The organism is Lentilactobacillus sp. TOM.63 (genome assembly GCF_030361045.1).
GTDB classification, from domain to species: Bacteria; Bacillota; Bacilli; order Lactobacillales; family Lactobacillaceae; genus Lentilactobacillus; species Lentilactobacillus dabitei.
In genome coordinates, this window is record NZ_JAUCAP010000002.1 from 1 (window position 1) to 56,942 (window position 56,942).

Annotated in this window: 66 protein-coding genes and 1 other RNA gene (1 of these 67 running past the window's edge); 62 read left to right on the forward strand and 5 right to left on the reverse strand. The window is 41.2% G+C overall.

All coding sequences use genetic code 11. The features are described from left to right. The first annotated feature begins 71 nt into the window (after window positions 1-71). The 8 genes from QUF07_RS00460 (at window position 72) to QUF07_RS00495 (ending at window position 3,910) form a co-directional block, all read left to right on the forward strand. Window positions 72-362 carry a hypothetical protein gene (locus QUF07_RS00460; RefSeq protein ID WP_289426563.1) on the forward strand — a complete coding sequence of 97 codons (291 nt, stop codon included), beginning with the start codon at window positions 72-74 and terminating at the stop codon, window positions 360-362. A 14-nt stretch (window positions 363-376) separates the two neighbouring features. Further along, window positions 377-1,474 (forward strand): DNA cytosine methyltransferase, encoded by a 1,098-nt coding sequence (locus QUF07_RS00465; protein ID WP_289426564.1) that lies wholly within the window; start codon window positions 377-379, stop codon window positions 1,472-1,474. Further along, entirely contained in the window at window positions 1,471-1,617 is a 147-nt protein-coding gene (locus QUF07_RS00470; protein ID WP_289426565.1) for a hypothetical protein, read from the forward strand. Before QUF07_RS00465 ends, QUF07_RS00470 begins: the two co-directional genes overlap by 4 nt. Window positions 1,618-1,630: 13 nt before the next feature. Next, window positions 1,631-1,873 carry a hypothetical protein gene (locus tag QUF07_RS00475; protein WP_289426566.1) on the forward strand — a complete coding sequence of 81 codons (243 nt, stop codon included), beginning with the start codon at window positions 1,631-1,633 and terminating at the stop codon, window positions 1,871-1,873. Beyond that, window positions 1,860-2,039: a hypothetical protein gene (locus QUF07_RS00480; protein WP_065493097.1), complete on the forward strand. Its 180-nt coding sequence runs from the start codon at window positions 1,860-1,862 to the stop codon at window positions 2,037-2,039. Before QUF07_RS00475 ends, QUF07_RS00480 begins: the two co-directional genes overlap by 14 nt. Before the next feature lies 1 nt (window position 2,040). Then, on the forward strand, window positions 2,041-2,619 hold the full coding sequence (locus QUF07_RS00485) for a hypothetical protein (RefSeq protein WP_289426567.1): 579 nt from the start codon (window positions 2,041-2,043) through the stop codon (window positions 2,617-2,619). A gap of 91 nt (window positions 2,620-2,710) precedes the next feature. Then, window positions 2,711-3,175 carry a hypothetical protein gene (locus tag QUF07_RS00490; protein ID WP_289426568.1) on the forward strand — a complete coding sequence of 155 codons (465 nt, stop codon included), beginning with the start codon at window positions 2,711-2,713 and terminating at the stop codon, window positions 3,173-3,175. A 570-nt stretch (window positions 3,176-3,745) separates the two neighbouring features. After that, a complete protein-coding gene (locus QUF07_RS00495) occupies window positions 3,746-3,910 on the forward strand; it encodes a hypothetical protein (RefSeq protein WP_289426569.1) in 165 nt (54 codons plus the stop codon). A 95-nt stretch (window positions 3,911-4,005) separates the two neighbouring features. Here the strand turns inward: QUF07_RS00495 and QUF07_RS00500 are convergent, their stop codons facing one another. After that, window positions 4,006-4,272, reverse strand: a complete 267-nt coding sequence (locus tag QUF07_RS00500) for a hypothetical protein (protein ID WP_235803599.1) — start codon at window positions 4,270-4,272, stop codon at window positions 4,006-4,008. A 267-nt stretch (window positions 4,273-4,539) separates the two neighbouring features. Between QUF07_RS00500 and QUF07_RS00505 the strand changes: the two genes are divergently transcribed. The 38 genes from QUF07_RS00505 to mprF all read left to right on the forward strand — a co-directional run bounded on the left by QUF07_RS00505 (window position 4,540) and on the right by mprF (window position 38,908). Further along, the gene (locus tag QUF07_RS00505) at window positions 4,540-4,842 is read left to right on the forward strand and encodes a hypothetical protein (RefSeq protein WP_008211511.1); all 303 of its coding nucleotides are present in this window, start codon (window positions 4,540-4,542) and stop codon (window positions 4,840-4,842) included. Window positions 4,843-4,872: 30 nt separating this feature from the next. Next, window positions 4,873-5,160, forward strand: coding sequence for a hypothetical protein (locus QUF07_RS00510; protein ID WP_289426570.1), 288 nt, complete (start codon window positions 4,873-4,875; stop codon window positions 5,158-5,160). Next, window positions 5,153-5,587, forward strand: a complete 435-nt coding sequence (dut, locus tag QUF07_RS00515) for a dUTP diphosphatase (RefSeq protein WP_289426571.1) — start codon at window positions 5,153-5,155, stop codon at window positions 5,585-5,587. Before QUF07_RS00510 ends, dut begins: the two co-directional genes overlap by 8 nt. Before the next feature lies 1 nt (window position 5,588). Then, a complete protein-coding gene (locus QUF07_RS00520; protein ID WP_008856341.1) occupies window positions 5,589-5,894 on the forward strand; it encodes a hypothetical protein in 306 nt (101 codons plus the stop codon). A gap of 214 nt (window positions 5,895-6,108) precedes the next feature. Further along, the gene (locus tag QUF07_RS00525) at window positions 6,109-6,618 is read left to right on the forward strand and encodes a terminase small subunit (RefSeq protein WP_289426603.1); all 510 of its coding nucleotides are present in this window, start codon (window positions 6,109-6,111) and stop codon (window positions 6,616-6,618) included. Further along, entirely contained in the window at window positions 6,602-7,960 is a 1,359-nt protein-coding gene (locus QUF07_RS00530; protein ID WP_289426572.1) for a PBSX family phage terminase large subunit, read from the forward strand. Before QUF07_RS00525 ends, QUF07_RS00530 begins: the two co-directional genes overlap by 17 nt. 3 nt (window positions 7,961-7,963) lie before the next feature. Beyond that, a complete protein-coding gene (locus QUF07_RS00535; RefSeq protein WP_289426573.1) occupies window positions 7,964-9,568 on the forward strand; it encodes a phage portal protein in 1,605 nt (534 codons plus the stop codon). Further along, the gene (locus tag QUF07_RS00540; RefSeq protein WP_289426574.1) at window positions 9,568-10,599 is read left to right on the forward strand and encodes a hypothetical protein; all 1,032 of its coding nucleotides are present in this window, start codon (window positions 9,568-9,570) and stop codon (window positions 10,597-10,599) included. The genes QUF07_RS00535 and QUF07_RS00540 overlap by 1 nt, the downstream gene beginning before the upstream one ends. 98 nt (window positions 10,600-10,697) lie before the next feature. Continuing rightward, window positions 10,698-11,522, forward strand: a complete 825-nt coding sequence (locus QUF07_RS00545; protein WP_289426575.1) for a DUF4355 domain-containing protein — start codon at window positions 10,698-10,700, stop codon at window positions 11,520-11,522. Between the two features lie 18 nt (window positions 11,523-11,540). Further along, the gene (locus QUF07_RS00550; protein ID WP_289426576.1) at window positions 11,541-11,930 is read left to right on the forward strand and encodes a hypothetical protein; all 390 of its coding nucleotides are present in this window, start codon (window positions 11,541-11,543) and stop codon (window positions 11,928-11,930) included. A 14-nt stretch (window positions 11,931-11,944) separates the two neighbouring features. Continuing rightward, window positions 11,945-12,988 (forward strand): major capsid protein, encoded by a 1,044-nt coding sequence (locus QUF07_RS00555; RefSeq protein ID WP_289426577.1) that lies wholly within the window; start codon window positions 11,945-11,947, stop codon window positions 12,986-12,988. A gap of 76 nt (window positions 12,989-13,064) precedes the next feature. After that, window positions 13,065-13,268 (forward strand): LysM peptidoglycan-binding domain-containing protein, encoded by a 204-nt coding sequence (locus QUF07_RS00560; protein ID WP_261907119.1) that lies wholly within the window; start codon window positions 13,065-13,067, stop codon window positions 13,266-13,268. A gap of 11 nt (window positions 13,269-13,279) precedes the next feature. Then, a complete protein-coding gene (locus QUF07_RS00565) occupies window positions 13,280-13,621 on the forward strand; it encodes a hypothetical protein (RefSeq protein WP_261907120.1) in 342 nt (113 codons plus the stop codon). Continuing rightward, window positions 13,614-14,135 (forward strand): hypothetical protein, encoded by a 522-nt coding sequence (locus tag QUF07_RS00570; protein WP_289426578.1) that lies wholly within the window; start codon window positions 13,614-13,616, stop codon window positions 14,133-14,135. The genes QUF07_RS00565 and QUF07_RS00570 overlap by 8 nt, the downstream gene beginning before the upstream one ends. After that, on the forward strand, window positions 14,132-14,605 hold the full coding sequence (locus tag QUF07_RS00575; RefSeq protein WP_223602515.1) for a hypothetical protein: 474 nt from the start codon (window positions 14,132-14,134) through the stop codon (window positions 14,603-14,605). The genes QUF07_RS00570 and QUF07_RS00575 overlap by 4 nt, the downstream gene beginning before the upstream one ends. Continuing rightward, window positions 14,532-15,020 carry a phage neck terminator protein gene (locus tag QUF07_RS00580; RefSeq protein WP_261907122.1) on the forward strand — a complete coding sequence of 163 codons (489 nt, stop codon included), beginning with the start codon at window positions 14,532-14,534 and terminating at the stop codon, window positions 15,018-15,020. The genes QUF07_RS00575 and QUF07_RS00580 overlap by 74 nt, the downstream gene beginning before the upstream one ends. An 11-nt stretch (window positions 15,021-15,031) precedes the next feature. After that, window positions 15,032-15,826, forward strand: coding sequence for an Ig-like domain-containing protein (locus QUF07_RS00585; protein ID WP_289426579.1), 795 nt, complete (start codon window positions 15,032-15,034; stop codon window positions 15,824-15,826). A gap of 130 nt (window positions 15,827-15,956) precedes the next feature. Then, the gene (locus QUF07_RS00590; protein WP_261907124.1) at window positions 15,957-16,742 is read left to right on the forward strand and encodes a DUF3383 family protein; all 786 of its coding nucleotides are present in this window, start codon (window positions 15,957-15,959) and stop codon (window positions 16,740-16,742) included. 13 nt (window positions 16,743-16,755) lie between these two features. Continuing rightward, window positions 16,756-17,163 carry a hypothetical protein gene (locus QUF07_RS00595; RefSeq protein WP_217341926.1) on the forward strand — a complete coding sequence of 136 codons (408 nt, stop codon included), beginning with the start codon at window positions 16,756-16,758 and terminating at the stop codon, window positions 17,161-17,163. 43 nt (window positions 17,164-17,206) lie between these two features. Beyond that, the gene (locus QUF07_RS00600; protein WP_289426580.1) at window positions 17,207-17,599 is read left to right on the forward strand and encodes a hypothetical protein; all 393 of its coding nucleotides are present in this window, start codon (window positions 17,207-17,209) and stop codon (window positions 17,597-17,599) included. 206 nt (window positions 17,600-17,805) lie between these two features. Next, window positions 17,806-23,742 carry a phage tail tape measure protein gene (locus QUF07_RS00605; protein WP_289426581.1) on the forward strand — a complete coding sequence of 1,979 codons (5,937 nt, stop codon included), beginning with the start codon at window positions 17,806-17,808 and terminating at the stop codon, window positions 23,740-23,742. Then, window positions 23,742-25,721 carry a LysM peptidoglycan-binding domain-containing protein gene (locus tag QUF07_RS00610; RefSeq protein ID WP_289426582.1) on the forward strand — a complete coding sequence of 660 codons (1,980 nt, stop codon included), beginning with the start codon at window positions 23,742-23,744 and terminating at the stop codon, window positions 25,719-25,721. The genes QUF07_RS00605 and QUF07_RS00610 overlap by 1 nt, the downstream gene beginning before the upstream one ends. A 10-nt stretch (window positions 25,722-25,731) precedes the next feature. Then, window positions 25,732-26,208, forward strand: a complete 477-nt coding sequence (locus tag QUF07_RS00615) for a phage baseplate plug family protein (RefSeq protein WP_008856321.1) — start codon at window positions 25,732-25,734, stop codon at window positions 26,206-26,208. Then, window positions 26,205-27,437, forward strand: a complete 1,233-nt coding sequence (locus QUF07_RS00620; protein WP_289426583.1) for a hypothetical protein — start codon at window positions 26,205-26,207, stop codon at window positions 27,435-27,437. Before QUF07_RS00615 ends, QUF07_RS00620 begins: the two co-directional genes overlap by 4 nt. After that, the gene (locus QUF07_RS00625; RefSeq protein ID WP_289426584.1) at window positions 27,434-27,850 is read left to right on the forward strand and encodes a hypothetical protein; all 417 of its coding nucleotides are present in this window, start codon (window positions 27,434-27,436) and stop codon (window positions 27,848-27,850) included. Before QUF07_RS00620 ends, QUF07_RS00625 begins: the two co-directional genes overlap by 4 nt. 9 nt (window positions 27,851-27,859) lie before the next feature. Next, window positions 27,860-28,225: a DUF2634 domain-containing protein gene (locus QUF07_RS00630; protein WP_289426585.1), complete on the forward strand. Its 366-nt coding sequence runs from the start codon at window positions 27,860-27,862 to the stop codon at window positions 28,223-28,225. Beyond that, window positions 28,218-29,375 carry a baseplate J/gp47 family protein gene (locus tag QUF07_RS00635; RefSeq protein ID WP_289426586.1) on the forward strand — a complete coding sequence of 386 codons (1,158 nt, stop codon included), beginning with the start codon at window positions 28,218-28,220 and terminating at the stop codon, window positions 29,373-29,375. Before QUF07_RS00630 ends, QUF07_RS00635 begins: the two co-directional genes overlap by 8 nt. Beyond that, entirely contained in the window at window positions 29,362-29,982 is a 621-nt protein-coding gene (locus tag QUF07_RS00640) for a hypothetical protein (protein WP_289426587.1), read from the forward strand. The genes QUF07_RS00635 and QUF07_RS00640 overlap by 14 nt, the downstream gene beginning before the upstream one ends. A gap of 1 nt (window position 29,983) precedes the next feature. After that, a complete protein-coding gene (locus QUF07_RS00645; RefSeq protein WP_289426588.1) occupies window positions 29,984-31,609 on the forward strand; it encodes an XkdV family phage structural protein in 1,626 nt (541 codons plus the stop codon). Window positions 31,610-31,822: 213 nt separating this feature from the next. Beyond that, window positions 31,823-32,233 (forward strand): hypothetical protein, encoded by a 411-nt coding sequence (locus tag QUF07_RS00650; protein ID WP_289426589.1) that lies wholly within the window; start codon window positions 31,823-31,825, stop codon window positions 32,231-32,233. After that, window positions 32,226-32,612 (forward strand): hypothetical protein, encoded by a 387-nt coding sequence (locus QUF07_RS00655; protein WP_261910637.1) that lies wholly within the window; start codon window positions 32,226-32,228, stop codon window positions 32,610-32,612. The genes QUF07_RS00650 and QUF07_RS00655 overlap by 8 nt, the downstream gene beginning before the upstream one ends. Before the next feature lie 3 nt (window positions 32,613-32,615). Then, the gene (locus tag QUF07_RS00660) at window positions 32,616-33,143 is read left to right on the forward strand and encodes a phage holin, LLH family (RefSeq protein ID WP_289426590.1); all 528 of its coding nucleotides are present in this window, start codon (window positions 32,616-32,618) and stop codon (window positions 33,141-33,143) included. Then, window positions 33,136-33,954: a GH25 family lysozyme gene (locus QUF07_RS00665; RefSeq protein WP_289426591.1), complete on the forward strand. Its 819-nt coding sequence runs from the start codon at window positions 33,136-33,138 to the stop codon at window positions 33,952-33,954. The genes QUF07_RS00660 and QUF07_RS00665 overlap by 8 nt, the downstream gene beginning before the upstream one ends. A gap of 115 nt (window positions 33,955-34,069) precedes the next feature. Beyond that, window positions 34,070-34,729, forward strand: a complete 660-nt coding sequence (locus QUF07_RS00670) for a DUF3800 domain-containing protein (RefSeq protein WP_260156900.1) — start codon at window positions 34,070-34,072, stop codon at window positions 34,727-34,729. 279 nt (window positions 34,730-35,008) lie between these two features. Next, window positions 35,009-35,206: a hypothetical protein gene (locus QUF07_RS00675; RefSeq protein WP_217162778.1), complete on the forward strand. Its 198-nt coding sequence runs from the start codon at window positions 35,009-35,011 to the stop codon at window positions 35,204-35,206. Window positions 35,207-35,220: 14 nt separating this feature from the next. Then, the gene (locus QUF07_RS00680; RefSeq protein ID WP_289426592.1) at window positions 35,221-35,799 is read left to right on the forward strand and encodes a helix-turn-helix domain-containing protein; all 579 of its coding nucleotides are present in this window, start codon (window positions 35,221-35,223) and stop codon (window positions 35,797-35,799) included. Between the two features lie 214 nt (window positions 35,800-36,013). Continuing rightward, complete coding sequence (locus QUF07_RS00685) at window positions 36,014-36,172, forward strand: hypothetical protein (protein ID WP_289426593.1); 159 nt, start codon at window positions 36,014-36,016, stop codon at window positions 36,170-36,172. A 174-nt stretch (window positions 36,173-36,346) separates the two neighbouring features. Further along, window positions 36,347-38,908, forward strand: a complete 2,562-nt coding sequence (gene mprF / locus QUF07_RS00690) for a bifunctional lysylphosphatidylglycerol flippase/synthetase MprF (protein ID WP_289426604.1) — start codon at window positions 36,347-36,349, stop codon at window positions 38,906-38,908. Window positions 38,909-38,994: 86 nt separating this feature from the next. On the opposite strand, the gene QUF07_RS00695 is transcribed toward mprF, so the two are convergent. Beyond that, window positions 38,995-40,365 (reverse strand): sugar porter family MFS transporter, encoded by a 1,371-nt coding sequence (locus QUF07_RS00695; protein WP_217164088.1) that lies wholly within the window; start codon window positions 40,363-40,365, stop codon window positions 38,995-38,997. 278 nt (window positions 40,366-40,643) lie between these two features. Here QUF07_RS00695 and QUF07_RS00700 point away from each other — a divergent pair, with 278 nt between their 5' ends. The 4 genes from QUF07_RS00700 (at window position 40,644) to QUF07_RS00715 (ending at window position 45,409) form a co-directional block, all read left to right on the forward strand. Beyond that, on the forward strand, window positions 40,644-41,810 hold the full coding sequence (locus tag QUF07_RS00700) for a galactokinase (protein ID WP_289426594.1): 1,167 nt from the start codon (window positions 40,644-40,646) through the stop codon (window positions 41,808-41,810). A 26-nt stretch (window positions 41,811-41,836) separates the two neighbouring features. Further along, window positions 41,837-42,838 carry a UDP-glucose 4-epimerase GalE gene (gene galE, locus QUF07_RS00705; protein ID WP_056981169.1) on the forward strand — a complete coding sequence of 334 codons (1,002 nt, stop codon included), beginning with the start codon at window positions 41,837-41,839 and terminating at the stop codon, window positions 42,836-42,838. Between the two features lies 1 nt (window position 42,839). Then, entirely contained in the window at window positions 42,840-44,306 is a 1,467-nt protein-coding gene (locus QUF07_RS00710) for a UDP-glucose--hexose-1-phosphate uridylyltransferase (RefSeq protein ID WP_289426595.1), read from the forward strand. 116 nt (window positions 44,307-44,422) lie between these two features. After that, window positions 44,423-45,409 carry a D-2-hydroxyacid dehydrogenase gene (locus tag QUF07_RS00715; RefSeq protein WP_289426596.1) on the forward strand — a complete coding sequence of 329 codons (987 nt, stop codon included), beginning with the start codon at window positions 44,423-44,425 and terminating at the stop codon, window positions 45,407-45,409. Between the two features lie 121 nt (window positions 45,410-45,530). Here QUF07_RS00715 and nrdF read toward each other — a convergent pair whose 3' ends face one another. The 3 genes from nrdF to nrdH form a co-directional block, all read right to left on the reverse strand. Next, on the reverse strand, window positions 45,531-46,487 hold the full coding sequence (nrdF, locus tag QUF07_RS00720; protein ID WP_217164096.1) for a class 1b ribonucleoside-diphosphate reductase subunit beta: 957 nt from the start codon (window positions 46,485-46,487) through the stop codon (window positions 45,531-45,533). 9 nt (window positions 46,488-46,496) lie between these two features. Continuing rightward, window positions 46,497-48,662: a class 1b ribonucleoside-diphosphate reductase subunit alpha gene (gene nrdE / locus QUF07_RS00725; protein WP_289426597.1), complete on the reverse strand. Its 2,166-nt coding sequence runs from the start codon at window positions 48,660-48,662 to the stop codon at window positions 46,497-46,499. Window positions 48,663-48,766: 104 nt separating this feature from the next. Then, complete coding sequence (gene nrdH, locus QUF07_RS00730) at window positions 48,767-48,997, reverse strand: glutaredoxin-like protein NrdH (RefSeq protein ID WP_056981188.1); 231 nt, start codon at window positions 48,995-48,997, stop codon at window positions 48,767-48,769. A gap of 157 nt (window positions 48,998-49,154) precedes the next feature. Between nrdH and QUF07_RS00735 the strand changes: the two genes are divergently transcribed. From QUF07_RS00735 to rsmI, 12 genes are all read left to right on the forward strand, one after another. Then, window positions 49,155-49,763, forward strand: a complete 609-nt coding sequence (locus tag QUF07_RS00735; protein ID WP_217164098.1) for a class I SAM-dependent methyltransferase — start codon at window positions 49,155-49,157, stop codon at window positions 49,761-49,763. Between the two features lie 9 nt (window positions 49,764-49,772). After that, window positions 49,773-50,246: a tRNA adenosine(34) deaminase TadA gene (gene tadA, locus QUF07_RS00740; protein ID WP_217164100.1), complete on the forward strand. Its 474-nt coding sequence runs from the start codon at window positions 49,773-49,775 to the stop codon at window positions 50,244-50,246. 45 nt (window positions 50,247-50,291) lie between these two features. Continuing rightward, window positions 50,292-50,378: signal recognition particle sRNA small type (ffs, locus tag QUF07_RS00745), an RNA gene on the forward strand. 262 nt (window positions 50,379-50,640) lie between these two features. Then, window positions 50,641-52,410 carry a DNA polymerase III subunit gamma/tau gene (gene dnaX / locus QUF07_RS00750; protein WP_217164102.1) on the forward strand — a complete coding sequence of 590 codons (1,770 nt, stop codon included), beginning with the start codon at window positions 50,641-50,643 and terminating at the stop codon, window positions 52,408-52,410. Between the two features lie 18 nt (window positions 52,411-52,428). Further along, a complete protein-coding gene (locus tag QUF07_RS00755) occupies window positions 52,429-52,740 on the forward strand; it encodes a YbaB/EbfC family nucleoid-associated protein (RefSeq protein ID WP_054746766.1) in 312 nt (103 codons plus the stop codon). Window positions 52,741-52,762: 22 nt separating this feature from the next. Then, window positions 52,763-53,362, forward strand: coding sequence for a recombination mediator RecR (recR, locus tag QUF07_RS00760; RefSeq protein ID WP_217164104.1), 600 nt, complete (start codon window positions 52,763-52,765; stop codon window positions 53,360-53,362). A gap of 15 nt (window positions 53,363-53,377) precedes the next feature. Continuing rightward, entirely contained in the window at window positions 53,378-53,647 is a 270-nt protein-coding gene (locus QUF07_RS00765; RefSeq protein ID WP_054746765.1) for a YaaL family protein, read from the forward strand. A gap of 200 nt (window positions 53,648-53,847) precedes the next feature. Beyond that, window positions 53,848-54,498: a dTMP kinase gene (gene tmk, locus QUF07_RS00770; protein WP_217341990.1), complete on the forward strand. Its 651-nt coding sequence runs from the start codon at window positions 53,848-53,850 to the stop codon at window positions 54,496-54,498. A gap of 3 nt (window positions 54,499-54,501) precedes the next feature. Continuing rightward, on the forward strand, window positions 54,502-54,828 hold the full coding sequence (darA, locus tag QUF07_RS00775; RefSeq protein WP_056981155.1) for a cyclic di-AMP receptor DarA: 327 nt from the start codon (window positions 54,502-54,504) through the stop codon (window positions 54,826-54,828). An 11-nt stretch (window positions 54,829-54,839) separates the two neighbouring features. Next, the gene (holB, locus tag QUF07_RS00780; protein ID WP_217164107.1) at window positions 54,840-55,865 is read left to right on the forward strand and encodes a DNA polymerase III subunit delta'; all 1,026 of its coding nucleotides are present in this window, start codon (window positions 54,840-54,842) and stop codon (window positions 55,863-55,865) included. A 7-nt stretch (window positions 55,866-55,872) separates the two neighbouring features. Beyond that, a complete protein-coding gene (locus QUF07_RS00785) occupies window positions 55,873-56,205 on the forward strand; it encodes a DNA replication initiation control protein YabA (RefSeq protein WP_054746762.1) in 333 nt (110 codons plus the stop codon). 9 nt (window positions 56,206-56,214) lie between these two features. Then, window positions 56,215-56,942 carry the 5' portion of a 16S rRNA (cytidine(1402)-2'-O)-methyltransferase gene (rsmI, locus tag QUF07_RS00790; protein ID WP_217341989.1) on the forward strand. It continues 148 nt past the right edge of the window, so the window shows 728 of its 876 coding nt (coding positions 1-728); it begins with the start codon at window positions 56,215-56,217; the stop codon falls past the right edge of the window.

A 56,942-nucleotide genomic window follows, 5' to 3' on the forward strand; every position in this document is an offset into this window, starting at 1 on the left:
AAATGGATGCTAAGGGATGCATTGAAGCAACGACAAGCAATATATTTGTGGAAAATTCAGGAGATAGATAAATGAGCAAACAAACTAAGTATCATAAGGGAGACATTGTTTCTAATCCATGGACATCATCAGTCTATGATGGCAATCGAAACTATCAAAAATATTTCGTATTTACTTCAAAAGGTAGAAACACGATTAGCGGATTTTATCTTAGCCCCAGTGGAATGAAGTTTGAAAAAACAACTTTTTACATTGATGGGAATGATTTTAAAGTAGTAGGTCACACCAAAATCATCGACCAGTTTAAGCATGAAATCGATGACATTATAGATAGAGAAATGGAAGAAAACAAAAATAACTAGTAGGTGATAGGAGCATGAAATTCCTAGATTTGTTCTCTGGAATTGGTGGCTTCCGTTTGGGAATGGAGCAAGCCGGTCATGAATGTGCTGGCTGGGTTGAGTGGGACAAATTTGCCAGGCAAAGCTATCAAGCGATTTTTGAAATTAAGGGGGAGTGGAACGCCCATGATATACGATCAGTTAGATTTGATGAAGTTCCTCGAGCCGACTGCTGGTGCTTCGGATTTCCGTGCCAAGATATCTCAGTGGCCGGAAAGCAGCAAGGAATCACCAATGGAAAACGTAGTTCCCTATTTTTTACAGTTACGCAACTTATTAGAGACACACCGAAAGAAAGTCGACCCAGTTATTTACTCATTGAGAACGTTAAAAACTTACTTAGTATTAACAGAGGGTTTGACTTCCTCAAACTTCAAATTGAGCTGGATGAAATCGGGTATGACTTGGAATGGTCAGTTCTCGACAGCGCCGAAGTCGTCCCTCAGCACAGGGAACGTCTCTTCATTATCGGGCATCTTAGAGGAAGACGTACCCGAAAAGTATTTCCTATCTGCCAAAATTGTGAAGAAGCTTCTGAAGCAAACAGACCATCAACTAATACCCTTACAACACGATATTCAGAAGCCCAGGGAAACGGATCGTACGTTGTTGAAGGTGAATCGAATAAAGTCCATCAAATAGGTAATATCAGTACTTCAAAATCTTTTGGTGGTAATCCGCAGATCGGACGAGTTTATGGGACTGATGGATTAAGCCCAACATTAAGCACAATGCAGGGTGGCGGTCGGGAACCCAAAATTGCGATTCCAGTTCTAACCCCAGACAGAATTAAAAAGCGACAAAATGGTCGTCGATTTAAAACCAATGGTGAGCCTGAATTTACACTAACTGGACAAGATAGGCATGGTATTTTAACGAATGATTTGAGAATCCGAAAACTTACACCACGAGAGTGCTGGCGACTGCAAGGCTTCCCTGATTGGGCGTTCGATCGTGCCAAAAATACTGGCGTAAGTGATAGTCAGTTATACAAGCAGGCTGGGAACTCGGTAACAGTTCCGGTGATCAGAGCAATTGCTGAACAAATGGAAATTGAGGAGGCAAATAAATGAATGATGACATGAAAGAATTGAAAGCCCGTTTATTGACGATGCTAAGTGAAGATGATAGTGGAAATGGTGAGTATTCACCGGGATTAAAAGTAGCCCTTTATGAGCTTGAACACATTGATAAACCATTTGTTCATGGAAAATGAAAGGGGAATCTCAATGTTACTGCAAGAAACTAAAGATTATGTAGAAGATGTCTTATTACCAGACTATATGAATGGGTTTAATTCGGCTAATTTTATTGCAAGCTATTTTCTGTCAGATCTAGACGAAATTTCAATGCATGAAGACTTATGTAGCTTAACTGATATGTCTAAAAATATTTTGAAAAATCGCAAAGAGTTTACTGATTACGTTGTTAAGGCATTTCAGGATGTGGAGGCAGATAATGGCTCTGATTAGAAGCTTAGCAGTTTGGGTAATCATTTATGCCAGTCAATGTTGGCTGGGCTATGTGAATAAATGGAATTTAGAATCAGCAGACTTTTATATGTTTTACGCTGTTGCTACTTTGATGATGGTAATCAGTTATGTAATGGGACGAATTGAAGATTTGGAGGAAAAATGAAATGAATACAATGACAGCTAGCATGAGCTTTAAAGGGTTGAAAGTGTCTTTGGAAGCTGATCGTGAATTAACATTCAAAGAAATTTTCAAACTGCATCAGTTGGTAACAGGTAATGATGATGAATTGAACGTTGAAGATGACGGTGATTCTAAACAAGCCGATTTATCTGAGACATCTACACCAGATATACCCGACTATGGCAAACAAGTTAACACTGAGATCAAGTGCCCTTTCTGTGGATATACCAGTACTCGTACAAGTGATACTGTGCCGTTTGGTTTCCACTTTATCAAGTGCCCCAAATGTGCCAAAAAATTATTTTTACGTTATGCAACCGCAAATCGTGGCGAGCCAAACGAAAAAGGATTTTACTACGTTGCTGACCGCGAGTTTCATGATCGCCGTAGTTCTGACACTTCTGATGAATATTCTAAGATGTTTGCTCATAGTAAAGATCCAGAGATTCCGGATGCCTACAGTACTGTCCCTGAAATTAAGGAATATTTGGATAAGAAAGGAATTGACTATACAGGTACTCGTTTAAAGGGGCAATTGCTTGAACTAATTCCAAGCAAATAAAAAAGCTCCCGTCTCCGGCAGCTTAAATAATGTTAGTTAATGACAGATTAATTATAACATCAACTAAGGTGACAATAAAGGAGTTGCGGAGATGGACAGTGTCTTTGGCTTATTGGATAGAAAGCAAACAATTAAAAATGCTAAACAATTTTTGTGTGAGTATCAGGATTGGCAACTTGAAGCGGCGAGATTCAGTTTCTCCTTGCAGTCGCCGATAATGGATGGCATGCCAAAGGCGCAGTCAGACCCAAGACATACCCGACAAGAAGATAAGATGATTAAACAAGCCACCGCTAAGATGGAATGTGAGCTACGTTTGAAGACTATTCAACTCATGAGCTCGATTGATGACCAGAATGCCTTCTTAGCCGACCTATTGGAGTACCGATTCATTAATCATTACACCGTAAAAAAGTGCTGTGAACGCTTAGCAGAGAAGTATGATTTAAACTATCTGCCTGAGCGTACATATAACGATTATCAGAAACAAGCTTTATGGGTGTTTGCGATAGTTTGTCCCCGGGATAAATTGCGAGCAAAAAAAGTTCGCCGATAATCTGCCGACTTTCTGCCGACAATCTGCCGATGTTCTGCCGAAAAAATGCAATTCCGGGGGTTATATTGGTATTGTGGAATTTGTAAGAAAGTTCCATTCCCTCAATATGAAATGTGTGGCTGAATACGTAAATATGCGGAAAGGGACGGTATGAAACAGCCGTTGCAGGGTTCGATTCCCTGCCAGCCACGTTGTTGATTGGACTTGTATCAAAGTAAATTCTTCCTAAAAATTAATGAGTAGTACCCGTCCAGTCAACGAACATGCAGCTCACGCAAAAACAAAAACTTGTATGTTATGTTGTCTAGAACTTGAACTGTAGTGAGTTACATGATGCCTGCGGCGGAAAACGTGGGCTTTTTTAGTATAAAAAAGCTGCAGGCATTTAAGTCGCCTGCAGTTGGGGCTTTATCTCTCCCCCCCCAATTACTATTATACCAAAAACGGGAACGCTTACAACTGGTACTATGAAGGAGGTGGCAATGTGGCCACGTTAATTATTTTAATCATGGTCATGCTGCTACCAGCCGGGATTGCTGAATATGGCCGTTATAGGGGCTGGTGGTACTGATGAGTGGTCTCAAGCATCCGTATACACCAATGAAACAAACTAGCTACGGCTACGTTTCCAAAGAGGAATATCGGATTGACAAACAACTGGATAGAGACTTAAAGAAGCGTCTTCGCAAAGAGGGCGCTTTTAATTTGCACAAAAAAACAGTCAAGCCTGATTAGACGACCTGCTTAAAAGTGATGAATTGCTTATCTGATTTTGACTTTAAATCATTAATATCATTTTAGAAAGTTATTTCACCCTATTGGCTTAATTCCTACTTAGAAGCATTTAACGCTTTGATAATCTTCTCGTTTTGTGCAATTATTAGCCAATTTTGTTCAACCAATGCTCTTAGAAAAGATGTGGTTTCAAGGGTGGAACGATCAATAAAATAATTCTTACTATTATTTGTCCTTAAAACATTTTTTCGATCTAGTTCTCCTAAAATCGATTCAACTGCTTCAGCTGTTTCTGGACTAACGTTTCCTAATCCACTTTCATTAAGCAAACGATGAATTTTATCATTATTTAATATTGTCATTGCAGATACCTCCTTAAAAAATGGCACACAAACAAACCACAACATTTGCTTTATTATCTCACAGCAAAGTATTTTTTGGAAATATAGCAGTTTAAAAATAGAAATTATTGAGGTGATTCATTTATGAGCAAGCACAATAAACATACGAAAAGTCATAAGAAGTCCAAAATTAAGAATCGCAAACGAAAAGCTTTGCAGGCTCGGCGCTTGAACGAACTTAAAATCAAAAATAAAGTTAACAATATCCAATGAGAATAGGAGATCAATATGCTTAATAAAAATAATGCTGAATATCAAAAGATTGTCGATGAGTTGGCTAAACTAAAACCGGAGGCATCAAAAATGATCATGAGTGATAAGGTAAACAATTCTGCGGTCTCACAAGAGCTTAAAGATGGTGATATTGAAAAGGCTATCCACAATCATGCTGAAATCATGACCAAAGCTTATGACGAATTTGCTAACGTACCACTGATTGGCAGTAACTATGATTTTATGCTTTACGTGATGCTCAGAGAAGCCTGGAGTGATATTCCAGCGCCTTATGGCTCAGATAACTTTGTAAAATAGCTGTCCGACAATTATAGAGGTGAAGTCAAAATGAGATATGACGAGCTAAGGGATTATTTTAAGCAAGAGTCTCCCAGCAATGACATTAAGATGAAATATATTTATGCACAAGGAAAACTCATTAATGGAGTTGCCAGATATTATATTGATGGAATTGAACTTCTAATGATATTTAGTTCTGGGGCTCATTTTGTCAGTGACGTTATGTATAGTTCAGAAGATATCAATCATATCAGTTCATTATTGCAGACATCATTTAGCGAACGGTTAACAGAGGATATGAGACATAAGCAGGAAAGGATGAGACAACGTGCCTAGGGTATTTCTTAAATATAAAAGAATGACTTCATCTGCCATGGCACCACATCAGGCACATCCAGATGATACCGGCTTTGATTTATATGCTGATCAAACTGTTTATTTTGCACCATTCGAAACGAAAAGAATTTCTTTGGGGATTTCAATTCAGTTAACCAAAGGGTATTCAGCTGAAGTTAGACCAAGGTCAGGGATGAGTCTTAGGACACCATTAAAGTGCATTCTCGGAACGGTTGACCCTGGCTATCGTGGTGAAATCATGGCGATTTTCGTTAACTTATCTAATCGGCCTAATCAAATTAACAAAGGCGATAAGGTTTGCCAGTTGGTTATTCGGCGTGATGTCTCAGTACAATCTATTGAATGCGACAAACTAAATGACAGTGACCGTGGTAGTGACGGTTTCGGTTCAACTGGGAAGAATTAAAATGACAAAAATGTTCAATTCAGGTGATCAAAGGTTTAATAAATCGGCAATCGTCAGCATGATTCAAGACGAATTTAGTACGGAGATAAATAAGGCATTGAGAGATGCCGTACTGGACACAAGCGCTGTTCAAAAGAAGCTAGATAACGGCACGATTGACAAAGGAATTCAGCAGGCTGCTGAGATTATGGCCAAGTCACTAGATACAATTAGTCAATATGACAATGTCAATGAAGATTATCGATACTTCTTCGCGCTAACAGAGACCTTTGGTAGCAATATCACACCGCCATACCGTGGTGAATAATTGTGTTGACCTTTAATTCATAGAATGCAAGGGTGTGGTGATATGAAAACTATTAAAAGGTATTTGTGGTTTATCTATAAATCTCAATCATATATGCAAGGTTACAATCCGATTTGGATATTTTTTGAATCACTTTATTTAGGAATCGGCTTTTGCAAATCGTTTAATAAATAGCTTAGCTAAATTAATTAATCCGGAGGTGTGGTGATATGTGATGAAATTGCGGCCTAAACAAAAGGCTTTTGCTGAAGAGTATGTAAAGCTTGGCAATGCTACTAAAGCGGCGCTTAATGCAGGCTATTCAAAAAAGACTGCGGCGGAAACGGGGTCAGAAAACCTTAAAAAACCCCATATAAAAACATACATCAATCGACTCATGGCTGAGATTGAATCACATAAGATTATGGACGCCCAGGAGGCGTTGCAACTACTTACTCGGATAGCAAGAGGGGAAGAAAAAGAAACGGTTGTCGTGCCCACACAGTTCGATGTAGACACCATTGAAAAAGAAGCAGATTTAAAAACGCGAATTGCCGCAGCTAAGGAAATCCTAAAGCGTTATCCGGATAGCGATGATTTACTCAAAGCACAAGTTCGACGGGCTGTTGCCGATGCGGAGATTGCTGAAACGAAAGCTAAGGAAATTCAGAAGGTTAACCAACATGATGACAGTACGATAGTGGTTGATGATTTGGAGGATACGGATAATGACGGTGAAGACTAAGCAAATGATTAAAATATCTCAGCTTGTTAATCCGCATTTTAAGAAGATGTGGTCTACCAAGCGTTCTTACATCATCGCTAAGGGCGGCCGTGGCTCTTTTAAATCATCGACTATTAGTTTAAAACTCTTGACTATGCTAAAGAAGCAGGCTCAGCTAGGCCATAAAGTGAATGTTGTCTGTATTCGGGAAAACACGGTTAACTTGCGTGACTCTGTATATGGTCAGATTTGTTGGGCGATTGACATGCTGCACATGACGGATGAATTTAAATATTCGGTTTCACCTATGCGTATTACCCATATTTCATCGGGTAGTGCGTTCTATTTTTACGGCGGTGACAAGCCTGAGAAACTGAAATCAAACACGATCCAAAATGTTATTGCTCTGTGGTACGAAGAAGCAGCCAACTTTAAGAGTGCAGAAGTGTTTGACCAGACCAATCCAACGTTTATTCGGCAAAAATCTCCCTGGGTTAATCAGGTGAAGGTGTTTTACAGTTACAATCCGCCACGTAATCCCTATGACTGGATTAATGAATGGATTGCTATCCAGGAACAGAACCCACAATGCTATGTGGACACTTCAACGTATCTAGACGATCAGCTCGGGATCACCCAGGAACAGCAACTGGCCTTGATTGAAACGTATAAAAAGAATGACCCCGAGTATTACAAGTGGCTATATCTTGGGAAGATAATTGGCCTGGGAACCAATGTTTACAATATGAACTTGTTCCATCCCCTAACTAAATTGTTTGATGACGACCCATTGGTCAATCTTTACTTTTCAATCGATGCTGGGCACATTAATTCAGCAACTACTTGCCTGGCAATTGGCGTTACCGCCGAAGGTAGGGTTATTTTGCTGCACACCTACTATTACAGTCCGGAACACCAATCTCGAAAAAAGGCACCAAGTGACCTGGTGCCTGAAATTAAGAGTTTTGAAGATTCGATGAACTACCAAGTACCAATTGGTAAACGGACGATTGACTCTGCCGAAGGAGCTTTACGAAACGAATTTGTTAAAGAATATAACGAAGTTTGGCATGGGGTCGCTAAGAGTGATGAAGCAACCATGATCGATTATGTATCATCCCTATTGGCTCAAGGCCGTGTGTACTATCTTGATACGCCTGAAAATCAGATATTTGTTAAGCAACATGAGCAATATCAATGGGACGAAAAGACCGTTCACAGTGATGATCCGAAAGTAGTTAAGGAAAACGATCATACTTGTGATGCGTTTAAGTATTTTGCGATTGATAATGCTCGCAAGTTGGGATTGAAGATTGATCCGCATATCAATGCCAAAGTTAAATTGTTTAAGCGAGGTATTTAATGAATGAAAATTAGTGAAATTTTACAAAAAGAATATCCTAATATTCAAGATACGTTTATTTCCGGGCGGGATGCCTCGAAAATGGGATGGACAAATGATAACACCGTTAATTTGTCTGGTAGTGCTTATCTAGACGATAACGATGTTTTTCATTATTCCGCTAGTCAAAAAATTAAAGACAATCCCAATGATTTATTTAACATGATTAATTTGCATCGAACAAAGCTGATGCCAACCTACGTTATGAAGCGCCAATATTACAAAGGCCGACATATCAACATTCTTAATCGTAAACCAACGCCTCATGGAGATCCCGATAATCGGTGCATAGTGAATATGCCTAAAAAACTCGTTGACTCGTTCAACGGGTATTTTATCGGTACGCCAATTGATATTGCTTATCAGGATCCATCTGATGAAGAAACCGCGGAGAGCAACAAAGTTAACGATCTGATCACGGCAATGACTAAGCATCAAGTCTTGGATGATGTCTTTACAGAAGCGTCCAAATGGTCAAGCGTTTATGGACGCGCTTATTTGTATCTCTATACTGATGCGAAAGCCTATCCCCATATCACTTTTCTAGATCCCTTAAATACGTTTATTGTCTATGACAATACGATTCAAAATAAACCCTTATTTGGGGTAACCTACAGTTACTATCCGGATAGCAAGGGCAACGAATCGTTACATGGACAGCTAATTGAAATTGATGATACGGTGCCGTTTAGTAACTCTGCTACCAGCGATGCCTCTTTAGTGTTTGATGAAAATCCCGATCCAGACACTGGGGTAGATGATAATTTGGGACATCCCTTCAGTCAACTGCCAATTGCCGAAATCATGGACAATGAAGAGCGAATCGGGGTTTTCGACGATTCTGTTAGTTTGGTTGATGACTTGGATAGTGCTGTTAGTGCTAAATCTAATAACTCTGATTCGTTTGCGGCTAGCATCTTGAAAGTTATTAATTCTGAACTTGACGATGATCAACTTAAAGAAATTAAGCAGTCAAGAGTCCTTAACCTATATTTGGATAAAGCCTGGGCTGAATCTGATGAGTCTAAGGCTTTACCAACGCCGGATGCTGAGTTTATGGAGAAGCCATCTGGTGACCAACTACAGGAGAATCAGATTCAACACGATACGGACTTTATCTATCAAGTTGCTCAGATTCCCAACCTCGATAATATCGATTTCAGTACCTCAGCCGCACAAGCACTTGATTTTAAGATTCATTCGATGAAGATCAAAGCACTGAACAAAGAAACCAAGATGAAAAAGGCGCTCACTCAAATATGGGCGTGTGCTTTACAGGCACAGGGGATCAATGTCGATGATGTTGATAACTTAGAGTACACCTTTAACTTTACAATCCCGCACAACTTGTTAGCCGAAGCACAGACAGCAAATGAGTTACAATCAACGACTTCTCAAGAAACGGCGATTGCTTCTCTTTCAAATGTTCCCGATGCTAAAAAAGAAATGCAGAAAATTGCCGCTGAACAAGATCAGCTGGCACAAGAAGCGAAGGCACGCACGCCTGACCCATACGCTGATAGTAATAACAGTCAGAATGATACTTCACAGACTAAAGGTGATGATTAATGAAGCCTATTAGTGAAGCTCAAGAGAAGAAGTATATTGCCAAACTACTTAAGAGTGATGAAGAATTATATGGTCGAGTTCATGATGCCTATCAAGTGGCATTACAAGAAATTGAGGATCATCTTAATTTCTTCATTGCTGAATACGGAGTAGCAGGTCTATTAAAATACGTTGAGCTGTTAAAACGGGATTCCGATCCTGATAGACGTCGTCTGCTTCATTTTCAAAGGGCGACGCTTAAGGATGATGATTCCCAATCTCAAAACCGATTTAAAGAATATAGCAGGAATGCACCAATTGATCGGTATCATACTTTGAATTCTTTAATTGGGTTCAGCATTGCCGGTGCTACCATCGCTACGATTAAATTACTTGGTCGAACGTTAAACAGTGATTTTAAACGGGACGTTAGTCGTCAATTCAATAACGATCGTTTAGCTAAAAAGGCTGGGGCGGATGTCGTGAAAGAAGCCAACATTACTAAGCGAGAGATCTTGCATAATTCCGAAAAGATCATCAGTACAACAATTAATGGCAATCAATGGAGCGACAATATCTGGCTCTACAACGATAACCTCGTTAACAACGTCCAATCATTAGTGGCTAAATCATTGCGAGCTGGATTAAAACAAGCAGATGTCAACCAGTTATTTCCGAGTATTCGTACGGCTAAACCACAGACGATAACTGGCTTATTTGAAACTAATGATGCTTATATCAGACGCATGATTGTTACCGAACGAGCGCGCGTTTTAGACAGAGCGACAACGCAGGTATTTAGGTCGCAAGGAATTGCTTACTTCGATTGGGTAACTCAGCCAGGGGCGTGTGATAAATGCGAGGGGATCGCTGATGATGGCCCGTATGCTGTTAATGATGCTAGCTCTCCGAGCATTCCTGATGATTCACATCCTAATTGTCGTTGCACCAAAATAGCACACGTTTCGTTAGTTCCATTATTAGGCGTTGCTGGTGCCATAGTAGCAGCTGACCATTCAAATAAAAATCAAACAAGTGATGATGAGCAATGAGTAAAAATTTCATTGCTTTTTATTTTGTCCCAAACATGCTTAAGACATTAAACTGCGCAAGGAATTAACAGCCGACAGGCTATAAACGGAGGCAACACATGGAATCAGATAAATTAAACATGAATTTGCAGTATTTTGCTGACGCCGGCCAAGAAGGTAGCCAATCCCAACCTGGTGCACAAGGTGTAGAAAGTGGCGAAGGTGGCCAGAATGCCAACAACAACACCGCAACAAACTCTGGTAATCAAAACGGCCAACCATCTCAAGACTTTATTAAGAATCTTGTCGACACTGTCACCAATAATGCCAATCAGAATCAAAACAATCAAAATACTAATAGTAATAGTGATCAAACTGATAATGATGACACATCGTCAAAAGACAATACTGATGATAATAATGGCAATAACAGTAGCAATGACAAGACGTTTACGCAAACCGAAGTTGATAAATTGCTCAAAGATCGTGAATTTCGTGCCCGCAAAAAAGGTATTGAAGAAGGCAAAAAAGCTGGTAAGAGTAACGCTGAAAAATACGCACAAATGACCGACGAAGAAAAGCAGCAGGCACAAATCAAGGAAATCCTTGAAGAAAACAAGCAGCTTAAAGCTGAAAAGAATCGATCAGATATGCGCAGTGAAGTGCTTAACCAGCTTAAAGATACCGGGTATCAATTTACCAATGACGATGTTGAGACACTTATTAGTGATGATCCAGAAGCGACTAAACACAATGTTGACAACTTCAAGGATTTACTTAATCGCGTCGTTAAAAAGACGAAGCAGGACATGTTTAAGAATCACAATATTCCACAAAGCAATCAGCAACAAACTACTGAAGCTCCGAGCTTTGGTGAGATTGTTGCCAAAAATACCCTTGGAGACCCTAACCGATTTAAGGGTAAGTTTTTTGACCAAAAATAATAAATGAGGTGAAACAGGATGGTACAACAATATTTTGCTAATTCTGATCCTCGAGTAAGACCCGACTTAACTGTTGGCTTACCGGGGACAATTGATAGTTCAACCGTTAGCGCTAATCCTAGTGGCAAAAAGGTTCTCCTACAAGGTACGCCAGTTGGTGCAAAGTCCGACTGGTTGAGTGCCGATCAATCCAAAGGCACGACTAAACTTTCTAAGTTTACTGGTGGGGGTGGTCAAGTATTTGCTGGCGTAATCGCTGCTGATACTGATGTTACTGCTGGCGATGCTGACGTAACGATTTGGTTTGATAATGTTTATCTGCGTCAAAATCGGCTTGATAGTACGGTTGTAACTGCTTTGCAGGCAGTTGCTGGTAAAACACCAGGTATTAATTTAATTAATCGATAAGGAGATGTGATATCGTGACAACACCATTTGATTTGCTTCAAGCAAACTATTTACAAGGATATTGGAATAGCAATCCAGAATATACAGCTCCCTATCTCATGGAAGCTCTATTTACACCAACTAAGCAAAAAGCTGACAATGTTAAGCTGCTTAATGGTCAGGATATTTATCCAGCACCGTTAGATTATACCAAAGAAGATTCAGCAGCTTTGCCAGTTGAACGTGGTTCACTTTCCACGGGCACACTGCCGACTTACAAATTTAAGAACTCATTAAATCTTAACGAAACTGATTTCAAAGATTTAAACAACGCGTTAGGTTCTAACGATCAGAACCTTATTTTGACCATTACCAAGAAGCTGTATGATGATCAAGCTAATTTGCTTATTCGAGCTCGCTTTACACGCGAATATTACGCAATTCAGGCACTCTTGAACGGTAAATTAACTATTGGGAACCTAGTGGCAGATTACGGATATGAATCATACCAAAAAGCTAATGCATCCAAGAAGTGGACTGATGCTGCATCTAATCCTTATGATGATGTTCAGTCTGTGAAGGATACCGCGGCACAGAAGTCAGGAACAGCTTTAAATCGTGCGCTGATGAACTCGGCAACGATGTACACACTGATGCATAACGAGGCACTCCATAATACTATTTTTACGGGTTCTGTATCACCACAAGGTAATATTCTTACTCAGCCAATGGTTGTTCAATGGTTCTCGGCAGTCCTGGGGATGTCAGTCGTTGTTTATGATAAAGGCTGGAACAACAATGGAAAGTTCGAGAAGTTCATTCCTGATGGTAAAATTATTTTTCTTCCAGGAAGTGCCAACGCACCGGTTGGCCAGATGAATTTTGTTGAAACGCCTGAAGAAAATTTATCTGGTACTGCTGGAATGGGAAGCGTTGCTCTATTCGACACAGGGGTTTCCTTGTTAACCAAAGCCAGTGATGATCCAGTAACGGTTAAAACAATTGTTGATGAAAAGTTTGTGCCCACAATTACGGTGGCCAAACAAGTCTTTATTCTTGATGTTTTGGCGGGTAAATAATTTGCCGCAGGAAGCTGAAAAACCAACCGTAACCAGTAACTCAGCACACTATGATTTGAAATAAGGAGGAAAGCTTATGTTCCCAGATCAAATTGATACATCCAAGAATTTTTCTAAAAATGGCAATGTTTGCTATACCGTACAGCCAGGCGATGAGCTGTGGGCAATCGCAACCGCCAACAATACGACAACTCGTAAATTAGCCAACTTGAATCGGATCTATCCACAATCCGATCTCACTCCTGGTAAAGATATCATTATCTTTAAAGGGTCGAAGTAGAAGGTGATCATATGGACTATCCATTTGACCAAAGTGAGGTCATTGCCAGTGTTAAAAGGCTGTCAGATGTTGATGTAAGCGATGATGCATTAAATGATTTACTTAAAATTGCTTATGGCCTGCTTAAACCACTAAACATTCCTACTGATCAGTTTGTTTGGAACCAAGCCATGGAAATGAAGATTCTATCACTGATTTGGATCAATTCTGACCTTGGCAAAGGTATCCTGGTGGATAATTTTAAGGACTTACACACCCAATACAATGGTAATGCGACTAATCATTGGGAAGAGTTGCTAAATGACCTACTGAGCCGATATGGACATTCAAGGTGGCGAATTAAACTTGGCTGAACTATTTTCTGATGACAATAATTTCCCCAAAATTAAAGAGGAACTGAGAGCCCTCAATCATTACCGCGTGGAAGTTGGTGTCATGATCCCAGTTGGCAATAAGTCACTGGCCTTTTTACAGATGATTGCTACTGTCAATGAATTTGGTGCTGAGATTTATCCTAAGAACGGTCCATATTTGGTCATTCCGATGAAAGATGGGAGCTTCTATAAGCTTAAGCACGTTAAAATCCCTGAACGCTCATTTCTTAGAGATGGCATTGACTTAGGGATGTTTCGCATCAATGAGCTTGTTGAACGTGACCTTAGTCGCATCATGAATAGTGAATTAACGGCTTATGAACTGTATGAAGATGTGGGTCGATTAATTCAACAACGGATCAAAGATGAAATCAAGCTTAAAGTTACGCCGCATAACGCGTCAATAACCATCGAGAATAAGGGTAAAGACGATCCGCTTGTTGATACGGGTGCATTGCACAAATCAATCGGATGTAAGGTGATAGAAATTTGAAGTTTATAAAAAGAAATTTGATTAAGCGTTACGGCATTCCAATTCGAATCTATCGGAATACGTCGTATCAAGACGGCGGAATAACCTTAACCGGCGACTTTTTACGAACTAATTTCCGTGAGCAGCCTTATATTGACGTCAGTGAGCCAATCGCTCCAGTTAGTCCGAATGCTAATGCTAATCAAATTATCCTAACTGGAGACGGTAAGAGCATTAATTGCAGCCATGAATGGTACTCACTTCAGGACGTTCCGTTTGGGACGATCGTTGCCATTAAAACCGGCAATGATGATCAGAACTGGGAATGTTTACAGGTTGTTGGTAAGGATCCCTATTATGGCATGTCTGATGCTTGTATCTACTATCTGCGGTCTAACAGTCAAGAGGTGAATAGCGATGAAGCGAACCATCAACTGGACGGAAGCAATCGCAACAATGCGACAAACGATCCGTTCTTTGACCAATCTTGATGAAAAACATGTAATTGAAGACTATTCACTTGGCACGAAGCCAACATTGCCTTTTATTACTGTGCATCCCCGTGGCAGTCTGGTTATGCCGGTTCAACATATGTATCCCATGCATGAACCGGTTGATACCCATATCTCAATCACTATTCATGCCGAAACCGAAACCAGGGCACTTGATATAATGGATAATCTCCAAGCCAATTTACGTGATCCAGAAATTCATTATCAGGTTAAGCAACGCGGAATTATTATCGTTGCCATTCTTGATCCGCAGGATAGAAGCGTGATTGGGATTAACAATTCAGAACAGCAGTATGGTTTTGACTTACAGATTAGATTAGAGCGTAACTTTGAATCTGATCTGCCAACTATTGAAGCCATCGATAGCAACAATGAAAAGATTACGAAGAATTAGGAGGAATTATAATGCCTATTACAAATGAACCACTTGGCCCAGTGCATACTTCAGTAAAGACTGTTCGAAAGGTCAAGGAACTTGGGGATCAAATTCCAAAGTATTTGATTGAAGATTCCCATGTAACTGAAGCAACTCAAACTCAGTACAACGATCTTAAAGAAGTCGGTGATGATTTTGATCCCGACTCATTAGTTTATAAGCATGCTAAGGCGGCTTTTGGTGGCTCTAACCCCCCGGAAGCAATTCTGGTAGTGAAAGCAGTTGCCCAAAATACCTATGTATCGCCAACTAGTTTAACGGTTGATCATGCCTCAATCTCAGGCGTCGTCGGTCAAACTGGTAAAGTTACAACGACTCTTTTGCCAGCAACCGCCACCGAAAAGAATGTAACGGCAACGTCAGGTGATACCGATGTAGCGACCGTTTCACCAAATGGAGATGGCAGTTTCACAATTGTTTATAAGTCTGCTGGTCACGCTACTATTACCTTTAAGACTGGGGTTAATGATGATATTACCGCTACTACTGAAGTTACAGTAATCGCTAATTTGAACCCAGTAACCGGCGTCACCCTTGATAAAACATCCATTTCAGGACATACCGGCGGTAATGAACAATTAACGGCCAAAGTTACACCTACCACTGCCACTAATAAAAATGTATCATTTTCATCTAAAGATGAAGGCATTGCGACGGTTGATAAATCTGGCAAGGTTTCATATGTTAAAGCCGGCCACACTCAGATTATTGCCACAACTGAGGATGGTGGGTTTACAGCAACTTGTGATGTAACTGTATCATGAGGATGATGGATTTACTGCACAGTAGCACCTGCTTCTTCAGCAGCAAAAAAGTAGTGAATTAAATAATGAATATCTAACATGAGGAGTTTTGCGAGTAATCGTAAAATTCCTTTTTAGGAGGAAAAATATTATGGCTGATTCAACTAATCTAATTTCCGCAGTTAAGAAATTCTATAACTCCGGGGATGAGTATTTGATTCCAGTAGGAATCGACAAAAGTAAAATTCCGGCGCTTTCAAATTATATTGAGGCGCAGAACACCGGTATCTTAGCCGTGGATGTGGATAATATTTCCGATACGGCTGCCTACGCATCAAACGTTAATACAATTGCTTTTAAAACCCATACCGACGATACACATGCTAATGTTCTTTCATCTGGAACGATTGGAGCCGTTGGCTCTTTACCTGTTGGAAGTTTCGATGTCGCTAATACATCGGGATTGGATGAAAGTGTCTTACCACAAGATCAACTGTCATTCCAACAAGATCAATTAACCCCTTACACCGAAGGCAATATTAATACTTATTACTATGCCCAAGGAATGCCAATTGTGCGTGATGGCAAGACGTTAAGTGGCGACTATATCGATATGCTTCTTGGACGTGATTTTATTATCAAGCATAGCAACAAGAAGCTTACTGAAATCATGGTTAAAAATCCTAAAATTTCTTATGATAACACCGGTATTAACTTGCTTAAGTCGGGCGTTGAGAGCGTCTTTGATCAACTCTATCGGAATGGTGGCGTTGGTGAAAAAGCAAATGGCAAGCCGGACTACGATGTCACCGCGTTACCTCGTGAGGACATGAAGGACGTGGATGTTTCTCAACGGATTTACCGCGGGTTGTCCTGGAAGTACCATCCAGCCGATGCGATTGACGATGCGTATATCTCTGGCGAAATCGATTTATAGGAGGATGTAGAAAATGAAACTTACACAACACACATTTGACCCATGGGAAGTGTCAGTTCAAATTGATGGCCTCCCATTTACTGACTTTGGCACTGGCGATAAAGTAGCTGTTGCTTGGAACAACGATAACGTTACTGATTCGGTTGATAATAATGGTAATGGTAAATCAGCCATTAACCATGATCATTCTGGTACGTTTACGTTTAGTGTTGATCCTAATGCTGCCAATTATGCTCATCTCATTGACTTGGCCAACAATTTGACTGGCGTCCCTGTATCAGTAACATCGAACTTTGCTCACTTCCATACAGATAGTGCCCGAATTACCCGTCCTGTTGATACGACTTTGAACGCTGATTATCCAAGTGTTTCTGTAGTCTTTAAGGCTTCTGTATTGCAAGTTGACCCGATTACTGCATAAAACAAATTTATATTCAATTGATAAATAAAGGAGAATGTTTGAAATGACAGAAGAAGTTAAAACTAAGTCAACAACTAAAAAGACTACCGAGACACCTGTTAAGGAACCAAAACTGGTTAGAACTGAACGAAATGGCATGATTGTTGGCTCTGTAACCCTTTGGGACAAAAAGACCAAGCAAAACATTAAATATCCCTTCAATTTTCCAGGCGTAGAAAATGCCGTTAAGTTTACTGATTTGGCAGATGTTAGTCGTCATGCCTACTGGGATGCCTTTATTAACGGTAATGATGATCTTGGACTTAATCCGCTTATTGGTACGCCCACTGTTGGCGGAAAACCGGAAAAAATGAGTTGGAAATTCTGGGAAAACCATTCTGGCGTTATGAAGGTTTGCTCAGAAGCTGACCGGTTTCTTGTGCAAGAACTTAACTAATCACTTTATTCGTAAAACGGATCTTGAGGCATTAATTAATAAATCAACGTCTCAATCAATTGGCTGGACTGCTTATATCTATAATGGGTTAGAAAGCGGACTGCCTCGGCCAATTAAGTATATGAATGCTGATGAACTGTCTGTCTTCAATTGGGCGATTTCTAAGCGCATGGAAGTACAGTCACAAATGCGAGGAGGATTCTAACATGGGGTACGCAAGAAGTGCCAAAGTTGGATTCCGAGTTGTGTCAGAAAATGTTGATGAAATCGACCGTGCCAACGAGAAAATGAATCGATTAATTAGAACCAGTCGTGAGGCCAATAATCAAATGTCTCACTTAGGAAATCGAATGTCGATTCAAGGATTAAATAAGTTTTCAAATAGGTACGACAGCTTAATCTCTAAATCAAGTAAATTGTCGGATAGATTGAGTATGGACGCCGATAAAATTAATCAACATTATAAAACCCTTGCTAATAGCTCACGTGAATACGCGAAGCAAATTAGCAGGGGTTTTTCTGACATTTCAAAAGAATCAAGAAACTCAATCAATCGGTTACCTAAAGAAAAAACCTTTAGGCTTAGAACCAACCTTAAACAAACTAAAAATGATGTTGATAGCACTAGCACTCGTGTGCAACGATTCGGCACCAAAGGTAAGACCTCATTTGATAATCTAAGCAGAAGTGGTCGCAAAACGACAAAGTCGTTTAGAAACCTGTACGATGCTGGCAATGACTTTGTGAATATTAGTTCTCAAATTGCTATGGGAGCAGGGATAGTTGGAGCCGCATTTCTTAAATCAGCAAACGAAGCTACGAATTTGCAGAATAAGTACATTACCATTCGAAACCTGTTAAAAACTGGTGGCGAGTCTTCAGGTCAATCACGAAAAGAAACCGCTTTGATGCAGAAGGAAAATAATCGATTTGCCTTACAGTATGGTGTTTCACCAACAGCGATGGCAAGAGGTGGTGAAGAACTTGTCCGACGTGGATATAACGGTAATCAGGAATTAGCATCACACAAATACTTCCTACAGGCTGCCAGAGCTTCAGGAGATCCGTATAATGCGGTTGTTAATTATGGTGCTCCTACGCTTGAACAGTTTGGCTATAAAACTAAAGCTGGTAATTCAAGGAGGAAGATGGCTGCCTACACCAAGAAAGTTCTGAACGAAATGGCATATGGATCAGATCTAACTGCCACAAACTTCGAAGGTATGGGAAACTCGCTGAGATATGTTGGTGCAACTGCCCATAACTCTAATCAAGGGCTTGCCAGAACCGTCGCCGGCGTCGGTGTTCTTTCAAATAACGGACAAGATGGTTCCATTGCTGGTACTGGTTTACGTAAGGTTATGAATTCGTTTGCCGCGCCTAATATGGCTGCTAAGTCTCAACAAGGACAAGTTATGTCAGCCCTGGGGCTTAAGCCATCAGATTTTCAAAAAGCCAATGGTCAAGTTAAAACGCTTGCTGATAACATGGACGTTCTTAAGAAAGCCACGGCAGGCATGAGCTCTGCTCAAAAATTTAACGTTTTTCACATGTTCTTTGGGACAACTGGGCAAGAATCAGGCTTAATCCTGGCCAATAATACTAAACAATTAAGATCATTAACTGGACAAGTTAGTCGTGCTCAAAAATACGGTAAGAATGGCTATATTGCCACTCTTGCTAAGAAAAATATGGCATCTTGGAAAAACCAGATCCAACAGTTTAAACAATATCTTAATGTCATGGGGCTTGGATTTACCAAAACGGTATTGCCTGCATTTACAAAAGTGTTGAATATTGCTAATAAATTTCTTGGTGTTTTAATTAAGCTTCCTTCACCAATTAAGAAAGCAGCCGGTTATGCCGCAGCGTTTGCGAGTGTTTGGGGCGGTATCAAGGTTGGTAAGGGCCTTTTAGGGTTATCAAGCAGCCTTCTATTTGGTAGAGGTCGCAAGGCTTCCACCGCATCCAGGGTGCTTTCCACTGCGCTTTCCACTGCCGGGGCTTCACCTCTAGTAGGATCGCGAATTCGTCGTGGAGAAAAAGTATCAGCTATTCGAACCGGATCAACTCACTTTGCACCATCCCGTTTAGGTAATGCAGCAACTGCGTTAAGCAGTGACAAACTCCTAAAGGGAATGTCATATGCCACCATTGGCCTTCAAATTGGTGGTCATGCCGTTAGTGCATTTAAGCATGGTATTGACAGTAAACAAGGCGGTAGTCAAATGTGGCAAGCCGGCGGTAATGCTGTCGGTGCTGGCCTGGGTCTTGCACTAAGTGGTGGTAATCCATTGGTTGCCATGATTGGATCGTCTGTTGGTGGTTCTGTTGCTAAATATATTGCTGGAAGCAAATATATTAAAAATCTTGCCAGAGGCGGCAACATTGACGGGACCAAAAGGAAAGAATCAGTTCCCGGAGAGTCCGGAGCGGGTCTTCAAGGGTCAGAAGCACAAGCGGCTAATGGTCTTGGTTATCAACAGGCTATGAACGCCCGTAAAAATTCTAATAACAAAGTTCATCATCGAAGAGTTACTCTGGGCTTAGATAAGTTTGGAGATAAAGAATTAAAGTCATTTACATCTTCATTTGATAAGGCTAATGCTAACTGGGCAACCGTTTCAAAAGGAACCGGATCGAAGATCAATAAGAATGTCTATGGTTCCATGCGTAAAGGGCTTAAGTCATATACAAGTTCGGAGAAATCTTCTTCTAACAAGCGTGTTCAATGGTTACTCAAAGAGGGCGTCATCACTAATAAGCAAGCTACCTCAATGGAGAAAAAAGATAGCTCTTATTGGAATAAACGTTACCACAACGCTTCTAAGGGAATTAGTAGAATTAATCAGAGCGAAAGAAATGGTGGTAAGGGTCGTGAGGCGGCAATTTCAGCTACTAATCGCTCTGTCTCAAAACTATTAACTAATAACTCGAACAAAGAAACGATTATCTATGGTCGACTAAAAGACCGTACTACTAAGCTTTCTCAATCACAAGCTCGTTCGATTATTAGATCATCATACAAAACAATGAAGTCCACTGTAAGTTCTGCAAACAAAACTTACAAATCTGCTAAAAATGCTGCTGACAAGAAATATAAAGCGACTAAAGATGCACTTGACAAAGAACGTTACGTAACAAAGTCCATAAGTGAAAGTAAATATAAGCAAGACGTTAAAAAGGCACGTCAAGAGCGTGATGATACCGTTAAAGCAGCCCGTCAAACCCGTAATCGAACCATTGACAGTGCTGAAACTATGCATGAGAAAGTCGTTCAAAAGACCTCAGCCATGGTTAAAGGTAATTTGAAACAAATGAATACCTGGACCGGAAAAATTAAAGGCATTTGGGGCCGCTTTGGTGACTGGTGGAGTAATCTTTGGGGTGGTTTAACCAAACTTGGTCATCTTGGAACTAAGGCAATGGCAAGTAATTTAACTAATGGCCTTAAACATGATAATTCGCTTCTCACGCAGATGAAGAATGGCAAAAAGCACCCATCTAAATCTAAAATAACTGCTAGTAAAGATGCTAATAAGCTTCCTGGAAACGTGTTTGCCTCTCATGCTTTAGGAACTAGTGGCGCAGAAATGCACTCACATGCTGCCCTCGTTGGCGAAGGTGGCACAGAGCTCGCATACACTGTAAACGGTCGTAAGGCGCGTTTGTTGGGTGCTAATGGTCCTGAAATCACGCATGTTAAGCACGGTGAGCGAATCCTTAATCACCGAGATACTAAAAAGGTACTCAATGGTTCATATGGCCGTGTATTACCTGGTTATGCTGTTGGGAATACTAAGCTTGGTTCAACTAATTCTTTGAAATCCGTAGAAAAGTTAAGCAAGAAGACTGTAAAAGATTACAAAGATTTATCAAATGGATCAAGTAAGCAGTTAGACAAATTTAGTAAGCGTAGTAAATCTAAATGGTCTAATATCCATAAGGCAACTTCAAAGATCACGAACAGTACGCAAAAGAAAACTGTTACAGATTATGATGCCTTGCAAAAGGGTTCCTACAAGCAACTTGTACAATTTGATAAGGGCAATGCTTCTAAGTGGCGAAACATCAATAGCGATACGAAGCATTACACCAATCAATCAAAGAACCAAGCAATTTCGACCTATGACGGCATGCAAAAAGGCGTGCAGAAGCAAGTTAACCAAATGCGGTCTGGAGTTATCTCATCTGGTAAAGCTACTGCAACCGGATTTGGTCATGCACTTGGTAAGATGGATAACTACGCGCATTCAGCAATGTCCAATACTGTTCACCAGTTAAATGGTGGTATTAAAGGGATTGATAAAGTCCTTGGACAGTTTGGTGGTAATAGTTCCGTTATTAATGCCATTCATTATGCTAAAGGTTCAAATGGAGAGCTTCCTAATGATCAACTGGCAATTGTGAATGATGCGAAGTCCGGTCCACGTCAAGAATCCATTATTCGTAACAATTCCCTATTAATTCCACATGGGAATGATAGGATGATCCCCTTAAAGAAACGTGACCGAGTTCTTAACGGATCACAAACCCAAGAATTAGGACGATCAATGGGCATACAGCACTTTGCTAAAGGTTCTGGCGTATCTCACAGCGCACTTAATAAACTTATCAGCAAAAATAATGCTCATCCAAACAAAGCCTTTTCAAATGAATTTTCATCACAAATTTCAAAATCGAACACCGTTCTTGGGAATGCCATTAAAGGCTTAAGTAAACGATCAACCACTAAGTATGGCAATCCTTGGTCAACTGAGGTTTGGCAACAAATGGATAATGCACGAAGCTCAGCAGGTGGATCATATGGAAGCGGTACGTGGTTGCATAGTCCGGGTAGTGGTTTTCATGACACGTCTGGGTTTGGCTATCGTGGTGCTGTTTCTGGTGGGCTACCGATTCATGATGGCAATGATTTCTCTGGTGCCCATATTGTTCATGCGGTTCATCCTGGTAAGGTAATTCGTTCTGGTGGTGCTCCTACTAACTGGGGTGGACCAAAAGGAATTGGCCAAAATATGGTTACCAAATCCGCGGATGGATATTATGTTATTTACCAAGAATTTAACGGTAAGAATAATTCTGGAGCCCATACTTTTGCCAGTGTTGGTGATGATGTTAAAGCTGGTCAAAGGATTGCAGCATTGGGTCCATCAGGAACTCATGTGCATATTGGGGTATCAAAGCATAATCCATTTGCCAATAACCCGGATTCAACTAGTGGTTGGTTTGATGTCACCAAGATGAAGTCTACCAAAGCTAAGAAATCTTCTAAAGAAAGTCACAAAGCTTCGTCGGCATTATCAAAGCTAGTTGCGAAAGAAATTGCACCACAACTTAAATGGGTTGGTAAACACTTAAAGCATTCTTCGGCTGCCGGTGGAGCGCTCGGAAATCCGAGTGGTGCAAGCGTTGGCCGTTGGCGAAAGTATGTTATTAAGGCATTAGCGGCTAATCATTTATCAACATCTTCCGCAATGGTCGCAAAGGTCCTTAGACAGATTTCAACTGAAAGTGGCGGCAATCCCAAAGCAATCGGTGGTACTGACGGATTGAACGATGGCCGTGCCATGGGATTAATGCAAGTTAAACCTGGGACTTTTGCTGCCAATAAATTTAAAGGCCACGGTAACTGGGCAAATGGCTATGACAGCTTACTGGCAGGATTGCACTATGCCAAAGGGCAATATGGCAAAAACTTATCATTCTTAGGTAACGGTCATGGTTATGTTAATGGTGGCTGGTCAAGTGTTCCCGCCATCTTTGGCGAAAAGAAGGGTGAACCGGAAGTCGCCATCAACCCTAAGCGAAAGAGTGCCGATGGTTTAATTGCCTCGGCGATTGATGCTCGGAGTAAAGTATCTAATTCGGTGTTCAGTAATGAATCGCAGAAGAAGATGCATCGAGCATTGCTGGAAAACCTGAGAAAGTATAATCCACTCAAAAACATGCCAGATAAGCATCAACCTACTTCTGGTAAAGGTAATAACGTTACAGTCAATTTGAACATGAATATCACGGTTAACGCTAATGATAAAAATGCTGGAACTAAAACTGCCAATGATATTTCCAAGCAGGTCAACGAACAGGTTCAGGCAATCTTTGGCAACTTAATGGCTAAAAGAGAAGGAGGGTTTATTTAATGGCAGCCACGGCAGATATAGCTAAAAATGCCTATAATTCAACGCTTTCCGTTTTAAATAATGTCAAAGCAGCGTATGATCAGGCAAATACCGACTATCTAGATAGCCTCGACGATCAAGCTAATGGCGCCGGACTCGATATAAATGAGTCGGCTCATCAACTCATGGCACAATATGTAGTTGGTAAGTCGCCATATGTCGGTTCCCAGTATTGCATCCCGTATGGTGGTGGCTATTTAATTTCCTATAGTTCCGGAGAAGATACAATCTATCAGCAGATGGATAGTTCGATGAAGTATGTTTCTAAAATGACGGTTAAAAATGGGGGCCACGGATCCTCGTTCGGAATTGATGGCTCAGGGAATATCTGGGCTTCTGTCAGGCATAATGGTTACCAAATAAGTAAGTTCGCTTATCAGCCTGGGGCTTCGATTGACGCAAGTTCATTAACGTCGCTCTACAATTCACCTGATCTTTTACGAGTTAATTATGACGCAAGCGCTAACCTGGTAGGCTTTACCACTGGAGAAAGTTACTGTATATGTGACCCCAATAATTTAAACAACCCTAAAAAGACAGTTAGTCTGTCAGCAATGGGTTTTAGTATTGGGCAGCAAACATGGCAATCGCAGTCGCTAAGCTACCCGTACGTTTTTTGGCAGAGCGGGGCTTATAACTCAAAGAGTGACCCGGCAACGGTGGGATGTTTCAATGTTGAGACCAACGCTCGACAATTTCTGCACACGTATCTCACGGGCAGTTATGGAATGAAGTATTCCTATAATGAGCCGGAAGGAATCTATTCAACTGGATCTGCTGTTTTAGTGACGTTTAATAATAATGATAATGGATCGAACTCAATTAACTATCTATTTTCAATTCCTACACTGACGGCTGATTCAACGGTTAGTGAGCGTTTAAAAGCATTGAATAATTTAAAGAAAGCCTTAGCCGATGCTAAAACGGCATTCAATTCTGCTAAGTCTGATTTTCAAAAATATCAATCAACTAGTAAAACGATTGTCAAAGATACGCGAATTTATAAAAATGCGACTAAAGATGTTAAAAACCAAAAGAAGTTGGTTGCAAGCACCAAGAAAAAGATAGCCATTGTTACTAAGCGATGCAATAAGGCAACCGGGTCTAAAAAAGTGGCCTTAAAGAAGCAACTTGATAATCTAAAAAAAATTTACGCAGAGCAACGCAGTGCACTGACTAAGCTCAAGAAGAAACATTCGACAGCTAAATCAAGACTTTCGAAAGCTCAAAGTAAAAGCTTAGCAGCTGAAAAAGCTACTCAACGGGCAATCCTGAAGAAAGCAATTGGCGCCGCAGTGATGGCTGAAACAGGTGGCAAAGATGTGACGTGGATAACGCCTGTGAATCCTGGTAGCAAGGAAAGCTATGCGATTCTCTGGCCTGATAGTGAAGACTTTTCGGAAACAGTTAACGTTAATGAAACGGCAGTCATCAAGCACACACCGATTAACACGGTCACTCAGGCGGGCACCGAAAGCATTTCAGTGGGCGGGGCTCTGATTGGTGAAGATGGTTCAGTTCCAACATTGGTTAAAAAGTTCGAACGGATCAGAAAGTGGGCTGAAAATACAGCCGAAGTATCACTGATCGGGCAAACGTCTTTTCCACACGCGATCATCTCGGGAATTGACAAGCCGCACGACACCTATTTGACTAACCAAGTTCCGCTAACCATTACTTTACAGAAGGTGGATTGGGCTGATTCAAATGTCAAAAAGAAAGCCAATTCATCGAAAAATAAGGGTAAGGCTAACAAAAAATCTGGTAGTGGTCATAAGCAGAAAAATAGCAAAAGTGCCGTGAGGACGGTAACTACTAAGCCGGGTGACACGTATTATAAATTCGCCCAAAAGTACAATGTCAGTGTTGCTCAACTACGCAAATGGAATAAGTACGCTGACCGATCAATACCGGTTGGCGTCAAGATAAGGGTCAAGTAGGGGGGATCTTATGAGTTTACGAGATAAATTAATTATTGATACAAGTGATCTCCCCAATTATGTGGTTTTACCGGTTGGAACCGAGAACTTCACCATTGAGTTCAACTATCGTGAACGCTACGATAACTTTTATTTCAACCTATACGATGCTGACGATAATCCGCTGATTACCGGAGAAAAGCTTGTTTATGGGGTGCCATTGTGGAACATCAATGATGCTAATCTGCCAAGCGTGACGATTATCCCCCTTGATGAAACTGGCGTGGAGAACACCGTCAGCATTGATAATTTTCAGATATCAGTCTTTCTATATTTTGATGATCTTGATCCATCGATTGAAGATCCAAGTACTGCTGATGTTGATGAGAATGACACTGACAATTCTGATCTTCTAGATGATGACTCAGGAAGTTCATTAATCGAGGACGAGCCTTCTGATGATGATAATGAGTATGCGCTCCCGGAAGATTGGAGGGATGAGCAATGAAACTCGTTAGGCTTTATCGAAGGCTTGAGATTGATGGCAAAAAAGGAAAATTAACTCTCAAGAGTTACGCCAAAGTACCTGATAACATCTCAATAGATATTGAAGCGTCCTATGCATCCGGTAGCAAGGAGACGACGCAAGTTTCGATGATGAACTTGCCGGCTGAAGATATTAATTATTTGACGAAGGGTTCTAACGCTCGGGTTTATGGCGGCTGGTATGGTGAAGATGGCTCATCGAATAACGTCGGCATCATCATGGAAGGCAAATTGGCAACACCAACGCCATCGACAATCGATTCATCAGGAAAAACCACAACAATCACTATCGTTGATGGCAGTGATTATGACAAACTTCCTGAAGTTAAGAAAAAGGCGACTACTTCAAGGTCAATTTCTGCGCAAAAAACGCTTGACCAAACAATCACTGCTTACAATAGCAAGATGAATGCACAGCGCCGTAAGTGGATTGATAACCATCCGGGTGCTACAAGCAAACAGCTTCGAGCTTATGGGCATACAATCATTACCAAGAAAAATGCTTTTGCCAAAAAGAAACGACAAGAATATGTTAAGCAAAAAGCTAACCATACTGCTAAAGCTAAGGTAACTAAAAAGACTAAGTACAAACCCTTATCTTTTGCAAAAAATACCAAGGGTTCTTCAATCATCAAAAAGATTGCCAAAGAGGCCGGGATAAAAATATACAAGCTAAAACTCGTATACAATAAGAAGTTTACCAAGGGCTACACGGCTAAAGCAAAACCGATGAGTGCCATTAAAAGTATTGCTTCGCAGTGTAAGACACCGATAGCTTATCCTAATGGTCGATTGGAGATTGCGGATTATTCCAAGAACAAAAAATCGAACTTCTATTTGAACTATGATACCGGAATGCTTGGGGAGCCGGAACCTCAAGACGATTCGGATGATGGGCTACAACACTATCAAGTTGTAGCTCTTTTTAGGCCGTATTTTACCGTTGGGTATATCTTTCATATTGAAAGTACAACCTTGAGTGGCTGGGTACTAATTAATAGCGGCACAACGTCTATTACTGATGATTCAGGAACATCAACACTTGACCTGGTTGACTACTCTAAATACAAAAAGAAGAATTCAGCTTCGGTCAAAAAAGCTGAAACCAAAGATAAAAAGACCAAAGCGAAGTTGGACGCTGCTAATCGAAAAAAGCTTAAGGAAAAGCAGAAAAAGAGGCGTGCCAAATGACTAAAAGTCGTGACTACGTTAATGAATTTTTTGATATGTTTCGGGACGATGTGATGAGTGATATTCATGGTTCCATTCGCTGCAAAATTGTTAAGGTGAATGCCGATAAAACGTACGATGTTCAGCCGTTGGCCTTGTTTTCGGACGGAACCAAGCGGCCACAGCTTCTGAGCCTGCAAGCATCATTTATCCCGATTAAGATCAAATACCACGATGACATTGGCGACTCACATAGTTTTGCGCCATTCTATGCAGAAATGATAATCAACTATCAAGTGGGGGATGTTGTGGTGGTTGTGTTTGAAGACCGAGATACCTCTAACGCCAAGGGCGATAGTGTCTACAAGATTGATAGCGAACGGATGCATGACGCTAATGATGGAGTTATCGTCGGCAAGATTGATATGAAGTAGGTGAATTAAATGGCAACGGATGTCTATATAAATGATCAAGGCGATTTTGAGCAAGATGATAAAGGCAGCGTGGCAATGGTTGACGGTCTTGATGAAATCGCACAATCATGTATGATCGCCCTGAATACCCGCAAAGGTGGTTGGGTTCTTGATACCAATGAAGGCCTTGACTGGGGAGCCGTAATTGGAAGCAATGTTCACAATCAGTTTGTGACTGCGGCGATTAGAGAAACGCTTCTTGAAGACCCGCGAATTGATGAGATTCACGATGTAGATTTCGAACGGGAAGCAAGAGTGCTCAAAGTTCACATTACTATTGAAGTTAAGAATCAATTGAAAGAAGTTGTATGGGAGGCGGGTGTCGTCAATGATTGATGAAAATGGTTATACGCCGCTGAATTATGACGATGCTTTAGATACCGTTCAAGGCTTTATTCGAAGAGAAAACGGAGAAGATACCAATGTATCGCCCAGGTCATTTTGGGGAACGCTCGCCCGAGTCATGGCAAAGATCGCAGTTAATATTGATCAAAACGGTGAAAATGTTCATGACTCTGGCTACATTCAGCAATCTACGGGTGTAAACCTTGATCGGGTTGGCGGCAATTACGGGTTAATGCGAAAGCAAGCTGAAGCATCCAGCGTGACCTTATCATTTACTGGTACTGCGGGTTATGTAATTCCGACCGGTACTGTATTTATGGATGACAAGGGAAATGAATTTTACACCGTCGATGATTGTCAACTTGATGTAAACGGAGTCGGATCAACAATTGTTGTTTCAAGCGAGTTAGGATCACAATACAATGTTGATGCAGGTACAATTGTTAACCAACAGTCGCCTGTTGAAGAAATTGATAAAGTGACTAATCATGATGCAGCTGAAGGTGGCCAGGATATGGAAACAGATCTTGATTTTAGATCAAGGCTACTTCTAGCATCCAACTCTAATGAGTCTGGTACCATCAACGGGATCTATACGGCATTAATGAACACACAAGGCGTAACGGCCGTTAAAAGTGTCTATAATTCTTCAGCTAGTAAACCTGATGTGTATGACAATCCACCTAAGACCGTTCACTATTATGTCCAAGGTGGTGTGGCACAAGATGTGGTGAACACTATCTTCCGAGTTGGCGGCGGTGGAATTGCCCTTTATGGATCTAAGAGTGGCACAGCAATCGATGATTCTGGCGAAGCGCACACGATCTACTTCGATCGTCCACAAGAAACACCGATTTTTGCCAAAGTCAGTGTTAAAGTCAATGACAGCTTTGATAAAAATGAAGGTACTGATGACATTAAGGCTGCTATTGAAGGCTATATTGAAAGTCTACAAATGGGGTCCAAAGTGGTTACTAATCAGTTTTTCTCCAACATATATTCGATTGATGGAATCAATTACGCGGATATCGCGATTGGAACCGACAAGAGCAAACTAAGTACTAATAACATCGCACTAACAGCCTTCGAAATTCCAGTTATTACTGACGATAATGTGGAGGTTGACTATGTACCAAACTAATTATGATGAAGTTTATGCAGAGATTTTTAAAATGTTTGACCGAGGGTTTGCGGTTGGCGCAGGGAGCAACATCAACACTTTAATTCGGGTACTGACGCGTTTTCAGTTATGGCTGGACAACAACTTTGAGAGCATCCACAGTTCTTGGATAATTGATGAAGCTGTTGGCGAACAACTTGATGAGATTGGTGATGATATCCATCAACCCAGATATGGAGCCAATGATGATACTTATCGTTTTATCCTTAAGACAAAAATTTTAGCATCACATTCTGGTGGAACCATTAACGATATTATTAATATCATATGCAATGCTTTGCAAATATCGCCAGTAAATTCAGGCGTAAAAGCTCATACTGATTATCATTGGGATGGTACCAAAATGGTTGGGAACCCACAGGTTGTTGACATTGATAACCTTCCAACTAGTTTAATATCATCCAGCCAATCACTGATAATCCTCATGGATCGTTTATCATCAGCTACTCTAAACGGAGTTACGATTAATACAATTGCGTTTATGAATAATTCTAAACTAATTGAATATGTAGGTGTTGGGACTCAGTCCATCATGGTTAAAGAAGTTAATGTAAAAGGAGGCAATTAACATGGCATATGACTTGGCAAAAGTAACTGCTAACGGAAACAACCTTATTGCTCAAATATTGGCCAACAAGTCATCACTAAGCATTGATAAGATAGAAATAAGTGATACTCAATTACCATCGACAACGGATATCTCAACGATGACATCTGTTCCCAAGGTAGTGCAAACTGTTAGTGCAAACGGATTTTCTAAAAATAGTAATACCTTGATTATTTCAACAGTCGTTGATAACTCATCCATAAGAGCTGATTACAAGGCATGGGTATTTGGAATTTGGGGATCTGATTCTCAAAATGGGCAATCACAATTAATTGCAGTTATCACATCAACAAATAGTCCAGATACAATACCAGCTTTTTCTGGTAGTACTCCGGTATCATATACGTATAAATTCAACATTGGGTTTTCAAATGCAAGTAAAATTCAATTTAATATGATTGATGATTCGTTTGCTACCAACGATACGGTTGTCCATACGACCGGTGACGAAACAATTAATGGGCAAAAGAAATTTAAAACGGATCCCACTGACGGTGCAGGGAATGCTTACGCCAAGACGGTTGACGTTAATCAGCAACTGGATAAAAAAGTTAATATAGCTGACATGCGTAAGCCTGCCAATGATGTAGCTGGAATTGAAGAAGTTAATGCCAAACAAGATAAAATTGGTTACACACCTGCCGATGATTCCAAAGTAGTTCATACAGCCGATACTTCAAATTGGCAAAAACAAAAAATTACCAATGATGATGGAACACCATTTATTAATTTATATGGAAGCGGTGCTGATCTATCTAAAACATTGCAACAACTTTCAGCAGGATTTCACACCATTTATGCCAATTCATCTGTTACCAACAATCCTTTAAATGGCATATCAAGCGTAAAGGGATTTGTAGATATTCAAGGAACAGGTTTTGGCGAGGGAACTTTAATTGGAGCTGACTCAAATAGTCAATTTTTTCAATATTCTGTTTGGGTTACAAATACAGGAGTAACTTATACTCTCTTATCTGATGATTCCAAAGTAGCCCACCTATCTGGTGCTAACAACTTTGACACCGTTCCAACGGTCAACAATAATCCGTTATTACTAGCAAGCAGTTTACCATCTGACCTAGCACGAACGGGACAGCCTCAAACATTTACAGCTGCACAGACATTCAGTATTGCGCCCACCATTAAGGACGCCTCGAAAGATAAGGGGGATAATCAGGCCGCTACTATGGCCGATTTGAAAAGCGTTGAGAACTCGGCTTGGCGTCAGCTAGATAATAAGTATATCATTCCTGTTAGTGGATATAATTTAGCCCCATATACTACCATTTTGTATAAGATAGATGATAGTACTCACACGCTATATTTATCTGGGACCATAGTGCTGCCTAGTGGAAATGATAATACCGTTCAAGTTACCATTAAACTTGGTAGCATTGTTAAGTCAATATTAACTTTTTCCGTGGGATATATTGGACGTAGTGCCATCGATAGCGAAAGGTGGAATTTTCATTGGGCTAGTAACAGTTCAACGAATTTAACGTTTACTGCTTATAATGGGGTCGCAGATATTACAGCAACTACGGATGGAGGAAGCGTTGCCCATGTTACTTATGACGAATTAGTTTAGAAAGGATATTTTTATAACTTATTGCGTAATACTTGACACTGATGGCTGGTTAACCGGTACGCCGGCTACTAGTCATATTTAAAAGATATTACCCTCAAATATATCTTTTCGGTTATTGTTTATGATTTAATTTCATATATCCCCATATATGAATTGGCATCTATCTGTTGGATAGGTGCTTTTATTTTACCCAAAATTTAGGAAGTGATAAAAATGCTAAAAAGGATTGGAAAATATTATTCGCATTTATGTTTCGGCTTAGCTTCCTTAATGGCTGGCACGTATGTCTTTTTTCATTTGAATTATTTGGACAGCCCAGAAGTTACACCTCCACCACCTCCTGGCTTTGCAGAACATGTGGTTTTCGATGCTGCCGATGATTGGTGGTTTGCCGGATTACTAGTGATTGGCGGGATTGTCCTGCTAAGTGGAGTGTTGCTTGATTCAATTACATTAAGGAATGCCGGCATGATTATTATTGCCCCATTGTTTGGTTATCTCGCCTTCGGATTTATGATCCGGGGCGTTTTTGATATTCGCTTTAATTTAACTTGGGTGTTTGCCAGCCTTGCCGTTGCATTGCTGATTGGCACTGCGATGCGAGGTGGTAGGCGTAATGTTTAGTTGGATAACGCACAATTTAACGGTATTCTTTGGCTCGGTTGTTACGCTGGCAGGCGTAATTGCCGGGCTTATTCATTCGAGTAAAGCCGATGCAAATAGTGCCACTAAGGAGCGCACGGATTTGGAGAAGTTTATATTGAAAACGGTAAAAGATGATAATGAAGACTTACGGAAACGATATGAAGACCTCTCTTCAAAGTTTAATGAAATGGATGATGATTACGACCGCTTTAAAGATTATCATGACAAGATCGTGAAACAGCTTCAAGAACAGATTGATCTAAAAGAAGAAGAGAATAAAAATCTTCGTCAGAAAAATGCTGCGCTAAAAAAAGAAAATGCCGCTTATCGTGCACGATACGGCAAACTGGAGGAATAATCTATGGAAACTTTTAAACAAATTACTGATGTCTTTAACTGGCTGGAAAGTACTGGTATTCTTGCGGCACTTGTTGCCTTGATTCTCGTTGTCGTAAAGCAAGTACAGCCTTATCTTAAATTACATGTCAAAAATAAACAGCTTAGTCAAGTTGTTCAGTTTGCACTTACCACCGTTACCAAGTTTGCTACTCTTGAAGGTCTGTCTAAGTCCGACCGGAAAAAGGCGGCCGACAAAGATGTCGCTGGCTTTGCGGCACAACTTGGTTTGACTTGGGTGACACCAGAAATTGTTGACTCAATCGTTGAAGCAGCCTATCAGCAATTCAAGAAGTTAGGCTACGACAACCACGCACCAAAGACTTCTCCGGAGCCGACCGAAAATTCGGCCACTCCACAAACACCAGAAAGCTCAGCTGAACAGAACGCACAATCATCCGCTTCAAAGCCTGAAAGTGCATCACAACCCGCTTCTCAAGCACCTCAATCTGCTCAGCCAGCTGTAAAATCGGGGAGTGATCAGCATGCCTAAAATCGGAATTGATGTTTCATCATATCAAGGCGACTCGGTATCTTATTTCAATACTTTTAAGAAATATGGTGCTGGCTTTGCGGTTGTTAAGCTGACCGAAGGCACCAACTACTTGAATCCGAAAGCCAGCGCACAAGTTACTAATGCGCTTAAGGTGTTCGGCTCGGTCAGTGTTTATCACTTTTTCCACGGCGCTGGTACAGCTGAAGCAAAATACTTTCTAGCCTGGGTCAAGAAATTTGGCTTGGATAAATCAACAGCCCTAGTGATCGACGTGGAAGCGCCCGGCTTGCCATACAACACCACACCGCAAGTCAACGCCTTTCTACGATACCTGATCGCTGCTGGATATAAGAACGTTGTGACCTACGGCAGCGGTTCCTGGTTCAATTATGGACGAATTAAGCGATCGGAGCTAGTCGACAAGCATATCTGGGTAGCGGCTTATGGCGTCTCACGGCCTGGTGTGGCGAATGCAAACTCATGGCAGTTTAGTGACAACTGGCATGGCGTAGATGCATCGTACGACTTTGACGGCTCACTGTCCGGTAGTAAGGCAAGCGTTAAACCGAGCTACTATGTAACTCCTGGGCTTTACCAAGTTCGATTAAAATGGTTGCCGGTATATAATGGCTTGGACTTCAAAAAGTCAGGCAAGCGATATACGCGCTACGGTACTGGTTCTCGTTTTTGGGCCACTCCAGTTAAGTATGGCAAGATAACTAGGCTGCATATCAATGGTCAAGGATACGTATCAAGCAATAAATGGTATGTTAAATTTCTCAAGAAGGTCAAGCCTAAAATTAAATAAAGTATGCAAAAGGGCCCACTCAGATTAAGTTCTGGGTGGGCCTTTTTGTGGTTACTTAATCAAGTTCCGTAATTATGATACAATTAATTCAAATTATTGATTGTAGGTGGGATCCATGGAGTGTGTTTCATTATATATAGACGAATCAGGAAACTTCGGTTTGAGTGGCAGATATTTTACACTTGCTTCATTAAGGTGCATTGATCACTCTAATTTTAAACTTAATCGTGCTGTAAAAAAGGCTAGCCTCAAAATAAAGAAAAGGTATGACGGTTCTGTAACTCATACAGGCGAAGTAAAGGCTTCTTTATGTAATCCAATTGCCAAAGACTTTATGCTTCGCAAAATAAAAAAGAGCGTCGATCGAATCGACTATATTACAGCAGATTTGCCACACATCGAGCCTCGTCTTTTACATAATCAAAATATTCTATATAATTATTTGTTGACTTTCTTAATAAGCCCTATTATTAAAAATAACTCTGATTTGAGTGAAGTCTACATTTATTTAGATAATCGTACTTTAAAGGTTGGAGATGAAATGAGCTTTTCTGATTATATTAAAAGTAAAGTTTGGATTGATTATGGTCGTCCAGACGTGGTTGTTGAAGTACATTACGTTGACTCTCAAAGCGATTATCACATACAAGGTGCCGACTTTGTAGCTAATGCCATTAATGGTTTTTATGAACATGGTACACATTGCTTTACAGATGTTTTAAAGCCAAGTTTGGAAGTTCGTGTGAAATTTCCGTATAAACTTTTTGGAAAATAAATTTACTTTTGGCACATTGACCTTTATAATAAGAGTAATTAATGGGTAAGTAAGACGCTTTCTGGTGTGTTATTTCATCGACGACATAAACTGTATGTGCTACAGTCACCCTTTGCGCATTACCCGTACATAGTTTCTTGTGCTCACTCCTTCGGGGGTGGGCGCTTTTTTTGTACATATTTTCAAATTAATACACGGTTCGTGTTGACATCCATATACGTATCGTGTATTATAATGGGTGTTAAGAGATAAAGGATAAAGAAAAGGGAGATCATTAAAATGAAAAATATCGAATTTGTAAAAAACAACAACAAAGAATACGAAGTAAACCAAGACAATGAAAAATATGGTATCTTGACTTTCGATGAAGACCAAGCGCTTTGGGTATTGTGGCCAGAATCAATTGATGACGCTATTGGCTACTATGGTGATCTGGAAGAAACCATCGACGAAATTCGCGACGAACTAACAGCCTAAGGGGGCCTATCATCATGGATAAACTCTTAGATACATTCTTAGAAAAGAAAAACTTGAACCGTTATCAGATCGCTAAGGAAACCGGGATTGCTCCAACGACTCTACAGCGATCGAGTGACAAAGACGCACTGGCAATTAACCCACGAGTTTATGCAGCGATTGCACAGGTTTTGCATGAGACTCCTGGACAAGTATTTGATGCCATTATTGGATTAGAGGAGGATACCGACATGACAACCGAAGAAACCAAATTGCTACTAAGCAATACGCTTGCTAAACTAAATGCTAATGCTTTTATATCAATCGAAGATATGGGCGATTATGAATCTGTAGTAGCAGAGATCACCTTACCAAGCGAAGAAACCGTACGTTTTGCGGTCAACATGTTGCCGGAAAAAACACTTACGCGCTTTGATACCCTTACTGATCTAGGTTATGCCATGCACGACTTTCCGACTGACGAAAGTGATGTGACCGAAAGAAGTGGGTTCGAGAGCATTCCGGCGGTTGACCGGGAAGCGATAGCTGTCACAAAGGAAGACAGCAAATTTCTCGATGATTTAAGTAATAGAATCTTGAAGATCAGGAAGTAGCAGAAAGAAGGTGCACCAGTGGCTGCAACGCATTACCATTATTTGAAAACTGAGGGGGAAATAGGAAGAAATAATTAAAGCCCATCTCGATTAATTCGGGGTGGGATTTTTGTATTTAAAGAGATAAACATTGACACTCTGATTTTAGAAGAGTATAAATAAGTCATAGATATCAATCCCCTCGCTCCACATTTAATGTGGCTGGTACGCCAGTATGCGAGGCTTTTTTTATAAGAAGCAAGCAACTATTGAAGATGTTGGGGAGCTTGAAGGATTGCTTAAACAGCGCAAGAAAGAGTTAGGTGGCAGATTTATGGCAGATTGTTCCGCAATCCCATTATTGACGGGGGATATGGTTACTACCCTTAAGTAATTTATCTCTTCAACATACTGTGTGTTGGCAATCTACATTGTCGATGCGCAGTTTTTTTGTACATAATTGTTGTTCCGGATCCATTTAATTGGCATAATGGAACAGGATTACATTTGAGAGGTGAGAAGAGTGGCAAACGCATTCAATCGATTTAAGAAATTCATAGATAAACGAATGACGGTGATCAAGCTGATATTTGTTTTTTCAGTCTTGATCTTCGTGGTTCGTCAACTTGCAAAAATTATTCGTGAAGTAAATGGTCAACAGTTCCAAAATGTGCTTGCCAGTCAGTCAAAGGGATCATTATTGATAATGCTGGTATTGGGCTTTGTTTCAATCACGCCGATGCTCATATATGATTTTTCGATCGTGAAGTTTTTACCTACTAAATTCGCTCCGGGGTACGTTATCCGCAGTGGCTGGGTGGTGAATACTTTTACCAATTTATTAGGGTTCGGGGGCTTGCTTGGTGCCAGTTTAAGAGCCCATTTTTATGGTAAAGGGGCGACCAAAAAGCAAATATTGTACGCCATTTCAAAAGTTGCCCTCTTTCTCATTTCTGGGCTGTCGTTGCTCTGTTTTGTGTCCTTAATTATGATCTTCGGTTTCAGGATTGGCACCGTCTTTGCCCACTACTGGATTTGGCTTGTCGGTGGGGCCGCCTATTTTCCGAGTATGTTTATTTTTACAAGGATTAACAATTCGAGCTTTTTTAAAGATTTAACCCTCAAACAGGAGTTGACGATGACTCTTGGCTCATTTATGGAGTGGGGAAGTGCCCTGGGATTTTTCATTTTAATTGGGTATTTGATGCATCTACCAATTGATTTTGCGTTAGTTATTCCGATCTTTGTTGTCGCTAACGTCGCTGGAGTTGTTTCAATGATTCCTGGTGGGTTAGGGTCGTTTGATATTTTCGTCATTATCGGTTTAGGATTTATCGGCGTTGCCAGAAGTGACGCACTGGTTTGGATTTTATTATATCGACTATTTTATTATTTACTGCCATTTATTGTGGGAACCGGTCTATTCGCTCATGATACCGGCCACAAGCTCAACGAATTCCTGGATGAATTACCCCGGATCATCATCCAACGGATCGCTCAGGTCTTCTTAACCGGGTTCATGTACTTCTCTGGGGTGATGATGCTCTTATTTGCGACAGTTCCCAATGTCGTTATCATGAACCGCCTCTACATCCGATTGGTACCTTATTCAATCTTTTTTGTGAGTCATCTGATGAATATTATTGTGGCGTTTCTGTTGATCGGCCTTGGGAGTGGCATTTGGGCACGAACCAAGCGCGCATTTGGGCCGACGGTTGCTGTGGTGATCTTATCGATTGTGAACACCTGGTTTAACGAAGCGTTCACGTGGCGAATGATTATGCTGTTTGTCATCATTCTCATCACTTTGTGGCTTTCAAGAGGGGTTCTCTATCGGGATCGGATGGCAAATTCATGGGGCGCGCTGATCATAAATGGATCGATTTTCATCATTACGTTCACAGTATATACATTGGTCGGAATCGCCGCTAATCACCATTCACCGCTTCATTTTGATGCAGCCTACCTATTTCCATCTGAGGCAATTTGGCTGGTTGGCTTCATTGGGTTGCTGATCGCAATGTTGGTCTTATTTGTGACCAACATTTATTTGACAGCTAACCGACCGGCGTGGTTGACGCAACCATTTGATGCAGAGCGGGTGAAGGCAGTCATCGATCAATTTGGTGGCAATGAAGATAGCCATCTTGCATTCTTACGGGATAAACAGATCTACTTCTACCAAGAAGAAGGGGTTGACCAAGTCTTCTTCATGTACAAACCAATTGCTGACAAGCTCATTATTATGGGCGAACCGGTCGGCAACTCGGAAAAAATTGGTGCGGCGATTGAAGATTTTATGAAGACTGCTGATAAACAAGGACTAAAGCCATTATTTTATGAGATTGATCAAGATCTAACCATGCAGCTTCATGAGAGTGGCTTTGACTTTATCAAGACAGGTGAAGATGGTTTGGTGGACTTAAACCAATTCACCCTGAGCGGGAAACGGCATCGTGGCGAACGGGCACTTATGCACAAATTTGATCGCGAAGGATTTAAATTCGAAGTCGTAGAGCCGCCATTCAGTCAAACATTTATGAAGGCGATCAAGAACATCTCCAATGAATGGCTTGGTGGTAAAGTAGAAAAGGGCTTTTCGTTAGGGTTCTTTGACAACTATTATTTAAACCAAGCGCCGATCGCCGTCATGAAAAATGCCGATGATGAAATTGTCGCATTTGCCAATATCATGCCAGATGGCAATCAGGTGACGACATCGATTGATTTGATGCGCTCATCGTCGAAAGCACCATCCGGAATTATGGATGGCATTTTAATCAATTTGTACGAGGAATCCGCCAAAAAGGGGTTTAAGTATTTTGATCTTGGCATGTCACCACTTTCAAATGTTGGCACGTCTCGATTTAGTTTTACTCAGGAACGAATCGTTCATCTGATCTATCAATACGGATATAGATTTTATAGCTTTGAGGGCCTGCGTTCATACAAAGAAAAGTATGTTGATAAATGGGAATCGAAATATATTGCTTACTATCGGGGCAGTTCACTCGTATTTTCTGTCCTTCAAGTGCTACTAATCGTTAATCGGCCACGGAATCAAACGCCAACTCGCATTCCCAAGCTACTTGATTTTATCTCTGGGGCTGAAAATAAATCAAACATCTAATTAAATAATGAAATTTAAAAATCGTAAGCCAGAACGGAACTCAGGCTTACGATTTTTTGAATAATGGCGATTTCAAAATTCTGTTTTTATTTTGTTTTTGGCATAAAGTAAGATTCAATTTCCTCCAGTGGCTTATCTTTGGTTTCTGGAACAAATTTCCAAACGCCTAAGAAGCCGATAATATTCATTATCATGAAGAAAATAAAGGTTATTTTACCACCCCAGGCACTTAACATCATTGGCGTGAATTGGCCAACCGCAAAGTTAGCGCCCCAAAGAATCACGGTACAAATTCCCGAAGCTCTTGCTCGTAAGTAGGTTGGGAAGAGCTCTGGAATCATGATCCAAGGAATTGGACCCATTGAAAAAGCAAATGAAATGACAAAACCAAAGACACAGAATAAAAGAATGAGGCCACTGTTACCACCAAACATAAGGGCAATAGCTAAACTAAAAAGGGTCATTAAAACTGATCCAGTCATCATTAATGGCTTTCGGCCAGCTTTGTCGATTAATGTAGTGGCAATGATTGTTGCCAGCATGTTCACGACACCCACGCCAGCAGTGGCCATGAATTCGGAGTTACCACCAAAGCCAGCCATCTTGAAGATTGTCGGCCCATAGTACATAATCACGTTCATCCCAGCTGATTGGTTACAAAAGGCTAAAAAGATGCCGATGAACAAAGCTCGTCGTAAGCCTGGTTGAAATAATTTGGCCAACGTGGAATTTCGATCACGTCGGATTGCAGTCGCGATCGTGGTCATCTCGTCTTGAGCCCCTTTGACGCCGTTAATTTTGACCAAAATATTAAAGCCTTGTTCAACTTTCTCCTTTGAAATCAGCCAACGGGGACTCTCAGGTGCAAATAATAATGCGATGAAAAATAGGAGGGCAGGTAGTGAGCCGATTCCAAGCATCCACCGCCAACCATGGAATAATGTCCAATTATAAGAGTGCAAATTAACAATTGTCAGGTTTACAAAGTAAGTGACACAAATTCCAATGGTCGTTAGTAATTGATAAAGTGATGATAATGTCCCCCGAATATTTGCCGGAGCGACCTCTGAAATATAAGTAACGGCAAGCGCGGAAGACAAGCCAATTCCTAAACCACCAACAATTCGAGCGGTGATTAATTCTCCAGGTGTGCGGGTAAATGCTGAAAGCAATGCCGCGAAGAAAAAAAGAATTGCACCGATCATTAGGATCTTTCGGCGCCCGAAGCGATCACTTAGGAACCCGGAGAAACCAACCCCGACAACCCCACCAATCATGATACTGGAAGTAATTAAGCCTTCCATTGCCGGTGACAGGTGGTACAAATCCTTCAAAAATCCAATTGCTCCTGAAATACAGGAGGTATCGTATCCATATAAAAGTCCAGCCATTCCAGCAGCCAGGGCAATTAATGTGACAAAGCCCCAGTGGGTTTGGTTATTATTTTCTTTAGCCAACTAAAAACATCCCCTAATTAATAATCTTTTTCATTGTAAAATTTACTGAACTTTACTACATTAGTATACAAATCAGCGTTGATTTGGTCAAACGCTTTCATTAGGAGGCGATGAATCGTTTAGAATTTTCAAGAAATCGTGGTGGATCACTGTTAATAAAGATGAAGAATTGATGGGTTGGGACTTTTGAATCAATTAATGATGGTTGACAACGCTTCAAAAATGAGGTAAATTCTATTTAAGTAAAGTTTACTAAAATTAAGTAGAGGGATGAAACTATGATTTCTGAAGATGTACAAACTGAATTTAAGCAAAAATTTGGTTATGACGCTAGTCGGGTATTCTTTTCACCTGGACGGATTAATTTAATTGGTGAGTATACGGATTTCAATGGCGGCCACGTTTTTCCTTGTGCAATTAGCATGGGTATATACGCAGCTTATGGGGAACGTGACGATGATCAGGTTCGGATGTACTCAGCCAACGTCCCTGACCAAGGGATTGTTGAATTTTCACTGGCAGATTTAACTTATAATAAGGCCAATGGCTGGGCTAATTACCCGAAAGGCATGATGGCAGAAGTTATTAACCAGGGCCACCAAATTGCCCATGGGTTTGATTTGGCAATTAACGGTAATCTGCCTGACGCAGCTGGTTTGTCTTCTTCAGCGGCTATTGAATTATTGACGGGCGAGATTATCAATGATGTTTTTTCGCTTAATGTCAAAGAGCTGGACCTTGTTAAATATGGTAAATTAGTTGAAAACAATTTCATTGGCGTTAATTCTGGAATTATGGATCAATTTGCGATTGGGATGGGGAAAAAGGATCAAGCGGTCCTCCTCGATACCAACACTTTAGATTATGAATATGTTCCAGTTAAGTTGGGGCATAACGTGATCGTCATTATGAACACTAAGAAGCACCGTCAATTACAGGATTCCAAGTATAATGAGCGCCGAGCCCAATGTGAGGAAGCCTTGAAACGATTACAAACTAAGCTTGATATTCGTAGTTTAGGTGACCTTACCGAAACTGAATTCGATGAAAATAGTTATCTGATTAATGATGACGTTCTCATTCGACGCGCTCGTCACGCGGTATTTGAAAATCAACGTACGTTGCAGGCCAAAAACGCGTTGGTAGACAATGATCTCCAACAATTTGGTAAGTTGATTAATGCTTCTCATATTTCGTTACATTACGACTTTGAGGTAACTGGTAAGGAATTGGACACGTTGGCTGAGACCGCCTGGAAACAGCCTGGGGTGATTGGTGCCCGGATGACCGGTGCCGGCTTCGGTGGTTGTGCAATCGCCATTGTTGACCGGGACAAGGTGGCTGCTTTCCAGGGAAACGTTGGTAAAGTCTACGAGCAAGAAGTTGGTCATCCAGCAGAATTCTATATTGCAGAGATTTCCGATGGTCCAAGAGAAATTAAATAGTTTTTAAGTTGAAGGAGGATATTAAGATGGCAATTTTAGTATTAGGTGGCGCAGGTTACATTGGTTCCCATACCGTTGATCGATTGATCGCAAACGGGTATGACGTTGCTGTTGTCGACAATTTGGTTACTGGCCATAGAGCAGCGGTTAATCCGAAAGCCCGGTTTTATGAAGGTGACGTTCGTGACAAGCAATTTTTGAGCGGCGTCTTTGATAAAGAAAATATCGAAGGGGTCATTCATTTTGCAGCCTTTTCGGTTGTTCCAGAGTCAATGGCTAAACCTTTGAAATATTTTGACAACAATACCGGTGGCATGATCAGTTTGCTTGAAGTGATGCATGAACACGATGTGAAGAAGATTGTTTTCTCATCAACTGCAGCCACTTATGGCGAACCAAAACAAATTCCAATTAAAGAAACTGATCCCCAAGTGCCAACTAACCCCTATGGGGAAAGTAAACTCGCCATGGAGAAGATTATGCACTGGAGCGACGTTGCTTACGGGATTAAGTTTGTTGCTCTTCGTTACTTCAACGTTGCTGGTGCCAAGGCTGATGGGTCAATTGGTGAGGATCACCATCCAGAAACGCATTTGGTTCCAATTATTCTGCAAGTTGCTTCAGGCGAACGTGACGAATTAACGATTTTTGGGGATGACTATGACACCCCAGATGGTACCAATGTCCGAGATTATGTCCACGTTGTCGATTTGGCAGATGCCCACATTCTTGCCCTCAAGTACCTGCAAGCTGGTCATGATTCCGATGCCTTTAATTTGGGATCTTCAACTGGGTTCTCCAACAAGCAGATGTTGGATGCCGCCAGAGAAGTGACTGGTAAGCCAATTCCAGCTAAAATGGGCCCTCGGCGTGCCGGTGATCCAAGCACATTGATTGCCGCTAGTGATAAAGCCCGCAAGGTTCTTGGTTGGAAGCCACAGTTTGATGATGTTCATGAGATTATCAAGACTGCTTGGAATTGGAAGCAGACCCACCCAAAGGGTTATGATGACCGGAAAGGAAATTAGTATGAGCCGAACAGTTGTTGAAAAATTCGTTGATTTAATCATCAAATCGGCTTCGCCTTATACCAATGTTGACCGAATCTATGTCACCAATTTGGTTTTTCGGTTGATCGGAGATGGCTTTGGTTCCCCCACCGATGAAGACTCTGCCGTTGATTTGGCTAATGAGTTGGTTGACCTAGCTGTGACTCGCGGGAAAATCGAGGATTCGATTACGAATCGGGAGATACTGGAAGACCAATTAATGGATTTATTAACGCCGATTCCATCAAAATTAAATGCCATTTTTTGGACAAAATATCAGGAATCTCCTGAAGAAGCTACAGATTACTTTTACCATCTAAGCCAGAGTAACGATTATATTAGGACACGGGCAATTGCCAAAAATATTTCGTACACGACTGAAACTGAATATGGTGACTTGGAAATCACCATCAATCTTTCTAAACCTGAAAAGGATCCCAAGGCAATCGCCGCAGCTGGCTGTAAAAAATCGACCAGTTATCCGGTTGGCCCGTTAGCCATCGAAAACGAGGGTTATCTTGGACGTCTGGGTTATCCGGCTCGCAGCAATCACCGAGTGATCCGAATGATGATCAATGGGGAGCCATGGGGATTTCAGTATTCGCCATATGCTTATTTTGGCGAGCATGCCATCTTCTTAAATCAGAAACATGTGCCAATGTCGATTAATCAACGCACGTTTGTTAATTTAACCGATATTCTCAAGCAGCTGCCACATTACTTTGTTGGTAGTAATGCCGATTTGCCGATTGTCGGCGGCTCATTACTGGCTCAAGATCATTATCAAGGAGGGCGACATACCTTCCCAATGATGAAAGCCACCATCGATCGCCCAATTGATTTGGGAATTGATGGTTTGGAAGCGGGTATTGTTAAATGGCCAATGGCAACCATCCGCTTGATGAGTAAAGACGCTGATAAGGTTGTTGATGCTGCTACTCGAATTGCAGAAACTTGGAAGAATTATTCCGACGAATCTGTGGATATTCGCGCCTACACCAACGGCACCCGTCATCACACGGTTACCCCAATCGCCCGAATGAACGGTGATCAATTTGAAATGAATATCGTTCTTCGAGATAACCAAACCTCTGATGAGTATCCAGATGGCATTTTTCATCCCCACAAGGATGTTCAACACATCAAAAAGGAAAATATTGGTCTCATCGAAGTGATGGGGAGGGCAATCTTGCCTGCCCGGCTGAAAACAGAGATGAGGGAAGTCGAAAAGTATGTTTTGGGTGAAGATAATCAGATTGCAGATTATCATAAACCTTGGGCGGACCAATTGAAGCAAAAGGATCACTTCACTCAGAAAAATACTGAGGAGTTAGTAAATAGAGAGGTTGGTCTGGTATTCGCAAGAGTTCTCGAAGATGCTGGTGTGTACAAGTGGAACGATAAAGGTCAAGCCGCCTTTGATCGATTTGTAAAGGCGATTAAATAAATAACAATGGAAGGGTTCCAGCCAGCTACACCCAAATGGGTGGCTGGGGAACCCTTCTTTTTTGTGGTAAAATTAATGTAATCGTTTCATATTTCTGTTCGTTTAGGAGGAGCATCATGAAATTTATTGCGTATAACGTCAGGGACGACGAAATCCCGTTTATCGAGAAATGGGGGAAAGATAATCAAACTGAAGTGAGTTATACCACGATGACTTTAACGCAGGAAACCATTGAAGAAGCCCGTGGATTCGATGGTATCTCAGGCTTGCAAACAATTGACTATTCCCGATCCTTATTCGAGGATTTTAAAAAGTTGGGGATCAGATATCTGTCATTGCGAAACGTTGGAACTGATAATGTTGACTTACAAGCTGCAGCCGACAATGGGGTGACTGTCACCAACGTACCGGCATATAGCCCGGAAAGTATCGCTGAGTTTGCGGTGACGATGGCCCTTTACTTATCACGAAAAGTGGGTTATATGCAACAGCAGTTACGCCAGAAACAGCAATTTCATTTTTCACCCGACTTCATGGGTCGGCTTATGAGTGAACAAACCGTCGGAATTGTCGGCACTGGTCGAATTGGTCGGCAGGCCATTCAACTGTTTGAAGGCCTTGGTGCAAAAGTTGTTGCCTATGACAAGTATCCAGTGAAAAACAAATTTCGTTATACAAATAGTTTGCAGGACCTGATTGTCCAAAGTGATATTATTAGCATTCACATGCCGGCAACCAATGATAATTACCATGAATTTAATCATGAAACTTTTGAAGCAATGAAAGATACGGCCTTGCTGATTAATACGGCCCGTGGATCAATTGTTGATACCAATGATTTGATTTATGCACTGCAAAGTGGTGAAATAGCCGGTGCAGGGATTGATACCATTGAAAATGAATCGGCTGATCTGCAAGATTCTCGTTCCACTAAGCAGGTGAATAACGCTGACGTTATCAAATTATCGATGATGCCCAATGTTCTCATCACACCACATTCTGCATTCCATACGACTCGCTCTGTCATGAATATGGTGAATATTTCAATGAATAATTTAAAAGATCTTTACACGGGTAAGACGGTTGCCGATATTGTGAAGTAACCGGCGGACACGATAGGAAGCTTTAAGAACAATCAAGCAAAAAATAGGAGGCTCCAAGATCAAGCAGCATGCTGTTTGATCTTGGAGCCTCCTATTTCTAACGATGGTTTAATGACCCTTGCTAAATATCGTAGTCGCTATCATTCATCGATTCAACGTTTCCAAGCAGGTAACCATTCCCAACTTGCGAGAAGAAGTCGTGGTTCGCTGTCGAAGTTGAAATGCCGTTCATCACGATTGGATTCACATCCTCAGCAGTATCGGGGAAGAGTGGATCTTGGCCCAAGTTCATTAAGGCTTTGTTAGCGTTGTAACGGATAAAGGTTAGGACGTCCTCAGTCCAACCAATCTGGTCGTACAATAAGTGCGTGTATTTCTCTTCGTTGGCATAGAGCTTGTAAAGTAAATCATATAACCAATTCTTCAAATCTTCCTGCTTGTCCTTTGGCAATTGGTTGTAGCCGATTTGGAATTTGTAACCAATGTAGGTTCCATGAACGGACTCGTCCCGTAAAATCAATTTGATGATTTCGGCAACGTTAGGAATCTTGTTATGACCAAGATACCAGAGTGGGGTGTAGAAACCAGAATAGAAGAGGAAAGTTTCTAGGAAGACGCTGGCAACCTTCTTCTTAAGTGGATCCGGTTCGCTGACGTAAATGCCATGGATCTTGAGTGCCTTATTCTGGAGAAATTCTTCAGTATCACTCCAGTCGAAGATTTCATCAATTTGTTCAGGCGTGTTCAATGTTGAAAAAATTGATGAATAACTCTTGGCATGAACTGATTCCATGAATTGAATGTTATTCAATACGGCCGTTTCATGCTGAGTTTGGACGTCTTTTCGCAAAGATGCCATGCCTTCTTGAGATTGAAGCGTATCAAGCAGGGTCAGGCCGCCAAAGACGTGACCAACGACCCATTGGTGATCTTCATCTAATGTTCGCCAGTCAGACAAATCATTGGATAGCGGAATTCGGGTATCCAGCCAAAATTGTTCAGTCAGCTTTTCCCAAGTTGCTTTGTCGATTTGATCATCGATGGCGTTCCAGTTAATTGCTTTATAATTTTCAGTCATAATTTCCCCCTAGATAACACAACTTTCACATTGATTGGAACCAACTTCTTGCTGGTCATCTGTGAACGTTCGGATGTAATAAATTGATTTTACACCTTTTTTGTGGGCGTAGTTACGAAGAATGTTAAGATCACGAGTCGTCATCTTGTCTGTCCGGCCATCCTTCCATTCATATAAACCGGCTGGGATGGTTGAACGCATAAATAACGTCAACGCCATTCCCTGATCAATATGTTCTTGAGCAGCGGCATAAATATCGATCACTTTTCGCATATCCATATCATAAGCTGAGGTGTAGTAAGGCATCGTGTCATTAGAGAGATAGGGTGCTGGATAATAAATCTTGCCAATCTTAGATTCCTGCCGCTCTTCAATTCGGTTAATAATGGGATGTAGGCTCGCGGTGGTGTCATTAATATATGAAATTGAACCGTTGGGGGCAACTGCTAAACGGTTTTGATGATATAGGCCGTACTTCATGACGGATTCCTTCAAGGCTTCCCAGTCTTCTTTTGTTGGGATCATATCATCGGCAAACAATACTTTTACTTTATCAGAGGTTGGGGCGAAAGATTTTGTAAAATATTTATCAAAATAGCTACCGTCAGTATATTTGCTCTTGTCAAAGTTATCAAAAGTTTTGCCACGTTCTTTGGCAATCTTGTTGGAGGCAACCAAGCTCCAATAATTCAGTAGCATAAAGTAAGTGCTGGTGAATTCGATTGATTCCGGAGAACCGTAGTGCATATGATGCTTGGCAAAGAAACTGTGAAGCCCCATTGCGCCTAAACCGATTGAATGAGATTCATGGTTGCCCTTTTGAATAGAAGGGACAACGTCGATATTAGAATGGTCAGTGACATAGGTTAGCGCTCGAACCATGGTCTCGATTGAATGCCCGAAGTCACTGGCGTTCATCATGTTGTTGATATTAGTTGAGCCTAAATTACAAGAAATGTCTTTACCCAGTCTGATGTAGTGCTGCTCATTATCAACGGTTGAAGGTGTTTGAACTTGTAAAATTTCAGAACAGAGATTGCTCATGACGATTGTCCCATCAATCGGGTTAACCCGGTTGGCTGTATCAATATTGATGATATATGGATACCCGGATTCTTGTTGAAGCTTGCTAATTTCAGTTTCAAGGTCCCGTGCTTTAATCTTTGTTTTCTTGATACTGTCATTAGCCACCATGTTGTCATACTCTTTTGTGATGTCAATGTATGAGAATGGTTGACCATATTCACGTTCCACGTCGTATGGGCTAAATAAGTACATGTCGGCGTCCGCCTTGATGAGCTCGTAGAATTTATCTGGAACCGTCACTCCAAGTGATAGGGTCTTCAAACGAATCTTTTCGTCCGCGTTTTCTTTCTTGGCACCCAAAAATGAAATAATATCTGGGTGAAAGACTGATAAATAAACGACTCCGGCACCTTGGCGCTGACCTAATTGGTTAGAATAGGAGAAACTGTCTTCCAATAATTTCATAACCGGAACAACGCCTGATGCGGCGCCTTCAATGTGCTTGATGGGATCGCCAGCAGCTCGCAAATTTGAAAGGTTGATGCCAACTCCGCCGCCAATTCTGGACAATTGTAAGGCAGAATTAATCGTTCGACCGATTGTGTTCATATCGTCGGTTGTTTGAATCAAGAAACACGAAACAAATTCGCCTCGATTTTCCCGACCCGCATTTAAGAAAGATGGAGTTGCCGGCTGGTATCGTTGGTGAATAATTTCATCAGCTAAATTCATTGCCAGATTTTCATCGCCGTCAGCGAAATAGAGGGCATTCACGGCAACCCGATCCAGGAATGTTTCCAGATATGAATCATTATCATTTGTCTTCAAAGCATATTGGGCATAAAACTTGTAAGCCGCCATGAATGATTTAAAATGAAAGTCCTGTTCCTTAAGATAGGTGTACAACTTTTCAATAAAACTGAAGTCGTATTGGTTGATAAAGTCTTTTTCATAATAATTGTGATTAATCAAGTAATCAAAACGATCTTTGAGGCTGTCAAATTTAACCAAGTTTGGGCCAACGTTTTTGTCTAAAAAGGCTTGCAGGGCCTCTTGATCTTTTTGCAATGGAATTTGGCCGTTAACCGGGATATTGATCTCGTTATTTAAGTCAAAATAGGATGTGTCCGTTAAGTTGTGAAGTGACATAGTTTGAACCACGCTTTCTTAAATTTGCGAATAAAATAAGCGAGACCAAATGTGGTTTCGCCCGTAAGTACTTAAGTGAATATGGTAGAATGAATAATGATTTCTTATCCGGCGATTGACTGAAGTTGATCTGGTCGGAAACCACTGAATGCTTGCTTGCCGTCAACATCGACAACGGGAACTGCCATGAAACCGCGTTTTTTAAGGTAATCGACATATTGTGGTTGTTCGTTGATATTGTGTTCTTCGAAGTCAACATTGTGTTCAGTCAGGTAACGCTTAGTCATTTTACACTGCATACAGTTGTTTTTTGAATATAAAGTAATTTTTGACATTTGAATCATCTTCCCCTTCAACTCGTTTTTGATTTATGCTTACAGTTTACACTAACTGGCAGAAAAATCAACGATAAGAACACAATATATTGTGATTTTAAAACTTGTATCCACCAAATATGGGATCTCTCCCAAAAAAGAGAACAGGAGCTATTTTATGAGTGATAACCAATTTTATTATTCCAAGAATCCGGATGTTGCCTCAAATCCGTTGACATGGAACTTTTCGTTGCTAGGAAACAACTTAACGTTCACTTCAGACAACGGAGTGTTCTCCAAGCACACGGTTGATTATGGAAGTCGGGTGCTTGTTAAAAATGTGAACTATGATCTGATTCCCGCTGGTAAAATTCTTGATCTGGGAACCGGCTACGGGCCAATCGGCATCGCAATTGCCAAGGCCTTCCCTAAACGAGAAGTTGATATGGTTGACGTCAACGAGCTGGCCTTATCGTTGGCTCAGAAAAACGCCAGGGATAATCGAGTCGACAACGTTCACATTTTTACCAGTGATGTTTATGACCAAGTGACCGATCAGTATGCCGCGGTTGTTACCAACCCGCCTGTCCGAGCTGGTAAAAAAGTTGTTGATGCAATGATCACAGGCGCCAGTGACCACTTGGTTCCAAACGGGACGTTGACCGTTGTGCTGCAAAAGAAACAGGGTGCCCCATCCGCCAAAAAATTGATGACTCAAATCTTTGGTAACTGCACGATTGTGAAGCGGGATAAGGGTTACTACATTTTGCAAAGCGTCAAACAGTGAGGTTGATTGATGACAACTTCGATTAATGAACAATACATGCGAGCTGCACTTGTTGAAGCACAAAAGGCATTTGTGATTGGTGAGGTTCCAATTGGGGCGGTTGTGGTGCACGACGGTGTGATTATCGGCCGTGGCCACAACTTGAGGGAGCATTTAAACGATGGGGTTGCCCATGCAGAAATTATGGCCATCCAGGAAGCTTGCGGGATGCTCCAGAGCTGGCGATTAATTGATTGTGATTTATATGTAACGATTGAGCCGTGTCTCATGTGTTCGGGGGCAGTTGTCAATTCACGTATCCGTTCAGTTTATTTTGGCTCAAGGGATCCTAAGGCCGGTGCAGTACGAAGTTTGTATCAGGTGTTAGAAGACAATCGGCTGAATCATCAGGTAAACGTGACCGAAGGAATCCTCAGCAAGCAGTGTTCACAGATCATGAAAGACTTCTTTAAAGCAGCTCGAAAAAGAAAAAAGAAAAACTGACTGGAAATTTTTCTCATAGTAAGTTATGATAGATATTGCCGCAAGGCCCTGAGACAAGGGTCGGGTTACGAACTGTGTCAGATCCGGAAGGAAGCAGCACTAAGTATCATCGACCTTGTGTCTCTTGATTATGAACTTTAGACTCCCAGCAGAGATGCTGGGAGATTTTTTTGTGAAGTGCCCAGATCAAAGTGGGAGTAATTGGAGGGGCAATCGCCAAGCAAATCAATCCTTTATAATTTCAACAATCAGCTGAGAAGGCAACCAAGTTGAGAATGATCAACTTCTTCAGCCACATTTGTATTGGCATTATTCTTCATTTCATCATATAATTATTTAGACGTTTTTATTAGATGTTTTTAAAAGTTGGCTATCTTTTTTGGAGGGTTTAGTAATGAGCTATCAAGCTTTATACCGGGTATGGCGACCACAGCGATTCGATGAAATCGTCGGTCAGGCAATCATTACACGTACGTTAAAAAACGCCTTGATTACTAAACAAATTAGTCATGCATATCTATTTACCGGCCCGCGAGGAACCGGGAAGACTTCAGCAGCTAAAATTTTTTCCAAAGCTGTGAACTGCCATTATTTAAAGGACGGCGAACCTTGTAATGAGTGTGAAACTTGTAAGGCAATTAATGATGGAAGTCTCAACGATGTTATTGAGATTGATGCGGCATCTAACAATGGGGTTGAAGAAATCCGTGATATTAGAGATAAAGCAAAATATGCGCCCACTCAGGCTGATTACAAGGTTTACATTATTGATGAAGTTCATATGCTTTCAACAGGCGCGTTTAATGCGCTGCTAAAAACGCTGGAGGAGCCGCCTGCTAATGTGATTTTTATTTTGGCGACGACGGAGCCTCACAAGATTCCCGCAACTATTATTTCACGAACCCAGAAGTTTGATTTTAAGCGAATCAAACCCAAAGATATTCTGGAACGAATGGAATACATCCTGCAACAGAAGAAAGTTGACTATGATGACAAGGCACTGAAGTTGATTGCCAAAGCGGCTGAAGGTGGGATGCGCGACGCCCTTAGTATTTTGGATCAGGCAATGTCTTACGGGGATAATCAAATTACCTACGAAAATGCCCTGTTAGTTACTGGCAGTGTCACTAATGATTTGCTAACAACTTACATGGATCAGGTTCATCAAAAAGATACCAAAAGCGCGTTGATAACCGTTCAAAAGATCCTGGATGGCGGCAAGGATGCCAGTCGGTTTGTTGAAGATTTGACCAGTTACTGCCAAGACATTCTTCTTTATCAGCAGGATCCACAAATGGTCGAACAGATGGAACTGGGAGTCGTCGATGAGAAATTCAAGACGCTGAGTACTGAAATCAGTGATCAAGATATTTATCAAATGATTAATGAACTCAATGACATCTCCAATTCACTCAGATACACAGCTCATCCGGACGTTTATTTGGAAGTGTTGACAGTTAAGATTACACATTTAGACGAGCAGACAGCTGTTGCTTCTCGACCTGCACCACAGCCGGTCCAGAATGCACCAGAAATTGACAGTAGAATTGAAAAATTGACCACCCAGGTTGCCCAATTGCAACAGGAAATTGAGCAATTACGAAAGACACCGGCAACTGGATCAGAGAGTCCTTCAGCTCCGGCTGTGGCAGCTTCCAAGTCGGTTGAGGCTAAGCCGGTTAACGCACACGTTGAGATCGCCAAAATTTATCCCATTTTAGGATCGGCTACCCGTCAGCAATTAAACCAATTCAAAGAAGTTTGGCCGGATTTAATGAATTCACTATCAGTTACGCAACGAGCCGTCATGCACGTTTCCAAACCGGTTGCGGCGAGTGCCGATGGGGTGATTGTAGCATTCGATTATTCGTTCTTGTATCAGAAGGCTCAAGGGGATACAGAACTAAAGGATGCCCTTGGGAATAACCTGGATCGGATTGTCGGCAAAGCCCCTCAGATTGTGTTTGTGCCTGAAAATCAATGGCCGGATATTCGAAGTGAGTATTTGAAGAATCACAAGGATCAAATTGCCGGTGGCGGAAAGCAGGAAGCAGATGATCCAGACCCAAAAGCCCATCCTAGCGATGATGGGAACAAGAACCCCGTCGTTAAGAAAGCTGAAGAGTTGTTTGGTAAAGAAATTTTAGATATTAAAAACGATTAAAGTGGAGGAAAATGACTTATGATGAATGGTATGAACAGAAACAAAATGATGAAGCAAATGAAAAAAATGCAAAAACAATTAGCAGAGGAACAAGAAAACTTAAAAGAACAAGAATTCACTGGGGTTGCGCCAGATGATATGGTTAAGGTCACCTTTAATGGCGAACGAAAAATGACTGACATTCAAATCAAGCCAGAAGCAATTGACCCAGATGACCCAGAAATGCTTGCTGATTTAGTATTGGCCGCTGTGAATGACGGCTTGGCTGCCGTTGAGAAAACGACGCAACAAACTTTAGGTAAATACACAAAGGGACTTCCTGGAATGTAATCCTGATTTAGAAGGGAAAACTATGCAATATCCTGAACCAATCGCAAAATTAATTGAGAGTTACATGAAACTGCCGGGAATCGGAAGCAAAACCGCTACCCGACTGGCCTTTTATACCGTTGATATGAATGAGGACGATGTTGCCGATTTTTCTAAAGCACTCATGGCAACCAAAAAAGATCTCTATTACTGTTCAATCTGTGGGAATTTGACCGATGAAGATCCATGTGAAATTTGTCGTGATAAGAATCGCGATCAATCGACCATTTTAGTAGTTGAGGAACCTAAAGATGTGATGGTGATGGAACGAGTTCAAGAATATCACGGCTTGTACCACGTGCTACATGGCGTTTTATCACCGATTGAAGGTAAAGGCCCAGAAGATCTTAACATCAGTTCGCTCATTAAACGGCTGCAAAAAAATAAAGCAGTTAAAGAAGTGATTGTTGCCACTAATGCGACTCCTGAAGGCGAAGCAACCGCCATGTATTTGAGTAAGCTAATTAAACCTGCCGGCATCAAAGTGACCCGTCTCGCCCATGGATTGTCGGTTGGATCTGACATTGAGTATGCCGACGAGGTAACACTATTTAAGGCAGTTGAAGGACGAACGGAAATTTAGTAGGAGGTCGAAACGATGTTTTTTAACCGGTTAAAGCGGCGTGATGTTAAAACTGAATACGACCAACGGCTTCTCGAGCTAATTAATAACTTAAAAGAAGAGTGGGATCATGCCGCCCAGACTCAAAATGCTGTTGCTGACAGTGACATTGAGATGGAGCAGGAAACTGCTTTAGCAAGACAGAAATATTTCTTCATATATAAAGAAGCTCGAATCAGAAAAATTAAGAACAACCAAATTCAACCATCCGTTATTAGCTACGATCGGAACGATTTTGAATCCTAGAGAGTAGGCTGGCTGGGTGTAGTTGGAGAACCCGGTGAGTCTGGGGCTTCAATATCAAAGAGTGACTGATATTTAATCGTGGATTGAGCGATCAAGAATGAAATGCACAGTTAAATGAAAGATCACTCTTTTCTTTTGAAATAGACAGGTAAAACAACATATCGTACAATTGAGTTAAATTAAGAAGTGAGGGAATTGTTTTGAAGGGTAAGTTTATAACATTTGAAGGACCCGATGGCGCTGGCAAAACTTCCGTTATGAACAAGGTGGTTGAACAATTTGATCAAGAGATTGGCGATCAATTGTTAGTGACCAGAGAGCCTGGCGGCAACAAGATCTCCGAGGAAATTCGACGAGTGATCCTAGATCGGGATAACACCGAAATGGATTATCGAACCGAAGCATTACTGTACGCTGCTGCTCGAAGGCAACATTTAATTGAAACAATTTTGCCGGCGTTAGCTGTCGGTAAGCTAGTCCTTTGTGATCGTTACGTGGACAGCTCGGTCGCTTATCAAGGATCCGGTCGCCAAATTGGAATGGCACAAGTTGCCAAAATGAATGAATTTGCCACTGAACAATTACTTCCTTATAAGACAATTTATTTTGATATTCCTGTAGAGGTTGGGCTAAAACGAATTGAGAAGCACCGGGACAGTAGTAAAATTGATCGCTTAGATGTCGAAACCACTGCTTTTCATCAACGGGTTCATAAGGGTTATACGGCAATTAGGGCGGCTAATCCCGATCGATTTGTAACAATTGACGCTACCCGGCCATTTCAACAAGTTGTGACAGACACCATTGAGACAATTCATCAAATTGCAGCCGAGTATTTTAAGGAGAGTTGATTTATGAAATTAGTAATCGCGATCGTTCAAGATAAAGATGCTAACAAGCTACGGTCAGTCTTTGTTGCCCATGATATTATTGCTACCCGTTTCTCCACCACTGGAAGCTTCTTGCGCTCAGGGAACACGACCTACTTGATTGCAATCGATGATGACAAAGTCGACCTAACTCTTGAGCTCATCAAGGAAACTTGCTCAGCCCGTCAGCAATTTATGACACCGCCAGTGAGCCTGAATGGCGATACCGCAGAGCACACATTTCCGATTGAGGTTCAAGTTGGTGGGGCGACCGTGATGGTGTTGCCGATTGATCAATTCCACCAGTTTTAGAAGGGAAATTCATGGCAGAAAATATTGTCCAGGTTGCCAAGGAAAAACAGCCACAACTATTTAAGCAATTTATGAATTTAGTTAATCAAGATGAACTGTCTCATGCATACCTCTTCACAGGCGAAGAGGGGGCGGGGCAGTTTGCCGTCGCGATGGGAGTCGCTATGCGGTTATTCTGCACAAATGTCACGAATGGTGTCCCGTGTGGAAAATGTCCTGAATGTATCCGAATTATGCATTACGATCATCCGGATGTTGTCGTGACCAAGCCTGATGGTCAGAGTATTAAGGTCGACCAAATTCGTCACGTTAAAAGTGAATTCACTAAAAGTGCGATGGAGGGCTCCAAAAAGGTCTTCATTATTTCGGATGCCGAAAAGATGACAACTGGAGCAGCAAACAGTTTGTTAAAATTCATTGAAGAGCCGACAGGCAATGTTGTCAGCTTTTTGATCAGTCAAAATCGCAATCTTGTCTTACCAACGATCATTTCTCGAACTCAAGTGGTTGAGTTTCCGAGCTTAAGCAAGCCGCAAATGGTTGCCGAATTACAACAAAGTGGCGTTTTGCCTAGCCAGGTTAATCTATTAATGGCGATTACAAATAGTCGTCGTGAAATTGATGACTTACTCAAAGATAATTGGTTTGGTGAGATGCAACAGCTGATTTCAAAGTGGTTTGGTTATTTGGTGAAGGGAAACTTGATGGCAATGCCGTTCATTCAAATGTCGATCATGCCAATCGTTGGTAATAAGGATCGGCAGCGAGTGGTTCTAACCATGATGATCAACATTTTTGATGATGTTTTGGAGATGAAGTACGGGACGCTTAGTGATGATCAATCAAAATTTCCTTCGGTCAACGATCAGATGCATCAAGCTGTAACAGAATGGACTTCCGGGCAGCTCATGAAGATGTTTGATGAGTTGTTGGCCATGAATGACCAAATGAAGGTGAACGTGAATTTCCAGAATATTATTGAATCGACTACCTTGAATATCCTAAAAATTGCCAAGTCGTCGTTTATTGAAAGGTGATAAAATCGTGGAATCTCAAAGTTTATATGATGCATTAAAAGAGATGGATACCCGACTTAACGCCACAGCGGTTAATTTCTCACATTTGCATGAATCGTTAATTGAATTGATGGAGAAAAATGCCGAATTGGAAATTGAAAACCAACATTTAAGGGAACGAGTAACCGAGATTACCGAAAAAGTAGGGCAAAATTCTCCACAATTATCGAAATCACGTAAAAATCTTGAGAAGTTGTATAATGAAGGATTCCATGTTTGCAACGAGTATTATGGTAAACGCCGCGAAAATGATGAAGACTGTATTTTTTGTACTGACATTATCTATGGCCGCAGAGATTAGGGGATAATCGTGGAAACACAAAAAAGTTTTGATTCGTCAACTCAATATGGCAGTTTATATTTAGTGCCAACGCCAATTGGCAATTTGTCTGATATGACGTTCCGAGCAGTTCAAATCCTCAAAGAGGCGGATTTGATTGCTTCTGAAGACACTCGGAATACCCAAAAGTTACTCAATCATTTTGACATTGAAACTAAGCAAATCAGTTTTCATGAACACAATACTGCTCAGAGGATTCCTGAATTGATCGCTAAGTTAAAACAGGGGATAACGATTGCCCAGGTGAGTGACGCAGGGATGCCTTCGATCAGCGATCCTGGTCATGAATTGGTGGTTGAATGTATCAAGCAATCAATCAATGTGGTTCCATTACCTGGTGCTAATGCGGGGATTACGGCTTTAATTGCCTCTGGCGTTTCTCCGCAACCCTTCTACTTTTATGGCTTTTTGTCCCGTAAGCCAAAGGAACAACGAGAAGAACTCATGGAATTACAAAATCGACCGGAAACCCTGATTTTCTATGAAGCGCCTCATCGGCTAAAAAAGACGTTAAAGTCGCTATTAACACAACTTGGTGCACAACGGAAGGCTGCGCTTTGCCGTGAATTGACTAAGAAACACGAAGAATTTATTCGTGGTAATTTAGCTGTCTTGTATGAATGGGCAGATTCTACTGAAATTCGTGGGGAATTTGTTATTATAGTAGCGGGTAATGCAAATCCTGAGATTGAACATGA

Excerpts from the sequence above, each read along its gene's own strand:
- QUF07_RS00735 (WP_217164098.1), top strand. The coding sequence starts at position 49,155 with ATGAGTGATAACCAATTTTATTATTCCAAGAATCCGGATGTTGCCTCA.
- QUF07_RS00655 (WP_261910637.1), top strand. The coding sequence starts at position 32,226 with ATGTTTAGTTGGATAACGCACAATTTAACGGTATTCTTTGGCTCGGTT.
- QUF07_RS00550 (WP_289426576.1), top strand. The coding sequence starts at position 11,541 with ATGGTACAACAATATTTTGCTAATTCTGATCCTCGAGTAAGACCCGAC.
- nrdE (WP_289426597.1), bottom strand. The coding sequence starts at position 48,662 with ATGTCACTTCACAACTTAACGGACACATCCTATTTTGACTTAAATAAC.
- QUF07_RS00615 (WP_008856321.1), top strand. The coding sequence starts at position 25,732 with ATGAGTTTACGAGATAAATTAATTATTGATACAAGTGATCTCCCCAAT.
- QUF07_RS00620 (WP_289426583.1), top strand. The coding sequence starts at position 26,205 with ATGAAACTCGTTAGGCTTTATCGAAGGCTTGAGATTGATGGCAAAAAA.
- mprF (WP_289426604.1), top strand. The coding sequence starts at position 36,347 with ATGACGGTGATCAAGCTGATATTTGTTTTTTCAGTCTTGATCTTCGTG.
- dnaX (WP_217164102.1), top strand. The coding sequence starts at position 50,641 with ATGAGCTATCAAGCTTTATACCGGGTATGGCGACCACAGCGATTCGAT.
- QUF07_RS00540 (WP_289426574.1), top strand. The coding sequence starts at position 9,568 with ATGAAGCCTATTAGTGAAGCTCAAGAGAAGAAGTATATTGCCAAACTA.
- nrdH (WP_056981188.1), bottom strand. The coding sequence starts at position 48,997 with ATGTCAAAAATTACTTTATATTCAAAAAACAACTGTATGCAGTGTAAA.
- QUF07_RS00675 (WP_217162778.1), top strand. The coding sequence starts at position 35,009 with ATGAAAAATATCGAATTTGTAAAAAACAACAACAAAGAATACGAAGTA.
- QUF07_RS00500 (WP_235803599.1), bottom strand. The coding sequence starts at position 4,272 with ATGACAATATTAAATAATGATAAAATTCATCGTTTGCTTAATGAAAGT.
- QUF07_RS00520 (WP_008856341.1), top strand. The coding sequence starts at position 5,589 with ATGACAAAAATGTTCAATTCAGGTGATCAAAGGTTTAATAAATCGGCA.
- QUF07_RS00640 (WP_289426587.1), top strand. The coding sequence starts at position 29,362 with ATGTACCAAACTAATTATGATGAAGTTTATGCAGAGATTTTTAAAATG.
- QUF07_RS00485 (WP_289426567.1), top strand. The coding sequence starts at position 2,041 with ATGAATACAATGACAGCTAGCATGAGCTTTAAAGGGTTGAAAGTGTCT.
- QUF07_RS00610 (WP_289426582.1), top strand. The coding sequence starts at position 23,742 with ATGGCAGCCACGGCAGATATAGCTAAAAATGCCTATAATTCAACGCTT.
- QUF07_RS00580 (WP_261907122.1), top strand. The coding sequence starts at position 14,532 with ATGAAGCGAACCATCAACTGGACGGAAGCAATCGCAACAATGCGACAA.
- QUF07_RS00715 (WP_289426596.1), top strand. The coding sequence starts at position 44,423 with ATGAAATTTATTGCGTATAACGTCAGGGACGACGAAATCCCGTTTATC.
- QUF07_RS00525 (WP_289426603.1), top strand. The coding sequence starts at position 6,109 with ATGAAATTGCGGCCTAAACAAAAGGCTTTTGCTGAAGAGTATGTAAAG.
- QUF07_RS00510 (WP_289426570.1), top strand. The coding sequence starts at position 4,873 with ATGAGATATGACGAGCTAAGGGATTATTTTAAGCAAGAGTCTCCCAGC.
- QUF07_RS00460 (WP_289426563.1), top strand. The coding sequence starts at position 72 with ATGAGCAAACAAACTAAGTATCATAAGGGAGACATTGTTTCTAATCCA.
- nrdF (WP_217164096.1), bottom strand. The coding sequence starts at position 46,487 with ATGACTGAAAATTATAAAGCAATTAACTGGAACGCCATCGATGATCAA.
- QUF07_RS00645 (WP_289426588.1), top strand. The coding sequence starts at position 29,984 with ATGGCATATGACTTGGCAAAAGTAACTGCTAACGGAAACAACCTTATT.
- QUF07_RS00630 (WP_289426585.1), top strand. The coding sequence starts at position 27,860 with ATGGCAACGGATGTCTATATAAATGATCAAGGCGATTTTGAGCAAGAT.
- QUF07_RS00505 (WP_008211511.1), top strand. The coding sequence starts at position 4,540 with ATGCTTAATAAAAATAATGCTGAATATCAAAAGATTGTCGATGAGTTG.
- tadA (WP_217164100.1), top strand. The coding sequence starts at position 49,773 with ATGACAACTTCGATTAATGAACAATACATGCGAGCTGCACTTGTTGAA.
- QUF07_RS00590 (WP_261907124.1), top strand. The coding sequence starts at position 15,957 with ATGGCTGATTCAACTAATCTAATTTCCGCAGTTAAGAAATTCTATAAC.
- QUF07_RS00565 (WP_261907120.1), top strand. The coding sequence starts at position 13,280 with ATGGACTATCCATTTGACCAAAGTGAGGTCATTGCCAGTGTTAAAAGG.
- QUF07_RS00560 (WP_261907119.1), top strand. The coding sequence starts at position 13,065 with ATGTTCCCAGATCAAATTGATACATCCAAGAATTTTTCTAAAAATGGC.
- QUF07_RS00495 (WP_289426569.1), top strand. The coding sequence starts at position 3,746 with ATGAGTGGTCTCAAGCATCCGTATACACCAATGAAACAAACTAGCTAC.
- QUF07_RS00595 (WP_217341926.1), top strand. The coding sequence starts at position 16,756 with ATGAAACTTACACAACACACATTTGACCCATGGGAAGTGTCAGTTCAA.
- QUF07_RS00635 (WP_289426586.1), top strand. The coding sequence starts at position 28,218 with ATGATTGATGAAAATGGTTATACGCCGCTGAATTATGACGATGCTTTA.
- QUF07_RS00490 (WP_289426568.1), top strand. The coding sequence starts at position 2,711 with ATGGACAGTGTCTTTGGCTTATTGGATAGAAAGCAAACAATTAAAAAT.
- QUF07_RS00470 (WP_289426565.1), top strand. The coding sequence starts at position 1,471 with ATGAATGATGACATGAAAGAATTGAAAGCCCGTTTATTGACGATGCTA.
- QUF07_RS00660 (WP_289426590.1), top strand. The coding sequence starts at position 32,616 with ATGGAAACTTTTAAACAAATTACTGATGTCTTTAACTGGCTGGAAAGT.
- QUF07_RS00765 (WP_054746765.1), top strand. The coding sequence starts at position 53,378 with ATGTTTTTTAACCGGTTAAAGCGGCGTGATGTTAAAACTGAATACGAC.
- QUF07_RS00585 (WP_289426579.1), top strand. The coding sequence starts at position 15,032 with ATGCCTATTACAAATGAACCACTTGGCCCAGTGCATACTTCAGTAAAG.
- darA (WP_056981155.1), top strand. The coding sequence starts at position 54,502 with ATGAAATTAGTAATCGCGATCGTTCAAGATAAAGATGCTAACAAGCTA.
- QUF07_RS00465 (WP_289426564.1), top strand. The coding sequence starts at position 377 with ATGAAATTCCTAGATTTGTTCTCTGGAATTGGTGGCTTCCGTTTGGGA.
- QUF07_RS00530 (WP_289426572.1), top strand. The coding sequence starts at position 6,602 with ATGACGGTGAAGACTAAGCAAATGATTAAAATATCTCAGCTTGTTAAT.
- recR (WP_217164104.1), top strand. The coding sequence starts at position 52,763 with ATGCAATATCCTGAACCAATCGCAAAATTAATTGAGAGTTACATGAAA.
- QUF07_RS00755 (WP_054746766.1), top strand. The coding sequence starts at position 52,429 with ATGATGAATGGTATGAACAGAAACAAAATGATGAAGCAAATGAAAAAA.
- QUF07_RS00710 (WP_289426595.1), top strand. The coding sequence starts at position 42,840 with ATGAGCCGAACAGTTGTTGAAAAATTCGTTGATTTAATCATCAAATCG.
- QUF07_RS00600 (WP_289426580.1), top strand. The coding sequence starts at position 17,207 with ATGACAGAAGAAGTTAAAACTAAGTCAACAACTAAAAAGACTACCGAG.
- QUF07_RS00480 (WP_065493097.1), top strand. The coding sequence starts at position 1,860 with ATGGCTCTGATTAGAAGCTTAGCAGTTTGGGTAATCATTTATGCCAGT.
- QUF07_RS00650 (WP_289426589.1), top strand. The coding sequence starts at position 31,823 with ATGCTAAAAAGGATTGGAAAATATTATTCGCATTTATGTTTCGGCTTA.
- QUF07_RS00605 (WP_289426581.1), top strand. The coding sequence starts at position 17,806 with ATGGGGTACGCAAGAAGTGCCAAAGTTGGATTCCGAGTTGTGTCAGAA.
- QUF07_RS00545 (WP_289426575.1), top strand. The coding sequence starts at position 10,698 with ATGGAATCAGATAAATTAAACATGAATTTGCAGTATTTTGCTGACGCC.
- QUF07_RS00665 (WP_289426591.1), top strand. The coding sequence starts at position 33,136 with ATGCCTAAAATCGGAATTGATGTTTCATCATATCAAGGCGACTCGGTA.
- QUF07_RS00475 (WP_289426566.1), top strand. The coding sequence starts at position 1,631 with ATGTTACTGCAAGAAACTAAAGATTATGTAGAAGATGTCTTATTACCA.
- QUF07_RS00625 (WP_289426584.1), top strand. The coding sequence starts at position 27,434 with ATGACTAAAAGTCGTGACTACGTTAATGAATTTTTTGATATGTTTCGG.
- QUF07_RS00680 (WP_289426592.1), top strand. The coding sequence starts at position 35,221 with ATGGATAAACTCTTAGATACATTCTTAGAAAAGAAAAACTTGAACCGT.
- QUF07_RS00670 (WP_260156900.1), top strand. The coding sequence starts at position 34,070 with ATGGAGTGTGTTTCATTATATATAGACGAATCAGGAAACTTCGGTTTG.
- QUF07_RS00700 (WP_289426594.1), top strand. The coding sequence starts at position 40,644 with ATGATTTCTGAAGATGTACAAACTGAATTTAAGCAAAAATTTGGTTAT.
- holB (WP_217164107.1), top strand. The coding sequence starts at position 54,840 with ATGGCAGAAAATATTGTCCAGGTTGCCAAGGAAAAACAGCCACAACTA.
- galE (WP_056981169.1), top strand. The coding sequence starts at position 41,837 with ATGGCAATTTTAGTATTAGGTGGCGCAGGTTACATTGGTTCCCATACC.
- QUF07_RS00535 (WP_289426573.1), top strand. The coding sequence starts at position 7,964 with ATGAAAATTAGTGAAATTTTACAAAAAGAATATCCTAATATTCAAGAT.
- QUF07_RS00685 (WP_289426593.1), top strand. The coding sequence starts at position 36,014 with ATGCGAGGCTTTTTTTATAAGAAGCAAGCAACTATTGAAGATGTTGGG.